53 protein-coding genes and 1 tRNA gene (1 of these 54 only partly in view) are annotated in these 56,117 nt (G+C 71.4%); 40 read left to right on the top strand and 14 right to left on the bottom strand.

The window, feature by feature from the left end; translation table 11 throughout:
• The first annotated feature begins 283 nt into the window (after positions 1-283).
• The 7 genes from ACLZOT_RS06745 (at position 284) to ACLZOT_RS06715 (ending at position 9,007) form a co-directional block, all read left to right on the top strand.
• A complete protein-coding gene (locus ACLZOT_RS06745; protein WP_416967807.1) occupies positions 284-1,297 on the top strand; it encodes a hydroxyacid dehydrogenase in 1,014 nt (337 codons plus the stop codon).
• Positions 1,298-1,366: 69 nt separating this feature from the next.
• Complete coding sequence (locus ACLZOT_RS06740) at positions 1,367-2,479, top strand: LacI family DNA-binding transcriptional regulator (protein ID WP_416967806.1); 1,113 nt, start codon at positions 1,367-1,369, stop codon at positions 2,477-2,479.
• A 278-nt stretch (positions 2,480-2,757) separates the two neighbouring features.
• Positions 2,758-4,095, top strand: coding sequence for an ABC transporter substrate-binding protein (locus ACLZOT_RS06735; protein WP_416967805.1), 1,338 nt, complete (start codon positions 2,758-2,760; stop codon positions 4,093-4,095).
• 9 nt (positions 4,096-4,104) lie between these two features.
• Positions 4,105-4,989, top strand: a complete 885-nt coding sequence (locus tag ACLZOT_RS06730) for a carbohydrate ABC transporter permease (RefSeq protein WP_416967804.1) — start codon at positions 4,105-4,107, stop codon at positions 4,987-4,989.
• Complete coding sequence (locus ACLZOT_RS06725; protein ID WP_416967803.1) at positions 4,989-5,894, top strand: carbohydrate ABC transporter permease; 906 nt, start codon at positions 4,989-4,991, stop codon at positions 5,892-5,894. Before ACLZOT_RS06730 ends, ACLZOT_RS06725 begins: the two co-directional genes overlap by 1 nt.
• 17 nt (positions 5,895-5,911) lie before the next feature.
• Positions 5,912-7,735 (top strand): family 43 glycosylhydrolase, encoded by a 1,824-nt coding sequence (locus ACLZOT_RS06720; protein WP_416967802.1) that lies wholly within the window; start codon positions 5,912-5,914, stop codon positions 7,733-7,735.
• A 213-nt stretch (positions 7,736-7,948) separates the two neighbouring features.
• Entirely contained in the window at positions 7,949-9,007 is a 1,059-nt protein-coding gene (locus ACLZOT_RS06715; protein ID WP_416967801.1) for a LacI family DNA-binding transcriptional regulator, read from the top strand.
• Positions 9,008-9,014: 7 nt separating this feature from the next.
• Here the strand turns inward: ACLZOT_RS06715 and ACLZOT_RS06710 are convergent, their stop codons facing one another.
• On the bottom strand, positions 9,015-9,665 hold the full coding sequence (locus tag ACLZOT_RS06710) for a ThuA domain-containing protein (protein WP_416967800.1): 651 nt from the start codon (positions 9,663-9,665) through the stop codon (positions 9,015-9,017).
• Positions 9,666-9,937: 272 nt separating this feature from the next.
• Between ACLZOT_RS06710 and ACLZOT_RS06705 the strand changes: the two genes are divergently transcribed.
• A complete protein-coding gene (locus tag ACLZOT_RS06705; protein ID WP_416967799.1) occupies positions 9,938-10,549 on the top strand; it encodes a VOC family protein in 612 nt (203 codons plus the stop codon).
• Here ACLZOT_RS06705 and ACLZOT_RS06700 read toward each other — a convergent pair.
• Positions 10,536-11,063 carry a DinB family protein gene (locus ACLZOT_RS06700; RefSeq protein ID WP_416967798.1) on the bottom strand — a complete coding sequence of 176 codons (528 nt, stop codon included), beginning with the start codon at positions 11,061-11,063 and terminating at the stop codon, positions 10,536-10,538. The two genes, ACLZOT_RS06705 and ACLZOT_RS06700, sit on opposite strands and share 14 nt — an antisense overlap.
• A 126-nt stretch (positions 11,064-11,189) precedes the next feature.
• On the opposite strand from ACLZOT_RS06700, the gene ACLZOT_RS06695 reads away from it, so the two are divergent.
• The 10 genes from ACLZOT_RS06695 (at position 11,190) to ACLZOT_RS06650 (ending at position 18,626) form a co-directional block, all read left to right on the top strand.
• On the top strand, positions 11,190-11,582 hold the full coding sequence (locus ACLZOT_RS06695) for a VOC family protein (protein ID WP_416967797.1): 393 nt from the start codon (positions 11,190-11,192) through the stop codon (positions 11,580-11,582).
• 48 nt (positions 11,583-11,630) lie between these two features.
• Positions 11,631-12,047: a GNAT family N-acetyltransferase gene (locus tag ACLZOT_RS06690; RefSeq protein WP_416967796.1), complete on the top strand. Its 417-nt coding sequence runs from the start codon at positions 11,631-11,633 to the stop codon at positions 12,045-12,047.
• Between the two features lie 378 nt (positions 12,048-12,425).
• Positions 12,426-13,634, top strand: coding sequence for a helix-turn-helix domain-containing protein (locus tag ACLZOT_RS06685; protein WP_416967795.1), 1,209 nt, complete (start codon positions 12,426-12,428; stop codon positions 13,632-13,634).
• 94 nt (positions 13,635-13,728) lie between these two features.
• Positions 13,729-14,010 carry a hypothetical protein gene (locus tag ACLZOT_RS06680; RefSeq protein ID WP_416967794.1) on the top strand — a complete coding sequence of 94 codons (282 nt, stop codon included), beginning with the start codon at positions 13,729-13,731 and terminating at the stop codon, positions 14,008-14,010.
• Between the two features lie 321 nt (positions 14,011-14,331).
• A tRNA-OTHER gene (locus ACLZOT_RS06675) sits at positions 14,332-14,431 on the top strand.
• Positions 14,432-14,517: 86 nt separating this feature from the next.
• Positions 14,518-14,655, top strand: coding sequence for a hypothetical protein (locus ACLZOT_RS06670; protein WP_416967793.1), 138 nt, complete (start codon positions 14,518-14,520; stop codon positions 14,653-14,655).
• A gap of 3 nt (positions 14,656-14,658) precedes the next feature.
• Entirely contained in the window at positions 14,659-15,825 is a 1,167-nt protein-coding gene (locus ACLZOT_RS06665) for a protein-L-isoaspartate(D-aspartate) O-methyltransferase (RefSeq protein ID WP_416967792.1), read from the top strand.
• Between the two features lie 135 nt (positions 15,826-15,960).
• Positions 15,961-16,893 (top strand): AraC family transcriptional regulator, encoded by a 933-nt coding sequence (locus ACLZOT_RS06660; protein ID WP_416967791.1) that lies wholly within the window; start codon positions 15,961-15,963, stop codon positions 16,891-16,893.
• A 9-nt stretch (positions 16,894-16,902) separates the two neighbouring features.
• Complete coding sequence (locus ACLZOT_RS06655; protein WP_416967790.1) at positions 16,903-17,580, top strand: helix-turn-helix domain-containing protein; 678 nt, start codon at positions 16,903-16,905, stop codon at positions 17,578-17,580.
• Positions 17,581-17,792: 212 nt separating this feature from the next.
• The gene (locus ACLZOT_RS06650) at positions 17,793-18,626 is read left to right on the top strand and encodes an NmrA family transcriptional regulator (protein WP_416967789.1); all 834 of its coding nucleotides are present in this window, start codon (positions 17,793-17,795) and stop codon (positions 18,624-18,626) included.
• A 16-nt stretch (positions 18,627-18,642) separates the two neighbouring features.
• Here the strand turns inward: ACLZOT_RS06650 and ACLZOT_RS06645 are convergent, their stop codons facing one another.
• Positions 18,643-19,794: a YihY/virulence factor BrkB family protein gene (locus ACLZOT_RS06645; protein ID WP_416967788.1), complete on the bottom strand. Its 1,152-nt coding sequence runs from the start codon at positions 19,792-19,794 to the stop codon at positions 18,643-18,645.
• A gap of 90 nt (positions 19,795-19,884) precedes the next feature.
• Between ACLZOT_RS06645 and ACLZOT_RS06640 the strand changes: the two genes are divergently transcribed.
• From ACLZOT_RS06640 to ACLZOT_RS06570, 15 genes are all read left to right on the top strand, one after another.
• Positions 19,885-21,519, top strand: a complete 1,635-nt coding sequence (locus tag ACLZOT_RS06640) for an acyl-CoA dehydrogenase family protein (protein ID WP_416967787.1) — start codon at positions 19,885-19,887, stop codon at positions 21,517-21,519.
• Between the two features lie 214 nt (positions 21,520-21,733).
• Positions 21,734-22,984 carry a GAF domain-containing protein gene (locus tag ACLZOT_RS06635; RefSeq protein ID WP_416967786.1) on the top strand — a complete coding sequence of 417 codons (1,251 nt, stop codon included), beginning with the start codon at positions 21,734-21,736 and terminating at the stop codon, positions 22,982-22,984.
• A gap of 206 nt (positions 22,985-23,190) precedes the next feature.
• Positions 23,191-24,468 (top strand): hypothetical protein, encoded by a 1,278-nt coding sequence (locus ACLZOT_RS06630; RefSeq protein WP_416967785.1) that lies wholly within the window; start codon positions 23,191-23,193, stop codon positions 24,466-24,468.
• Between the two features lie 107 nt (positions 24,469-24,575).
• A complete protein-coding gene (locus ACLZOT_RS06625) occupies positions 24,576-25,148 on the top strand; it encodes a GNAT family N-acetyltransferase (RefSeq protein WP_416967784.1) in 573 nt (190 codons plus the stop codon).
• A gap of 77 nt (positions 25,149-25,225) precedes the next feature.
• Entirely contained in the window at positions 25,226-25,360 is a 135-nt protein-coding gene (locus tag ACLZOT_RS06620; protein ID WP_338060944.1) for a putative leader peptide, read from the top strand.
• A gap of 115 nt (positions 25,361-25,475) precedes the next feature.
• Positions 25,476-27,173 carry a nitrite/sulfite reductase gene (locus ACLZOT_RS06615; RefSeq protein WP_416967783.1) on the top strand — a complete coding sequence of 566 codons (1,698 nt, stop codon included), beginning with the start codon at positions 25,476-25,478 and terminating at the stop codon, positions 27,171-27,173.
• Positions 27,170-27,349 (top strand): hypothetical protein, encoded by a 180-nt coding sequence (locus tag ACLZOT_RS06610; RefSeq protein WP_416967782.1) that lies wholly within the window; start codon positions 27,170-27,172, stop codon positions 27,347-27,349. The genes ACLZOT_RS06615 and ACLZOT_RS06610 overlap by 4 nt, the downstream gene beginning before the upstream one ends.
• Entirely contained in the window at positions 27,346-28,056 is a 711-nt protein-coding gene (locus ACLZOT_RS06605; protein ID WP_416967781.1) for a phosphoadenylyl-sulfate reductase, read from the top strand. The genes ACLZOT_RS06610 and ACLZOT_RS06605 overlap by 4 nt, the downstream gene beginning before the upstream one ends.
• A 20-nt stretch (positions 28,057-28,076) precedes the next feature.
• The gene (gene cysC, locus ACLZOT_RS06600; RefSeq protein ID WP_416967780.1) at positions 28,077-28,613 is read left to right on the top strand and encodes an adenylyl-sulfate kinase; all 537 of its coding nucleotides are present in this window, start codon (positions 28,077-28,079) and stop codon (positions 28,611-28,613) included.
• Positions 28,610-29,536, top strand: coding sequence for a sulfate adenylyltransferase subunit CysD (cysD, locus tag ACLZOT_RS06595; RefSeq protein WP_416967779.1), 927 nt, complete (start codon positions 28,610-28,612; stop codon positions 29,534-29,536). The genes cysC and cysD overlap by 4 nt, the downstream gene beginning before the upstream one ends.
• Positions 29,537-29,538: 2 nt before the next feature.
• Positions 29,539-30,876: a sulfate adenylyltransferase subunit 1 gene (locus tag ACLZOT_RS06590; protein ID WP_416967778.1), complete on the top strand. Its 1,338-nt coding sequence runs from the start codon at positions 29,539-29,541 to the stop codon at positions 30,874-30,876.
• 236 nt (positions 30,877-31,112) lie between these two features.
• Positions 31,113-32,225: an aliphatic sulfonate ABC transporter substrate-binding protein gene (locus ACLZOT_RS06585; protein ID WP_416967777.1), complete on the top strand. Its 1,113-nt coding sequence runs from the start codon at positions 31,113-31,115 to the stop codon at positions 32,223-32,225.
• Between the two features lie 36 nt (positions 32,226-32,261).
• Positions 32,262-33,047, top strand: coding sequence for an ABC transporter ATP-binding protein (locus ACLZOT_RS06580; RefSeq protein WP_416967776.1), 786 nt, complete (start codon positions 32,262-32,264; stop codon positions 33,045-33,047).
• Complete coding sequence (locus ACLZOT_RS06575) at positions 33,034-33,918, top strand: ABC transporter permease (RefSeq protein ID WP_416967775.1); 885 nt, start codon at positions 33,034-33,036, stop codon at positions 33,916-33,918. Before ACLZOT_RS06580 ends, ACLZOT_RS06575 begins: the two co-directional genes overlap by 14 nt.
• Positions 33,919-33,924: 6 nt before the next feature.
• Complete coding sequence (locus ACLZOT_RS06570) at positions 33,925-34,686, top strand: sirohydrochlorin chelatase (protein WP_416967774.1); 762 nt, start codon at positions 33,925-33,927, stop codon at positions 34,684-34,686.
• On the opposite strand, the gene ACLZOT_RS06565 is transcribed toward ACLZOT_RS06570, so the two are convergent.
• Positions 34,670-35,257, bottom strand: a complete 588-nt coding sequence (locus tag ACLZOT_RS06565) for a TIGR03086 family metal-binding protein (RefSeq protein WP_416967773.1) — start codon at positions 35,255-35,257, stop codon at positions 34,670-34,672. The genes ACLZOT_RS06570 and ACLZOT_RS06565 overlap by 17 nt on opposite strands.
• Before the next feature lie 25 nt (positions 35,258-35,282).
• Positions 35,283-36,284 (bottom strand): ketopantoate reductase family protein, encoded by a 1,002-nt coding sequence (locus tag ACLZOT_RS06560; protein ID WP_416967772.1) that lies wholly within the window; start codon positions 36,282-36,284, stop codon positions 35,283-35,285.
• Positions 36,285-36,307: 23 nt separating this feature from the next.
• Between ACLZOT_RS06560 and ACLZOT_RS06555 the strand changes: the two genes are divergently transcribed.
• Positions 36,308-37,147, top strand: coding sequence for an aldo/keto reductase (locus ACLZOT_RS06555; protein ID WP_416967771.1), 840 nt, complete (start codon positions 36,308-36,310; stop codon positions 37,145-37,147).
• On the opposite strand, the gene ACLZOT_RS06550 is transcribed toward ACLZOT_RS06555, so the two are convergent.
• The gene (locus ACLZOT_RS06550) at positions 37,130-37,681 is read right to left on the bottom strand and encodes a DUF1697 domain-containing protein (RefSeq protein ID WP_416967770.1); all 552 of its coding nucleotides are present in this window, start codon (positions 37,679-37,681) and stop codon (positions 37,130-37,132) included. The genes ACLZOT_RS06555 and ACLZOT_RS06550 overlap by 18 nt on opposite strands.
• Positions 37,682-37,927: 246 nt before the next feature.
• Here ACLZOT_RS06550 and ACLZOT_RS06545 point away from each other — a divergent pair, with 246 nt between their 5' ends.
• On the top strand, positions 37,928-40,168 hold the full coding sequence (locus ACLZOT_RS06545; RefSeq protein WP_416967769.1) for an MMPL family transporter: 2,241 nt from the start codon (positions 37,928-37,930) through the stop codon (positions 40,166-40,168).
• A 125-nt stretch (positions 40,169-40,293) separates the two neighbouring features.
• On the opposite strand, the gene erm is transcribed toward ACLZOT_RS06545, so the two are convergent.
• The 4 genes from erm to ACLZOT_RS06525 all read right to left on the bottom strand — a co-directional run bounded on the left by erm (position 40,294) and on the right by ACLZOT_RS06525 (position 44,388).
• Entirely contained in the window at positions 40,294-41,070 is a 777-nt protein-coding gene (erm, locus tag ACLZOT_RS06540; protein ID WP_416967768.1) for an ErmE/ErmH/ErmO/ErmR family 23S rRNA (adenine(2058)-N(6))-methyltransferase, read from the bottom strand.
• 311 nt (positions 41,071-41,381) lie between these two features.
• Positions 41,382-42,668, bottom strand: coding sequence for an ABC transporter substrate-binding protein (locus tag ACLZOT_RS06535; RefSeq protein ID WP_416967767.1), 1,287 nt, complete (start codon positions 42,666-42,668; stop codon positions 41,382-41,384).
• Entirely contained in the window at positions 42,668-43,504 is an 837-nt protein-coding gene (locus ACLZOT_RS06530; RefSeq protein WP_416967766.1) for a carbohydrate ABC transporter permease, read from the bottom strand. The genes ACLZOT_RS06535 and ACLZOT_RS06530 overlap by 1 nt, the downstream gene beginning before the upstream one ends.
• Complete coding sequence (locus ACLZOT_RS06525) at positions 43,501-44,388, bottom strand: carbohydrate ABC transporter permease (protein WP_416967765.1); 888 nt, start codon at positions 44,386-44,388, stop codon at positions 43,501-43,503. The genes ACLZOT_RS06530 and ACLZOT_RS06525 overlap by 4 nt, the downstream gene beginning before the upstream one ends.
• Before the next feature lie 209 nt (positions 44,389-44,597).
• On the opposite strand from ACLZOT_RS06525, the gene ACLZOT_RS06520 reads away from it, so the two are divergent.
• Positions 44,598-45,455, top strand: a complete 858-nt coding sequence (locus ACLZOT_RS06520) for a phosphotransferase enzyme family protein (protein ID WP_416967764.1) — start codon at positions 44,598-44,600, stop codon at positions 45,453-45,455.
• 66 nt (positions 45,456-45,521) lie between these two features.
• Here the strand turns inward: ACLZOT_RS06520 and ACLZOT_RS06515 are convergent, their stop codons facing one another.
• Both ACLZOT_RS06515 and ACLZOT_RS06510 read right to left on the bottom strand, forming a co-directional pair.
• A complete protein-coding gene (locus tag ACLZOT_RS06515) occupies positions 45,522-46,244 on the bottom strand; it encodes an exonuclease domain-containing protein (RefSeq protein ID WP_416967763.1) in 723 nt (240 codons plus the stop codon).
• Positions 46,245-46,352: 108 nt separating this feature from the next.
• Positions 46,353-47,591, bottom strand: coding sequence for an SAV2148 family HEPN domain-containing protein (locus ACLZOT_RS06510; RefSeq protein ID WP_416967762.1), 1,239 nt, complete (start codon positions 47,589-47,591; stop codon positions 46,353-46,355).
• A 192-nt stretch (positions 47,592-47,783) separates the two neighbouring features.
• On the opposite strand from ACLZOT_RS06510, the gene glgX reads away from it, so the two are divergent.
• The 3 genes from glgX (at position 47,784) to ACLZOT_RS06495 (ending at position 53,805) form a co-directional block, all read left to right on the top strand.
• Entirely contained in the window at positions 47,784-49,910 is a 2,127-nt protein-coding gene (glgX, locus tag ACLZOT_RS06505) for a glycogen debranching protein GlgX (protein WP_416967861.1), read from the top strand.
• A gap of 50 nt (positions 49,911-49,960) precedes the next feature.
• Positions 49,961-52,336, top strand: a complete 2,376-nt coding sequence (gene treY, locus ACLZOT_RS06500; protein WP_416967761.1) for a malto-oligosyltrehalose synthase — start codon at positions 49,961-49,963, stop codon at positions 52,334-52,336.
• 251 nt (positions 52,337-52,587) lie between these two features.
• Positions 52,588-53,805: a M14 family zinc carboxypeptidase gene (locus tag ACLZOT_RS06495; RefSeq protein WP_416967860.1), complete on the top strand. Its 1,218-nt coding sequence runs from the start codon at positions 52,588-52,590 to the stop codon at positions 53,803-53,805.
• Positions 53,806-53,811: 6 nt separating this feature from the next.
• Here the strand turns inward: ACLZOT_RS06495 and ACLZOT_RS06490 are convergent, their stop codons facing one another.
• Complete coding sequence (locus tag ACLZOT_RS06490) at positions 53,812-54,207, bottom strand: SSI family serine proteinase inhibitor (RefSeq protein WP_416967760.1); 396 nt, start codon at positions 54,205-54,207, stop codon at positions 53,812-53,814.
• Between the two features lie 63 nt (positions 54,208-54,270).
• Positions 54,271-54,822 (bottom strand): FHA domain-containing protein, encoded by a 552-nt coding sequence (locus ACLZOT_RS06485; RefSeq protein WP_416967759.1) that lies wholly within the window; start codon positions 54,820-54,822, stop codon positions 54,271-54,273.
• A gap of 142 nt (positions 54,823-54,964) precedes the next feature.
• Between ACLZOT_RS06485 and treZ the strand changes: the two genes are divergently transcribed.
• Positions 54,965-56,117 carry the 5' portion of a malto-oligosyltrehalose trehalohydrolase gene (gene treZ / locus ACLZOT_RS06480; RefSeq protein ID WP_416967859.1) on the top strand. 593 nt of this gene lie beyond the right edge of the window, so only the first 1,153 of its 1,746 coding nucleotides appear in the window; it begins with the start codon at positions 54,965-54,967; its stop codon lies off the right edge, out of view.

Below are 56,117 nucleotides of genomic sequence, written 5' to 3'. Positions count from 1 at the left end.
CAAGGGTTTGCGCACGTTTTCGAAAACCCTGTGCACGTACCCAGTCCACCCCGGAAGCCCTCCCGGAGACCCTCCCCAGCCCCATGAAAAGCCACTGACCTGGCCTTTCACGCACCACACCGACGCACCGGGCACACCGGCCCCCCAGGGTCACGTCCGCCGCATCCACACAAACCGTCCGACGCCGTTGATCCCCTCCGACTGATTGACCATGGCTCGGCCACAGATTTACGGTAGAAGACGCTTTCAGTAAACGTTTCCCGTACTCGTCCTCAGGAGAGTCATGCCCAGCGCCCCGCTGCCCAGGGCCGTGTTCGCCATGGATCCGGTGCACCTCCCCCTGCTGTTCCCCGAACCGGTGCTGGAGCGGCTGCGCCGGACCGCCGACATCGACCCCGCGCTCGTCGTCCAGGACCTCGCCGACCCGGCGGCGGCCGAGACGCTCGCCGGCGCGGAGATCCTGATCACCGGCTGGGGCTGCCCGCACCTCGACGCCGACGCCCTGGCCGCCGCCCCGAAGCTGCGTGCCGTGCTGCACGCGGCGGGGTCGGTGCGCTCCCTGGTCGGGGACGCCCTGTGGGAGCGCGGGGTGAGCGTGTCCAGCGCGGTCACCGCGAACGCCGTACCCGTCGCCGAGTACACCCTCGCGATGATCCTGCTCGCGGGGAAGAACTTCTGGTCCCTGCGCGAGAGTTACCGCCGTACGCACGCGCAGCCGACGCCCGCCGAGACCGCGCCGATCGGGAATCTGGGCCGCCGGGTGGGGGTGATCGGCGCCTCGCGGGTGGGGCGGCGGCTGCTCGAACTGCTGCGGCCGTTCGACTTCGAGGTGCTGCTGCACGACCCGTACGTCGACACGTCGGAGGCGGCCGCGCTGGGCGCCCGGCTGATGTCCCTGGAGGAGCTGCTGACCCGCAGCGACATCGTCAGCCTGCACGCGCCGGACATCCCCGAGACGCACCACATGCTGGACCGCGCGCGGCTGTCGCTGATCCCCGACGGCGGGGTCCTGATCAACACCTCCCGGGGCGCGCTGGTCGACCACGCGGCGCTCACCGACGAGGTGGTGGCGGGTCGGCTCAGCGCGGTCCTCGACGTCACCGAACCCGAGCCGCTGCCCGCCGGCTCGCCGCTGTACACGCTGCCGAACGTGATCCTCACCCCGCACATCGCGGGCTCCCTCGGCAACGAGCTGCGCCGGCTCGGCGAGATCGTCGTCACGGAGGCCGAGCGCCTCACGGACGGCCGCCCGCTCGCCCACGAGGTCCGGCACGCGGACCTCGCCCGAAGCGCCTGAGCCAACAGGCCCCGGATCAGGGGGACTTGAGCCAGGGACGCCTGAACACCGTACGAAGGAGGCGTGGCCGTGAGTGACCGCAAGCCGGGTGCCGACAAGGCGGGCCGGCCCAAGCGCAGAGTGACCATCAAGGACGTGGCGCGGGAGGCGGACGTCTCGGTCGCGACCGTCTCGCGGGTGCTGGGCGTGAGCAACTACCCGGTGGCCGCGCCCACTCGGGACCGGGTGATGAAGGTGGTCCGCGATCTGGACTACGTCACGAACGCGCACGCGCGCTCGCTGGCGGGCGGAGGCACCCCGACGGTCGCGATCCTGATGAACAACATCACCGGCGCCGCGTTCGCCCACGTCGCCAAGGGTGTCGAAGGCGCGGCGACGCTGCGCGGCTGGCTCTCCCTGGTCGGCACGACCGGCGAAGACCCGGAACGGGAGCTGGCGTTGGTCAACCTGATGCGCCAACAGGGCGTGTCGGCCGTGGTGTTGCTCGGCGGGGCCTACGACCGCACCGAGTACCAGACGAGGATGGGCCGCTTCGCGCGCTCGCTGGACGCGGCGGGCTCGCACCTGGTCCTGGTCGGCAGACCGCCGCTGGAGGGCGCCGTACCGGCCACGACGGTGGACTACGACAACGAGGCGGGCGCCTACGCCATGGCCAGCCACGTCCTGTCGGCCGGTCACCGCAGGGTCCTGGTCCTGCCGGGCCCCTCCGGACTCACCACCGCCCAGGGCAGGTTGGCGGGCGCGCGGCGGGCCTTCGAGGCGTACGGGGTGCCGTTCGACCCGGGGCTCGTGCGGCGCGGTTCGTACGACTACGAGCACGGGTACGCGGCGGTCCAGCAGGCGCTGGAGCGGACCCCGGGGTTCACGGCGGTCCTCGCGGGGACGGACGTGGTCGCGGCGGGCGCGATGCAGGCGCTGCGTGCGGTGGGCCTCAGGGTGCCGGACGACGTGTCGGTCGCCGGGTACGACGACATCCCGCTGGCCGGGCAGCTGACGCCCTCGCTGACGACGGTGCACGTGCCGTACGAGGAGATGGGGCGGGTCGCGCTGCGCGCGGTGGCCGACCGCAGGGCCGCGTCCGGCCTGGTGGGAGGGGGTGGGCCCGGGGAGGCCGAGCACCTCGTGCTGGGCACGCACGTCGTCGTCCGGGACTCCGTACGGCCGCCCCGGCCGCTGCCGTAACCCACCTGCCGCACGGCCCGGTCTGAGGTCCCAGGTGCCCCCGACAGGTCCCGTAAGCGGTTACTGGATTTCGGGCCGATTCGCCCAAGATTTTCTCGCCTGCCTCTTGATAATGCCGATCCGGTCGGCCTAACGTCACAGCAACCGGTTACTACCACTTCCGCTTGAGCCCCGGTCCGACGCAGCGTCTCCCCGCCGTCCGGCCGCCGCCTATGGCCAGTACCGAGCCGCCGCTCTCGCCTCGCCGAGACGCCCATCTCCCGAAGGATCACGGACAGATGAATGCCATCAGCCCCCGCAGAAGGATCGCCCGCGCAGCCGCCGCGGGAATCGCGCTGACAGGTCTGCTCGCCGCCTGCGGCGGTTCGGGCGACGACGACGGCGGCTCCTCGGCGTCGGGCCCGGTCACCCTGCCCTACTGGGGCTGGGCGAACGGCCAGGAGGCGGTCGTCAAGGCGTTCAACGCGTCCCACAAGGACGTCCAGCTCAAGTACACGAAGGTCACCGACCAGCTGACGATGCAGAAGCAGCTGACGAACGCGGTGAAGGCGGGCAACGCCCCCTGCCTGGTGCAGAACACCGCCGAGTACGTGACGACGTGGGTGTCCCAGGGCGCGCTGGCCGACGTCTCGCAGTACGTCGAGTCCAGCAAGGACAAGTTCAACGCCGGTTCGTGGGCGAGCGCCCAAGTGCAGGGCAAGTTCTACGGCGTGCCGACCAGTTCCTCGCCGAACTTCACGATCTACCGGGCGGACGTCTTCCAGAAGTACGGCGTCAAGCCGCCGACGACGTGGGACGAGTTCGTCGCGGCCGGCAAGGAGCTGAAGAAGCACAACGTCAAGATCACCAACTACGCGGGCGAGGACCCCTCCACGCTGGAGGTGCTCGCGATGCAGGCGGGCGCCCACTGGTACGCGATCGACGGCAACGCCTGGAAGATCGACTTCCAGGACGCGGGCACGCTGAAGGCCGCGAAGGTCATCCAGGACATCATCGACAACGACCTCAACTCGACGCTCTCCTTCGCGGATTACGCGGCCGTGCAGCGCAACTACGACAACGGCGGCACGGTCACCCGCCAGATCTCGACCTGGCAGATGGCCGGCATGGTGCAGAACTTCACCAAGTCGTTCGGCCAGTGGGCCCTGTCCCCCTGGCCGACGTTCGCGGGCGAGGCCGCGAAGACCCCGGCGGGCACGAACCTGACGGGCAGCGTCACCCTCGTCACGAAGGACTGCAAGCAGCAGAAGCAGGCCGCCGAGGCCGCCCTGTGGATGTCCACGGACCCGGGCGCGGTCAAGACGATGGCGAGCCCCGAGACCGGCAACGGCGTGATGCCCGCGCTCGCCGACACCAGCTCGTACGTCGACGAGTCGATCTCCCAGAAGCTCCTCGGCACGCACTACGACCCGGCGAAGAAGGTCGTCGGCGACAGCCTGAACACCGTCACCACGGACTGGACGTTCGGCCCGAACTGGACGGCCATGTTCAGTGAGCTGCAAGCGGGTTGGGCGAAGGTCGTCAGCAAGGAGCAGAAGGTCACCGACCTGCTCGCGCACATGCAGAAGTGGACGGTCGACGACCTCAAGTCCCGTGGCATCGCCGTGAAGGGCTGAGGATTTCCGATGATCCGCTCCCAGCGCTGGAAGGGTGCCGCGTTCACGGTGCCCTTCCAGCTCGGCTTCGTCTTTCTGTATCTGCTCCCCATCGGCTACGCCGTCTACCAGTCGCTCTTCAAGGTCCAGCAGTCCGGGCTCGGCCTCGGCGGCTCGACGGAGAAGTTCACCGGCCTCGACAACTACCGCGAGGGCCTCACCGACTCGGCGTTCATGGGCTCGGTCCTGCGGGTCGTGGTCTTCGCCTGTGTGCAGATCCCGGTGATGCTGCTGATCAGCCTGGTCCTCGCGCTCCTGCTGGACGCGGTGACCTCGCGCGCGGCGAGCCGCTTCCGGATCCTGCTGCTCGTGCCGTACATGATCCCGGGGGTCGTGGCGGCGATCGTGTGGATCAACCTGTACAGCCCGGACGTCGGTCCGCTGACGGCGATCGGGGACGCGTTCGGGTTCCACTGGAACTTCTTCGCGCCGTCGATGGTGTGGCCGTCCATCGGCAACCTGCTGACCTGGCACGGCATCGGCTACAACATGGTGATCATCTACTCGGCGCTCCAGGCGGTCCCGCGCGAGCTGTTCGAGGCGGCCCGCCTCGACGGCGCCTCCGAGCTGCGGATCGCGCGCAGCATCAAAGTCCCGTACGTCCGGGGCGCGTTGGTGCTGACCGGGCTGCTGTCGATCATCCAGATGCTCCAGATCTTCAACGAGCCCGCGCTGTTCCGCAACGTCACCCCGCAGACGGTCAACGACAGCTTCACGCCGATCATGATCATCTACAACCAGGCGTTCAACGCCGGCAACTACCACTACGCCGCGGCCCTTTCGGTGCTCCTCGCGCTGATCCTGGGCCTCGCCTCCTTCGTCTTCTACCGGCTGACATCGAGGGAGGCCGACTGATGACCCTGACCGAAGACCGCACACCGAAAACGGCGGTCCGCCGACTCAACAAGCCCGACCCGCGCGCCCGTTCGCGCGGCGGACAGCGCTTCCTGCTCGTCGGGCTCGTCCTCGCGAGCGTCTACAGCCTCTTCCCGGTGTGGTGGCTGCTCGTCGCGGCCACCAAGGACCGTACGGGCCTCTACCAGTCCAACGGCCTCTGGTTCTCCGGCTGGCACCTCTGGGACAACCTGCACCAGCTGTTCACCTACGAGGACGGCATCTTCCTGCGCTGGACCGCCAACTCCCTTCTCTACGCGGGTGTCGGCTCCCTCGGCGGCACACTGATCGCGCTCGCGACGGGGTACGGCCTGGCGCGCTTCGACTTCCCCGGGCGCAACCTCGTCTTCGCGTCGGTCGTCGGCTCGTTCCTCATCCCGATCGCGCTCCTCACGCTCCCGCTGTACCTGCTGTTCTCCGAGATCGGCATGGTCGACACGCCCTGGGCGATGCTCATCCCCTGCCTGATCAACCCGTTCAGCGTGTACCTCGCGAAGGTCTACACCGAGTCGACGATTCCGTACGAACTCCTGGAGGCCGCGCGCCTCGACGGGGCGGGCGAGCTGCGGATCTTCTTCTCCATCGTGCTGCGGATGATGACGACGGGCGGCGCGACGGTCTTCCTGCTCGCGTTCGTCAACACCTGGAACTCCTTCTTCCTCCCGCTGACCGTGCTGCGCGGCGAGAACAACTGGACGCTGAACATCGGCCTCTACAACTGGTCGGGGAAACGGCTGGAGTCGGGCGTCGACCTGACGAGCCTCGTCCTGACGGGGGCGCTGCTGTCGATCGTGCCGATGGCCATCATGATGGTCGCGATGCGGCGGTACTGGCGGTCGGGTGTGACGCTGGGGGCGCTGAAGTGACGGGCTCAGGTGGGGAGTTGATCGCACGCAACCCGGTGATCCGGGGCTTCGCCCCCGACCCCTCCCTGGTCCGCGCCGGTAACTGGTACTACATCGCGACGAGTTCGTTCGAGTGGTTCCCGACGATCCCTCTCTTCCGCTCCCGCGACCTCGCGCACTGGGAGCACGCCGGCCACGTCGAGGGCGCCGTACCCGGCAACTCCCTTGCGGGCGTGCCGGATTCGGCCGGCATCTGGGCGCCCTCGCTGAGCTGGGACGGCGAGTCGTTCTGGCTGGTGTACGCGGTCGTCCGCTCGGTCGGCACGCCGTACTTCGACCTCGACACGTACGTCACGACCGCGCCCGACGTCTCCGGACCCTGGGCCGCGCCGCGCCGTGTCGCCGGTCACGGCTTCGACCCCGCCCTCTTCCACGAGGACGGGCGGCTGTGGCTGCTCAACCTCCAGAACGACCACCGCCCCGCCGGGAACCGCTTCTCGGGGATCGTCGCGACGGAACTGGACCGGGTCACGCTGAAGCCGCTGGGCGGCACGCACCTGCTGCTCCAGCACGAACGGCTCGTCGAGGGGCCGAAGTTGCTGAAGCGGGACGGCTGGTACCACCTCGTCCTCGCCGAGGGCGGCACCGGTTTCGAGCACGGCGTGCTGACCGCGCGCAGCCGTTCCCTGACCGGGCCGTACGAGGTCGCGGACCGTCCGCTGCTGACGTCCCGGGACGATCCGTCGGTGCCGCTACAGAAGGCGGGGCACGCGGAGTTGGTGGAGACGCCGGGGGGCGAGTGGTTCCTCAGCCATCTGGTGGGGCGGCCGCTCAGGACGCCCGAGGGGCCGCGCTGCACGCTGGGGCGGGAGACGGCGGTCCAGGCGGTGGAGTGGGACGCGGAGGGGTGGCCCCGGCTGAAGGGCGGGGGGTGGCATCCGGAGGTGGAGGTAGCGGTGCCGGGGGTGGAGGTGGTGGCGCCGGAGGAGAAGGTGGCGCCGACGGTTTCCGGAACCCCAGCTTCCGAAACCCCGGTTTCCGCGAGGTCGGTTTCCGGCACGTCGGCTTCCGGGACTCCGGTTTCCGGCACATCGGCCTCCAGGGCTCCGGTTTCCGAAACGCCGGTCTCGGGGACGTCCGTTTCCGAAACATCTGCCTCCGAAGCACCCGTTCCCGAAACTCCGGCCGCCCCCCTTTCGGAAACCTCCCCCCAGCCCTCCAACTCCCTGGGCTGGCCCTGGAGCACCCTCCGCGAACCCCCCGACCCCTCCTGGGCAGACGTCACTTCACGCCCCGGCTGGATCCGCCTGCGCGGACGCCAGGGCCCGGAGTCCCGCTGGTCCCAGAGCCTCCTGGCCCAACGCCTCACCGAGCACCACGCCGTGGCCCAAGTCACCGTCGAGGCAAGCCCGTCGACGTTCACGCAGGCCGCCGGCCTGATCCTGCGGTACGACGCGGAGGCGTACCTGAGCCTCGACCTCACCTGGTCGGAGCCGCCGGGCGAGAAGCAGCGCGGCCAGCAGTGGCGCGGCGAGGGCCGTACCGTCCTCAGTCTCATCGACCGGGACGAGAGGGGGGCGCGTGAAGTCGCCGTGGTGGACGTCGACCTGGGCGGACCGATCACGATCGGCGTCTCCGTGGAGGGCACGGAGGCCCGGTTCTGGTACCTGCGCGACGACACGTACACCCAGGTCGGCCCCCCGCTCGACGCGAGCCGTCTCTCCGACGATCACGGCAGGAAACTGCGCTTCACGGGCACTCTCGTGGGCATTCACGCCCGCGATCTCGTCGACGCCGAGTTCACCGCGGACTTCCGGGACTTCCGTCTGGAGTGCGAGGAGCTGCCGTACGAATCCCGCTGAACCACCTCAGAAATCCCTCTGGTTGTTCGGGGTTTCGAAAGTTCACGTCCGCGATTTTTGTCGGCCGAACCCGTGACTCCCGGTGTCTTCCCGTCACGCTGTGGCGCCTTTAGGATAGCAAGCGCTTTCTGTTGGCCGGGTGCACGAAAACGGCCGAAACAGCGCTGGTCGCGCTTTCGCTGGCCCAACGGCGGGCCGGAGAGGTGGGTTCCCATGGTCCGCACGGCGAGTCCGAACGTGACGGCCGGACCGACGCTGGCGGTCGTGGCGCGCGAGGCGGGCGTATCGGTCCCGACGGCGTCGAAGGTCGTCAACGGCCGCGAGGACGTGGCGCCCGAGACGCGCCGCCGGGTCACCGAGGCGCTCGACCGGCTGGGGTACGTCCGCAGACCGCGCTTCGACGCGTCGAAGCCGCCCCGGCTCGTCGACCTCGTCGTCCACTCCCTCGACAGCTCCTGGTCGGGCGCGGTGCTGCACGGCGTCGAACAGGCCGCGCACGAGGCGGGGTTGGACCTCGTGGTCTCGGCGGGCCTCGGCCGCAGCGCCCGGGGCGACCGCCCGCAGCGCGGCTGGCTGGACAAGCTCACGGCGCGCGGCTCGGCCGGAGTCCTGTTCAACCTCGCCGAGTTGACGGACTCCCAGTACGCGTGGCTGGAACAGCACCGCATCCCGTTCGTGATGATCGACCCCGCGCACGAACCGCCGCCCGGCGTCGTGTCGGTGGGCGCCGCGAACTGGCAGGGCGGGGTGAGCGCGACGGAACACCTCCTCGCGCTCGGGCACGAACGGATCGCCGTCATCGCCGGGCGCCGCCGCAAGCAGTGCAGCAACGCCCGGGTGGCGGGCTACCGTTCGGCGCTCGCGGCGGCCGGTGTGGCGCAGCGGCCCGAGTACATCCGCTACGGCTGCTTCGAGGAGTCCACCGCGCGGCAGCGCATGCGTGAACTCCTCGACCTGCCCGAGCCGCCCACCGCCGTCTTCGTCTGCTCCGACCACATGGCCCTCGGGGTCTACGAGGCCCTGGCGGAACAGGGGTTGAGGGTCCCCGACGACATCAGCGTCGTCGGCTTCGACGACCTCCCCGAGTCCCGCTGGGCCAGCCCCGGCCTCACGACCGTCCGCCAGCCGCTCGGCGAGATGGCGGCGACCGGCCTGCGGCTGCTGGTGCGGATGATGGACGGGGAGCGGCCGGAGGGAACGCGCACGGAGCTGTCGACGCGGTTGGTCGTCCGGGCGAGCACGGCGGCACCTCGCGTGCAGGTACGGATCTGACGAACCGTCAGTCCCCTTGCGCCGCCCAGGTGATGCCGCCCCGCAGGTGCGCCCGGAACGCCGGGTCGTCGTACGCCTCCTCCGCGTGGCCCAGGGCCGTGTAGAAGACGCGGCCCCCTCCCTGGGTGCGGGTCCAGGCCAGCGGGTGGTCCTCGCCCATGCCGCCGCCCTCGTACGAGGACTCGTCGGCGGTCAGCAACACCCGTACCGCGCCACGGGGGTTGGTGCGGAAGTCGTACCACTCGTCGGTGAAGTCCCAGACAGCCGGCAGGTGCCGGGTGGCGGGATGACCGGCGTCCTCCACAACGGCCTTGCCGGGCTGGTAGTCGGGGTGCCGGTCGAACCGGGCGCCGAGCAGCTCGCCGTAGTAGGGCCAGTCGTACTCAGTGGTCGCCGCCGCGTGCACCCCCACGAACGCGCCGCCCGACTCGACGTACTCCGCGAGGAGTTCACGCCCCTTCGGGGTGAGCACCTCACCACTGGTGGAGAGGAACAGCACCGCCGCGTACCGCGTCAGCGGCGAGTCCAGAGCCGCCGGGTCCTCGGTGTGGTCGACCGTCCACTCCCCCATGATCGCCCGCAGGGCTTCGGCCGCGTACGGGATGGAGTCGTGGCGGTAGCCGGTGGTGCGGCTGTAGACGAGCAGACGTGGGGCCATGGGGTCGAGCCTATGCCGGTGGGGCGACGGGGGCGGGGGCGGGGGCGGGTCTCCGGGGGACCGAAAGTTTCTTGGTAACCGGTTGCCGGAAAACTCGGATGCCGTTCATCTGGGCGCCGGTACAGGGGCCCGCCTGTGACGCGATCCCGGCGTGGGCGGTGTCGGCGGACTTCCGGTGGGTGTCGTTCCTGTGTTGTCGGAGTGTGCTGGGCCAGGGTCGTTCTGCCCCACCTGTTCCTGTTGTGAACAGGTTGCGCGTAGGCTCGTACAGGATGAACACGATTCCCGCACGGCTCGACCATCTCGTGCTCGCGACGCTCGAACTGGCCGCGACACTCGACGACTTCGCCCGGCGGACCGGGGTCGTGCCCGTGTTGGGCGGGGTGCATGTCGGGCTCGGTACGCGTAATCACCTCGTCGGGCTCGGGGGCGGCGCGTATCTGGAGATCATCGGGCCCGACCCCGAGCAGCGTGGGGCCCGGCCGTTCGCGGTGGCTCAGCCGGAGCGGCCCTACTCACTGACCTGGGCGATCGCCCCGCCGGACATCGACCTCGCGGTGACGGCCGCGCGGGCGCGGGGGTACGACCCCGGGGACGTGCGGGCGATGAGCCGGCGCCGGCCCGACGGGGCGCTGCTCGAATGGCGGCTGACGGACAGGTCCGCCGGGCTCGTGCCGTTCCTCATCGACTGGGGTGCCTCGCCGCATCCGACCGCGTCGGGGCTGCCGGTCACGCCGCTGCTGTCGCTGTCGGCGACGGCTCCCGACCCGTCGGCGGTACGGTCCTCCCTCGCCGCGCTCGACGTCGAACTCCCCGTCTCCGAGGGGCCGTTGGGCATGTCGTTCACCCTGGACACACCCAACGGGACCGTCACCTTCGACTGACCGCGCGGATCATGCGGAGTTGGCCGATCTCCGCGACGTTCTTCATCAACTCGGCGTTCACCCAGGCGAGTTGGTGGGCCAGCGTGAGGGACGCGTCCTCGGGCCAGGGGTAGGCGGAGGGGCGGTCCAGGTCGGCGTCCGTGCGGGTCGCCACGGCCGCCGTCCACTCCTCGTACAGCCCGCGCAGCCAGGTGATCGCCGGTTCCCCCGGGCCCGGCCACTTAACGTCGTTGCGTTCACGGGGAGTTCGGCCGAGCACATGGTCCGTCGTCGTGCCCAGCCACCACCCCAGATGCCAGCTCACCCACGCGACCGTCGGCACGGGCACGGGGTCGGGCTCGGTCTCCGCCCAGTCCGGCGTCCAGCCGCCCGCGCCGTCCGGGTGGAGGGTCCAGCACGTGTCGGCCGGTTCCCAGAGGTGGTCGTCCGGTTGCAGGAGGTCCAGGTGGTACGTGAAGAGGGACCAGGTCAAATCGGTCTGCCAGCGGAGGAGTTCGAGGCGCGGGGAGGTCATCGGGACACCCTCGCGGCGGGGGCGGACATCACGCAAACGGATTCCGGGGGACGCCCGTCAAACGGGCTCCGGGAGACGTCCGTTTTCTTCAAGACCGGGCCCTCCCGGCCTCCCTACGCTGCTCCCATGACTCCCCGTTTCGACGCCATCGGCCTCCTCGTCCACGACATGTCCGCGTCCGTCGCCTTCTACCGCCGCCTCGGCCTCACCTTCCCCGACGGCGCCGAACAGGAGGGCCACACCGAGGCCGCCCTCCCCGGCGGACTGCGCCTCATGCTCGACACGGAGGAGATGGTCCGCTCCTTCTCCCCCGCCTTCGAGACACCGGGCCCGGGCGGGCGAGCCTCTCTCGCGCTGCTGTGCGACGGACCCGGTGAAGTCGACGCCGTGTACGAGGAGTTGACGTCCGCCGGCTACCACGGCGAGCTGAAGCCGTGGGACGCGGTGTGGGGCCAGCGGTACGCGGTGGTCCACGACCCGGACGGCAACGGCATCGACCTGTTCGCGCCGTTGAGCTAGTGCCGTATATGGCCGACCCCCGATGCCTGGACGTGTCAGGATCCCCGAATGGAGATCCGTCGCGTCACTGAGGTCGAGGCGGTCGACGCCGCCGGCCATCTCTTCGACACCGCTCCAGGGCGGGAGGCCACTGAACGGTTCCTCACGGACAAAGGTCATCACCTCCTGATCGCCTACATGGACGACGTCCCGGCGGGGATGGTCACCGGGGTCGAGATGACCCATCCGGACAAGGGAACCGAGATGTTCCTGTACGAGCTGGGCGTGGACGAGTCGTTCCGTGGGCGTGGCGTCGGCCAGGCTCTGGTGTCGGCGCTCGCGGACCTGTCACGCGAACGGGGCTGCTACGGCGTGTGGACGATCACGGGCGAGGAGAACACGGCGGCACTGGCGACGTACGGCCGCGCCGGCGGCGTCCCGGAAGCGGGACAGGTAGTACTCACCTGGACATTCGATCAGTCGTAGACCGGCACAACGGATTCCCTTCCCGCACCGGGTGGTTGGCGACCTGGGATGTGCGGGTTTCCGTCGAGCTTTGCTGGTGGCTGAACGCGTGCAGGTCGCTGAGGCGTGACGATCCGGCGCATGATCCACAGTGTCGTGTTCGCCTGCTTCCGGGGCCCAACACCCCAGCCCCAGACGATCCGGGCAAACGCCGAGGCCCCGCCCCAACAGCTTCACGGCGTTGGGGGACCTTTATCGTTCCGCAGTGTTTACACGCGCCTGCGGCAACCCTCGCACCAACCGCCTCACTGCCGCGTGATCGATCGTTGGCCTCCACCGGCATCTTCCATGGGCCTACCATCGGAAGAGGACCGCACCCGCGCTACCGCTGAGGTGAACGTGAGTAACTGGGCAGACCTGACGACCGGCAAGCGGATCAAGCACCTTCGGGGGGACATGCCGCAAACGCGTCTCGCCGAAGTCTCGGGCGTGTCCTACGCCCTCGTTCAGAAGGCAGAGCAGGACCGGGGAGAGCTCTCGGTGGGCTCGCTCCTGAAGCTTGCGAACGGCTTGAACACTGACGTTTCCGTGATCCTCGGCCAGCAGGCCCCCCGCCGCGGCATGGACCGCGACGACCGAGCCGCTTTGCTCACCCTGTCTGACGCCGTCCATGAAAGCGCCCTCGGTGAGTGGGTGGGGATCGAGGACCCGAGCAGCGTCGAGGACTTGGCCAACGCCCGCGATTTGGCTTGGGAAGCCTACTGGGGAAGCAACACGGCGAACGTCAGCCTCTACGCCTCAAAGGTCCTGTTGGAAGGGCAGGTCAGGTACGCCACCGCAACAGGCGCCGAACGCGAGAAGCTTGGCGCCATCCTGGCAAGTACCTATCGGGTAGCCGCTTCATGCTCTACGGGGTTCGGGTACCGGGATCTCGCAATGAGTGCGCTCACCTCGGCGAAGCGCCTTGCGCACGAAGCCGGTGACCCCGTTCTCGGCGCACTCTTGGACTCCACGCTTTCGTGGGTCTATCTACGGGGCGCCAAGCTCCCCCGAGCCGTGACGATCGCGGAGCGTGCCGCTCTGGAGATCGAGCCGTCTTTCAGTAACGGCTCTCGCCCCCAACTCATCGCATACGGGCGCAACATGATCTCTGCCGCGGTCGCCGCGTCGCGCAAGGAAGACGGGGACGCGGCCAACAACTATCTGTCACAGGCACACGCCGCAGCCGCGCGTCTCGGCAAGGACGAGAAGCTGTACGGCACCAACTTCGGTCCAACTACCGCCAAGGCGGAGGCCGTTGGAATCCATGTGGCGCTCAAGGACTACGGGACTGCTCTTCGGCTCGCCGACCAACCCGACATGCAGAAACTCCCCAAGAGCATGTCGAAGGTGGCCCGCAATCGGTACAGGCTCGACGTCGCGTTGGCTCAGGTCTCAACCGGCCTGTACGACAAGGCTGGTGACACCCTCGTCGAGGTGGGCACGGACGCTCCGGAGTGGGTCAGGCACCAAGCCCTACCGGGCGTGATCGGAAAGCGTCTCGCGAGGGTTTCGACGGCTCGCGTCCGCCGCATCGGGGACCTGATCGGCGTGCCCTTGATCAACTAACCCCTACGCCCCGTAGGAGTTGTCGGCTCGCGACTTACGTTGGCCCCTACGAACGTCACTTCACTTTGGGTGATCGTAGCGTCACGATTGATTCATGGTCAGCGAGAGTGAACGGGCCCCCCGAGCGGCGCCCCACCGCCGCACTGAAGGCGACCGCGAGCGTCGGCAGAACCTTGCCGACATCGCGGCCGGCATTCCGACCGCTACCGAATCCAAAGTGAGAAAGTTTCGCGTAGTCATCTACCTCTGCGGCGCCCCCAACACCGATTTGAGTTCCGCCCGAGAGTTGTGCGAGGCATACGCCAACTCGCTTTCCTGGGACGTCGTGGCCGTACTGGAAGATGATGTTCTCATCCATCTCCGCCGAGTTCCGTGAAGTTTCCCGAAAGGTCGAGGGACTGGGCGGATTTGTTCAGGTAGCGGCGGCGGGCTATGGCCGACCTGAAATCCAGTAGCGCACAAATTGAGCGCCATTCCGAGTGGCGGCTTACGCTCATCAGCCCCGTTTCCTACATACGCAAGGGCGGGGTTGCGGTGAGGCGCCTCATCTACCGGTACGGCTGGATCACGTACATCGGGATCGTCACCGCATCCTCCATCTTCCTTCTCGGCCTGGCCGTCCTCGGTCAGCTCTGACCCCACGGACCCCGCCCTGTCGTGGTTTCGGTCGGCGATCCGCGACCGGACGGGTACAACTCCCCCTGTAGCTCACCGGAAGAGCACTGCGCTCCCTTTTCCCCCACGGCGGTTGCAAGACCGCCGGCGCAGAGGTCTTGGTTCGACTCCAGGCAGGGGGACGGCTCACCGCCTCTGATCTTCGGTCAGGAAGGCCCGTGGTGGTGGGTTCATCAGCACTCGCTCAACGACTCGGGAGGTAACTCGAATGCGCGTTTGGTGGCTCACGATGGCGGACGGCGGTAACCCGCAGGACGACAGCGACAGCGGCAACAAGCACGGCGGGGGTGGCTCCGACGAGGGTGGCAACACCAACGACGGCAGCGGCCCGGCGGACGGTAGCTGATCTGTGAGCGCGAACACCGAAAAGGAGGCGAGCCTTGAGGGGCTCGCCTCCGCGCTCCTGGAAAAGGGAGCACTGACGAGTGACTGGATTCCCGCGTTCAACGCGACCCCTCGGCATCTGTTCGTCCCAGATGTGATCTGGCCCGGTCGCGCCGGAATGAATCGGCAGGATGACCGGGTCATCCGCAGCGAGGCCCCCAAGGCGTGGTGGAAGGCCGTTTACACGGACGCTCCGATTACCACTCAGTGGGACGACGGAACGTACGACGGGGCAGGCAGGGGAAAGATCGCTTCCAGTTCCAGTTCCATGCCGACCATGGTGTTCTCCATGCTCGCCGCGTTGAACGTCGAAGATGGTCAGCGAGTTTTGGAGATCGGCACTGGAACGGGTTGGAATTCAGCCTTGCTGTGTCATCGACTCGGGTCTGAGAACGTCTTCACGATCGAGGTCGACGGCGACACGGCCCGAGCGGCACGCAGGCGGCTGAACGACGCCGGCCACGACCCCGTGTCCATCATCGGAGACGGGGCCGAAGGGTACTCGGCGGGTGCGCCGTACGACCGGCTGATCGCCACGGCGTCCATCGGCCGCGTACCTCGACCGTGGATCAACCAGGTAAAGCCGGGCGGAATCATCGTTGCGCCCTGGGGGCCGACCTACGGCGGGGAAGCTGTCGCTCGGCTGACGGTGGCCGGGGACGGTAGCGCGTCCGGCCGCTTCATCGGTTCGTCGGCGTTCATGCGGCTCCGCGAGCAGCGCAAGGCCCTTCCCTCAGGGTCGGCCTACGACACGGACACCGACGGCACCCGGACCACCACGCACCTTTCGCCGGACGACGTCGGCGAGTGGCTTCACATGTTCGTGATCGGCGTCCAGGACCCGACGTTGTTCTGTCGCGTCGAGAAGGGCGAAGGCCGTTCCTACCGGTTGTGGTTGTACGACACGGGCGTCACGTCATGGGCTGTAGCGAACTACGATCCGGGCCACACGGAGTTCGAGGTCACCGAGCACGGACCGCGCGCGTTGTGGGATGAACTGCGCTCGGCGGTGAACTGGTGGGACGGGAAAGGACGTCCCGGATTCGATCGCTTCGGGCTCACCGTGGACGGGAACGGCGAGCACGTGTGGCTCGACACGCCTGACACGCCCGTGCCTCGTCTAGGAGCCTGACGAACCAGCCACGGACACCCTCTCTCGCGGCCTTCTGCTGGTCGCTTGAGAGGACGAAGGTGCGCTGCTCAGGGTCGCTCGCGCCCCTGCCATAGGGCGCTTTGAGGGGGACCGGGCGCGCTCTACGCTGGCCGTATGGACCCACTCGCCGGACTGCTGGAGGGCCCTCGTGCGCGGGGTGCCCTGCTCACCCGCGCCTGTTTCGACGCGCCGTGGAGTGTGCGGGTCGAGGACCGGGCGCCGTTGACCGTGATGCTCCCGGTGCGCGGGGGCGGGTGGGTCGTGTCGGATCAGGGGGAGCGGTTGCGGCTGCGCGCCGGGGACCTCGCGATCGTGCGGGGGCCCGAGCCGTACACCTGCGCCGACGATCCCGCCACGCCCCCGCAGGCCCTCATCCTGCCGCGCGGCGAGTGCGCCCGCCCCGACGGGCAGTCCCTCAACGGGTCGATGGACCTCGGGGTCCGCAGCTGGGGGAACCGGCCCGACGGGGCCACGGTCGTCCTGATCGGGACGTACCTGATGCAGGGCGAGATCAGCAACCGCCTGCTGGACGCGCTGCCCCCGCTGCTCTCCCTCACCGCGCGGGAGTGGCCGAACCCGTTGACGCCGGTGTTGATGGACGAGATCGTCCGCGACGAACCCGGCCAGGAGGTCGTCCTCGACCGCCTCCTCGACCTGATCGTCATCTCCGCCCTGCGCACCTGGTTCTCCCGCCCCGAGGCCGAGGCTCCCACCTGGTACAGGGCCCTCGCCGACCCGGTCGTCGGCCACGCCCTGCGCCTCCTCCAGGACGACCCCGCCCACCCCTGGACCATCACCGCCCTCGCCACCAAGGCGGGCGTGTCCCGCGCGGGCCTGGCACGCCGGTTCACGGAACTCGTCGGCGAGCCCCCGATGACGTACCTCACCCACTGGCGCCTCGCGCTCGCCGCCGACCTGCTGCGCGACACCGACGACACGATCGCCGCCGTCGCCCGCAAGGTCGGGTACGGCAGCGCGTTCGCCCTGTCCAGCGCCTTCAAACGGGTCCACGGGGTGAGCCCGCAGGAGCACCGCGCCAGGGCGTAGCGTGGAGACGTGTACGAGGAACGCCCGTCCCGCCTGACCGGCGCGGTGGTGTGGACGACCACACCATCGGGACCGCCGGGCGCGGTCCTGCCCGACGGCTGCATGGACCTCCTGTGGACCGACGGCCACCTCCTCGTCGCGGGTCCCGACACCCATGCGTACGTCCCTGAAGGACCCGGCGCCGCCTGGGCGGGAGTCCGCTTCTTCCCCGGCACCGCTCCCGCCCTGCTGGGCGTCCCCGCGCACGAACTCCGCGACCGGCGCGTCGAGTTGGCGGACCTGTGGCCGGCGTCGGAGGTGCGGCGACTGACCGCGCGGGTCGCGGCGGCACCGGACCCGGCACAGGGCCTGGAGGACCTGGCCCTCGAACGCGCCGCGCCTCCCGACCCGTTGCTCTCCCGCCTGGTCGCCGCCCTCGACGCAGGCCGCCCGGTCGCGGCAACGGCCGACGAACTCGGCATCGGAGCACGCCAGTTGCACCGCCGCGCACTGTGGGCCTTCGGGTACGGCCCCAAGACGCTGGCCCGGATCCTGCGGCTGCAACGGGCGTTGGGGCTGCTGCGGGGCGGGGTGCCTCCGGCGGAGACGGCGGCGCGGGCGGGGTACGCGGATCAGGCGCACCTCACGCGCGACGTACGGGAGTTGACGGGGGAGACGCCGGGGCAGCTGATGGGCCGGGCGACTTAGGGGTGTGGGCGAGTGTGTGGCGGGAGAGGCCCCAAACCGTTGTGCCCCGCGTGCCTCACTCGGACCGGACGGCGACGACTCCACCCCGGATCGAGACACCGAGGGTGGGGCAAGCCCTTGGAGAGCCCCTGCCGCTCCGCGTAGACGCACGCGTATGCCCCTGAGCCCCTCACCGATGTCCCCCAGCCCCCCACCCCCGCTTGACTGACCCCATGACGAACACACACACGACCTTGGTGGTGACCGGCGCGACCGGTCGTACGGGCAGCCGCGTGGCGCGGGCCGCTCAGGGCGCCGGCCTCACCGTCCGCCCCGCCTCCCGGGCCCAGGGCTTCTCCTGGGCCGACCCCGCGACCTGGGCGGACACCCTGCGCGGCGCGGACGCGGCGTACCTGGTGTACCCGCCGGACATCGGCGCCCCCGGCGCGGGCGAGGCGATCGGTGCGCTGTCCAAAACGGCGGTCGCGCTCGGCGTACGGCGTCTCGTCCTGCTCTCGGGCCGCGGCGAGCACTCCGCGCGGCCGGCGGAGGAGGCGCTGACCTCGTCCGGCGCGGACTGGACGATCGTGCGGGCCTCGTGGTTCGACCAGAACTTCAGTGAGGGCCCGATGGCGGACGGCCTGCGGTTCACCGGCGACCTGGTGTTCCCGGCGGACGAGGTGACCGAACCGTTCCTGGACCTGGCGGACCTCGCGGAGGTCGTCGTGAAGACGGTCACCGAGGGCGAGAAGTACGTGGGCCGCGCGCTGGACCTGTCGGGCCCGCGCCTGATGACGTTCCGGGAGGCGGTCGCCGAGATCGCGCGGGCGGCGGGCCGCGAGCTGACGTACACGGCGGTCACCACCGAGGAGTACGCGCAGGTCCTGACGTCGTTCGGCCTGCCGGCCGAGGAGGTCGCCTTCCTGGGCGAGGTGTTCGCGTCGCTGCTGGACGGCCACAACGAGTTCCTGTCGACGGACGACGTCCACGAGGTCCTGGGCCACGCGCCGCGCGACTTCACGGAGTACGCGCGGGAGGCGGCGGCACAGGGCGCCTGGAAGGTGTAACCCCGGAAAAGCCCCCTCACTTCTCCCGCCGCTGCTCCTCCTGCGCCTTCGCCACCGTCTTCGCGTGCGTCCGCAGCCGTGCAGTGACGTTCTCGTGGGGCAGGAAGCGGGACCAGCGTTCGGGGAACTCGGAGGGCATGTCGGGGTCGTCGGGGTCCTCGTTGCCCTGTGCGGCGGAGATCCGGGCGACGTACTCGACGACCTCCTCCTTGCGGAGGCGTTCGTTGGCGGCGCGGGCGGCGGCGGTCGCGGCGGCGGGCCAGACACGGTCGATCGCGGCGTTGACGGCGGCCCCGACGAGGACGGCGAAGGCGGCGACGCCGATCCACAGCAGGACGGCGACGGCGGCGGCGAGGGAGCCGTAGATGGTGGCGCCCTCGATGGTGTTCTGGAGGTAGATCCGCAGCAGGAAGCTGCCGAGCACCCACATCGCGAGGGCGACCAGCGCCCCGGGCACGTCCTCGATCCAGGGCGAGCGCACCGGCACGGACACGTGGTACAGCGTGGTCAGGAACGCGATGGACAGCAGGATGACGACCGGCCAGTACAGGAGCTGCACGAGCGTCGCCGACCAGGGCACGATCCGTACGACGGCGTCGGGCCCGGCGACCATCAGCGGCAGCGCGACCGCGCCGATGACGAGGGCGACGACGAAGAGGGCGAAGGCGACGAGCCGGGTCTTGACGATGCCGCGGACCCCGTCGAGGCCGTACATGACGGTGATCGTGTCGATGAACACGTTCACGGCTCGCGAGCCGGACCACAGGGCGAACAGGAACCCTATCGAGATGATGTCGGGCCGGCCGCCCTTCATCACGTCGTCCAGGATCGGCTGGGCGAGCTGCTGGACGCCCTTGTCGGACAGGACCGTCCGGGAGGCGTCGAGGATGTTCGCCTCCAGGCTGGTGATCGTGTCGGTGCCGGTCCAGTCGTCGACGTAGCCGAGCAGGCCGATGAGGCTGAGCAGCAGCGGCGGCACGGACAGCAGCGTGAAGAAGGCGGCTTCCGCCGCGAGGCCCAGGATCCGGTACTCCACGCAGGAGTTGACGGTGTCCTTGAGCAGCAGCCAGGCGGTCCTGCGCATGGACACGTCGCGGTAGAGGGCGCGCGCCCGGTGGAAACGGCTCGGTGCCGCGTGGTGCGGGGATGAGTGACTTGCTGGCTGCACGCCCTAAAGGTATCCGCCGTCGGAGGCCGTCATCCCCGGTGGCCCGGCGTCGGCGCACGTGGCGCCCGGAGAGGGGATAGGTTGCGCGCTATGGCAGGCACCCCCCACACCCTCACCCAGCGGCCTCCGTCCCTTGCCCCGTACGACGTGTACGGCACCGACCCGGTCCTGGTGGACGCGGTGGGCCGGCACCTGGCGCCCGAACACCGTGACGAGGCCCACGCCGCACTGTCCGAGCTGGGGAGGTCGGCCGGTTCCGTACAGGTGCGCGAGTGGGCCGTCCAGGCGGAGGGGAATCCGCCCCGGCTGCGGACGCACGACCGGTACGGGAACCGGGTCGACGAGGTCGACTTCGCTCCGGCGTGGCACCGGCTGCTGGGCAAGGGGGTCGGGGCGGGGCTGACGAGGGGCTGGTCGGAGCCGGGCGGGCAGGTGCGGCGGGCGGCCGGGTTCCTGGTGTGGTCGCAGGTGGACGCGGGGGCGTGCGGTCCGCTGTCGACGACGTACGCGGCGGTGCCGGCGCTGCGTACGGAGTCCGGGCTCGCCGCCGAGTGGGAGCCGGCGCTGACGTCGGGGCTGTACGAGCGGGAGCTCGGGCCGGTGGCCGGGAAGGGGGGTGCGCTGGTGGGGCTCGCGGTGGCCGAGCGGGCCGGGAGCGACGACGGCGCGCTGACGACGGTCGCGCGGCCGCTCGCCGAGCCGGGGGCGTACGAGCTGACCGGGCTCAAGTGGTTCTGTTCGGCGCCGATGTCGGACGGGTTCCTGGTGCTGGCGCGGGCTGCCGAGGGGCCGACGTGCTTCCTCGTGCCCCGGGTGCTGGCGGACGGCTCCCGCAACCGGTTCCCGCTGCGGCGGCTCAAGGACAAGCCGGGCAACCGGTCGGACGCGTCGGCGGAGGTGGAGTTCGCGGGGACGTGGGCGCGGCGGGTGGGCGCCGAGGGGCGGGGGGTGCGGGTGCTGGCCGCTACGGTCGAGGCGCTCCGGCTGGACCGGGTGCTCGGGTCGGCGGGGCTGATGCGGCAGGCGGTCGTCCAGGCCGTGCACCACTGCGCGCACCGTGAGGTGTCCGGTTCGGCGCTCCTGGACCGGCCGCTCATGCGGGGTGTCCTCGCGGATCTCGCCCTGGAGTCGGAGGCGGCGACCGTCCTCGCGCTGCGGCTCGCCGCCGCCTCCGACGACGGGGGCGAGCGGGAGCGGGCGCTGCTCAGGATCGCCGGTCCGGCCGCCAAGTACTGGGTGACGAAGCGGTGTCCGCCGGTGGTGACGGAGGCGGCGGAGTGTCTGGGCGGGGACGGGTACGTCGAGGAGTCGGGGCTGCCCCGGCTGGTGCGGGAGGCTCCGCTGAACGCGCTGCGGGAGGGCCCGGGGAACGTGCAGGCGCTGGAGGTGCTGCGGGCGCTCCAGGAGCCGGCGGCGCTGGACGCGTACCTGCGGGAGGTCGCGCTCGCGCGGGGCGCCGACCACCGGCTCGACGCGGCGATCAAGGACCTGCTGACCGAACTCGCCGACCTGGCGGGCGCCCATGCGCGGGCGCGGCGGCTGGCGGAGCGGTTCGCGCTGGTCCTCCAGGGGGCGCTGCTGGTGCGTTTCGCGCCGCCCGAGGTGGCGGACGCGTTCTGCGCGTCGCGGCTGGGCGGGGACGCGGGGATGACGTTCGGGGGGCTGCCGCACACGCTGGATCTGGGGGCGGTGGTGGAGCGGGCCCGGGTGGTTCCGGAAGGCTGACCTCACGGGGTGGTGCCGCGCCGACACGGCACCACCCGCGCGTCCCCGGTCCTGCGAGACCGGGGCCGCCGCTCTCGTCGGCGTGGCTCAAGTTTCAAGCACCACAGGTACGTTCACCAGGGTTGCAGGGGGTTGCAACGCCGGGGCGGGAGGATGGGACAGCTCTTCCCTTCTTCACCTCACGTCATCTTCACGTCGTCTTCCGGAGGCACCCGTGGCGAATCCGCCGATGAAAGCGGCGCGGAACGCGGCTGTGGACGCGGTCCGTGTCCCCGGCTCCCGGCGGTCGCGCCCGGCACCGCGCCAGGTGATCGAGCAGTCCTGGACGAGGGTGCTGCGGCGCGGTGTGGATCCTGAACACGAGTTCGCCGCCGGCCTGTTGGCGCCGGACGAGGTGCGCAGGCGCCGCGAGGAGTCACCGCTGAGAGAGGTGGTGCCGGTGCTGCGCGCGGGCCTGCTGCCGGCGGCGGACGACGCCCGGCACATCATGATCGTCGCCGACGGGGAGGGCCGGGTGCTGTGGCGGGAGGGCTGCTCGCCGGTGCTGCGCAAGGCGGACGAGGTGGGCCTCGGCCTCGGCGCCGACCTCAGCGAGGAGGTCGCCGGCACGAACGGCGTGGGCACCCCGGCGGTCGTACGGCGTCCGGTACAGGTGTTCGCCGGGGAGCACTTCGTCCGGTCGCTGACGCAGCTGACCTGCGCGGGCGCCCCCATCACGGACCCGAGGGACGGGCGGCTGCTCGGGGTGGTCGACGTGAGCGGCCCGCAGGAGTCCCTGCACCCGGCGACGCTGGCCTGGGTGGAGTCGGTGGCGAAGCTCGCCGAGGCCAAGCTCCGTGAGACGCACCTCGGTTCGCTGCAGCGGCTGCGCGCGGTGGCCGCGCCGGTGCTGGCGCGGCTCGGCGGGCGGGCGGCGGTCGTGGACCGGGACGGCTGGACGGCGGCGGTGACGGGGATGCCGTACGTGCAGCGGATCACGCTGCCCAAGTCGGGCTCGGAGGGGGCGGGTTGGGTGCCGGCGCTGGGGCCGTGCGCTCTGGAGCCGCTGGACGGGGGCTGGTTGGTGCGGGCGGTGGAGCCGGGCGGGGGCCGCGGCGGCGGGGCGCGGATCGCGCTGGACCTGTCGGGGCGGCGCCGGTCGGTGACCGTGTCGGGCGGGGCGGGCTCCTGGTCGCAGGAACTGAGCCCGCGCCACGCCGAGTTGCTGTATCTCCTCGCGGTGTGCCCGGCGGGGTGCAGTGCGGCGGAGCTGGCGCGGGAGGTGTTCGGGGATCCGGCACGCACGGTGACGGTGCGTGCGGAGATGTCGCGGATACGGCGCTATCTCGGGGAGTTCCTGGAGCACCGGCCGTACCGGTACCGGGAGGGCGTGGAGGTGGACGTGGTACTGCCGGCCGAGCCGGGGGACCTGCTGCCGCACTCGGCGGCGACGGCGGTGGGGCGGGCGCGCGAGCCGCGCGCGTGAAAGTCGTAGAAATCCCTTGCACGCCAAGGGAGTCGGCATAGGGATATCCCTCGGAAACGCTCTCGCACACGCTTTCCGCACATCCTTTGCCGGGTCTTCCTCCCGGGCGCGGCGCGTCTGCCGTAGAGTCAGTTACGGGTCACCCCACCTGCTCCTCGGTCAACGCACGGATCAACAGGCGCAGTTGGCCCCCCTGGGAGGACTTGATGACGCAACGTGGCCGCCACCGCCGGCGCCGGAGGGGAAGAGCGCTGCGCGGGTTCCTCGCCGGGACCGCCCTCGCCCTGACCGCCGCCGCGACGATCGTCAGCGCCTCGCAGGCGACGGTCTCCCACGCGCCGGACGCGCTGAAGCAGGTGGAGGTCACCACCGCCCTGCGGATGACGGAGGACCTGGTCCCGCGTCAGTCCCTGGACCGGCTGGCCCGGGGCATGGGCCGTCCGGTCGGGGTGGGTTCGGTGCTGGAGTCCGGTGACCGCCTGCTGCGGGACTCGGCGGACTGCACGGCGGGCGAGCGCGGCGGGCTGCCGCTGGCGCCCGAGCCGGTGACGTCGTACTGCTGGGACGCCTCCGACACCCGGGACTGGCGGCCGGGCGCGGTGACGACGTCCGGGGACGCGGACGACGACGGCGTGTGGGGCACGAACCGGGTGATCCTGTCCGGCTGGTCGCGCGGCGGGATCGCGCGGGTCGCGTTCGTCGACGCGAACGACCCGGACCGGCTGACGTACTCGTGGGTCCTGCTCGCGGTCCCCGTGGACGACGGCAAGGACTTCCGGCCGCTGGCCTCGCGGCTGTCGGGGATGGTCTGGTACCAGGACAAGCTGCTGGTGACGGCGGACGGCGCGGACGGCGCGGCGCTGTACGTGTTCGACATGAACCGCATCCAGCGCGCCTCGGTCGACGGCGACGCGGTCGGCCGGGTCGCCGGGGGCTGGTCGGCGCACCGCGCCCGCTTCGTGCTGCCTGCGGTCGGCACCTACCGGCTGGGGGCGGGCTCCCCGCGCCCCGCCACGATCTCCCTGGACCGCTCCACGGCCCCCGACAGCCTGGTCGCCGGCGAGTCGACGGCGCGCGGCGACACCACGCGCCTGTGGCGCTACGCCCTCAGCTCCCTGCCCGACCGGACGGGCCTGCTGGCCGCCGACTCCTACGGCCGGGTCGCGGCGACCGAGGCGTACCGCACCGAGGTGAAGGGGCTGCGCGGCGTCCTCGCCCGCGACGACGCCTGGTACGTCAGCCAGGCGCCCGGCGAGGGGGACACGCACGGCACGCTGTGGCGGCAGGACACCGAGGGCACGTCGGCCGCGGAGTGCGACGGCTCGGGCGACGACCACGCCTGCTGGAGCCGGGCCCCGCAGTCCCTGTCGTACTGGGCGGCGACCGGCGAGGTGTGGTCCCAGTCGGACCGCACGCTGTTCGCGATGCCGCTGGCGTCGGTGGACCGGGCGGCGAAGAAGCAGTGGAGCGACGACGGGGCGTGAGCGGTCCCGGCGCGCGGACGGGGCGTGAACGGACTCAGCGGATGAGCGGGCCCGGCGCATGAGCGGGTGATCGACAGATCCCGCGTCCGGATGATTGCCTGGCCCGCATGAGCAGCATCCCCGTCACCACCTGGTCCCTGGAACTGTCCGCGCCGACCGACCTCCTCCCCGCGTCCGCCCCGGAGGGCGATGTGCGGGTGGCGCGCGCGGCGGTGCCCTCGCCGGAGTTCAGCCGGTTCCTGTACGCGTCGGTCGGCGGCGACATCCGCTGGATCGACCGGCTCCACTGGTCCCACGACCTCTGGCGGGAGTACCTGGAGCGGCCGGGCGTCGAGACGTGGGTGGCGTACGAGCGGGACACGCCCGCCGGGTACGTGGAGCTGGAGCCGCAGGCGGACGGCGCGGTGGAGATCGTCTACTTCGGTCTGCTCCCGGCGTTCCGGGGCCGCCGCATCGGCGGTCACCTCCTGTCGTACGGCGCGGCGCGCGCCTGGGACCTCGCCGGGCGCTGGCCGCAGCTGGCGCCGACGAAGCGGGTGTGGCTGCACACGTGCAGCCTGGACGGGGAACACGCGCTGGCGAACTACCAGCGCCGGGGGTTCCGGCTGTACGACACCGAGGTCAGGGAGCAGACAGAGGTTCCGGCGCCGGGTCCCTGGCCGGGCGCATACCCGGCCTGACCTGCGCCGACAAGCCCTCGTGCACAGCATGTGACCGATCCCACCCAAGTCTCACCTGACGAGACACGAGTGTCCGTATGCCGGATGAAGCTGGACTGTGTCCAGAACGCCGTGCCACGCTTTCCACCATGTCCGGAACTGGAATCGCCTTGGTGAGTCGGCGGCACGTCGATCTCTGCCGCATGTCCAGCGCCATCTGTCCGGCGAGCTGACGAGCCGCGTCGCCGCCGTCCCCCCTCTTGTGTCCGCCCTGCGCCAACCTCTCCTGACCTGCCGGTATCCCCGGGTCAGAGCCGCATTCGCCTGCCTTGAAGGACGTACATAACCATGGCCGCCACCCCGCAGAACCCTGCCGCCTCGGCGCCCCGTCGCAAGGTGAGCCGTCACCGCGGCGAGGGTCAGTGGGCCGCGGGGCACTTCACCCCGCTGAACGGCAACGAGCAGTTCAAGAAGGACGACGACGGTCTCAATGTGCGGACACGCATTGAGACGATCTACTCCAAGCGCGGATTCGACTCGATCGACCCGAACGACCTGCGCGGCCGGATGCGCTGGTGGGGGCTGTACACCCAGCGCAAGCCCGGGATCGACGGCGGCAAGACCGCGATCCTGGAGCCGGAGGAGCTGGACGACAAGTACTTCATGATGCGCGTCCGCATCGACGGCGGCCGGCTCACCACCCGACAGCTGCGGGTGATCGGCGAGATCTCGCAGGAGTTCGCGCGCGGTACGGCCGACCTGACGGACCGGCAGAACGTGCAGTACCACTGGATCCGCATCGAGGACGTGCCCGAGATCTGGAACCGCCTGGAGGCGGTGGGCCTGTCGACGACCGAGGCGTGCGGCGACTGCCCGCGTGTCGTGATCGGCTCGCCGGTCGCGGGGATCGCCGAGGACGAGATCATCGACGGCACCTGGGCGATCGACGAGATCAACCGGCGGTACATCGGGAACAAGGAGTTCTCGAACCTGCCGAGGAAGTTCAAGTCGGCGATCTCGGGTTCGCCGCTGCTCGACGTGGTGCACGAGATCAACGACATCGCGCTCGTCGGCGTCGTCCACCCCGAGCACGGCCCCGGTTTCGACCTGTGGGTCGGCGGCGGCCTCTCCACGAACCCCAAGATCGGCGTACGGCTCGGCGCGTGGGTGCCCCTCGACGAGGTCCCGGACGTCTGGGCGGGCGTCGTCGGCATCTTCCGCGACTACGGCTACCGCCGCCTGCGCACCCGCGCCCGCCTGAAGTTCCTGGTCGCGGACTGGGGCCCGGAGAAGTTCCGCCAGGTCCTGGAGGACGAGTACCTCAAGCGCAAGCTGGTCGACGGCCCGGCTCCCACCGAGCCGCTCCAGCGCTGGCGCGACCACGTGGGCGTGCACCGCCAGAAGGACGGCAACTTCTACGTCGGTTTCGCGCCCCGCGTCGGCCGGGTGGACGGGGCGACGCTGGCGAAGATCGCGGACCTCGCGGAGGCGCACGGCTCGGGCCGGGTGCGGACCACCGTCGAGCAGAAGATGATCATCCTGGACGTCGCGGAGGCGCAGGTCGAGTCGCTGGTGGAGGCGCTGGAGGCGCTGGACCTGAAGGCCCGCCCCTCCACGTTCCGCCGGGGCACGATGGCCTGCACCGGCATCGAGTACTGCAAGATCGCGATCGTCGAGACGAAGGCGCGCGGCGCCTCGCTGATCGACGAACTGGAGCGCAGGCTCCCGGAGTTCGACGAGCCGCTGACCATCAACCTCAACGGCTGCCCGAACGCCTGCGCCCGTATCCAGGTCGCGGACATCGGTCTCAAGGGCCAGCTCATGACCGACGAGAACGGCGAGCAGGTCGAGGGCTACCAGGTCCACCTGGGCGGCGCCCTGGGCCTGGAGGCCGGGTTCGGCCGCAAGGTCCGTGGCCTGAAGGTCACGTCGGCCGAGCTGCCGGACTACGTGGAGCGCGTCCTGACCCGCTTCCAGGACGAGCGCGAGGACGGCGAGCGCTTCGCGACGTGGGCGGCACGGGCCTCGGAAGAGGCGCTGTCATGAGCGAGCGCGCGGCGCCCTTCTACTGCCCCTACTGCGGCGACGAGGACCTCCGTCCCAGCGAGGAAGGTCACGGCGCCTGGGAATGCGCGGCGTGCAGTCGCGCATTCCAGTTGAAGTTCCTCGGGCTGCTGTCCCGGGGGCTTCAGCGGGCGGACGACGGAGGGAATCGGACATGACGACGGCTCACATAGCGCGCACCGACGACGAGTTGAAGGAGCTGGCCGAGCGGGCGGGCCGCGACCTGGAGGACGCCTCCGCGCTGGAGATCCTCCAGTGGGCGGTAGAAACGTTCGGCGCCGGCTTCTGCGTGACCTCCTCGATGGAGGACGCGGTGGTCGCCCACCTCGCCTCCCGCGTCCGCAAGGGCGTGGACGTCGTCTTCCTGGACACCGGCTACCACTTCCCCGAGACGATCGGCACCCGCGACGCGGTCGAGGCCGTGATGGACGTCAACGTCATCACTCTGACGCCTCGTCAGACGGTCGCGGAGCAGGATGCCGAGCACGGCCCTCAACTCCACGACCGTGACCCCGACCTGTGCTGCAAGCTGCGCAAAGTCCAGCCGCTGGAGCAGGGGTTGACGGCGTATCAGGCGTGGGCGACCGGCCTGCGCCGCGACGAGTCCCCGACCCGCGCGAACACGCCGGTGGTCGGCTGGGACGCCAAGCGCCGCAAGGTGAAGGTCTCCCCCATCGCCCGCTGGACGCAGGACGACGTGGACGCGTACGTCCTCGAACACGGCGTGCTCACCAACCCGTTGCTGATGGACGGCTACGCGTCCGTCGGCTGCGCGCCCTGCACCCGCCGGGTCCTGGAGGGCGAGGACGCGCGCGCCGGGCGCTGGGCGGGACGCGCCAAGACCGAGTGCGGGCTGCACGGATGACGACGAATCAGGAGAGCGACGTGACGACCGGAGCCACCGTCTGGCTCACGGGTCTGCCGAGTGCCGGCAAGACCACCATCGCGTACGAGCTGGCCGGGCTGCTGCGCGCGGAGGGCCACGCCGTCGAGGTCCTCGACGGTGACGAGATCCGCGAGTTCATCTCGGCGGGCCTCGGCTTCAGCCGCGAGGACCGGCACACCAACGTGCAGCGCATCGGCTTCCTCGCCGAACTCCTCGCCCGCAACGGCGTGAAGACGCTGGTCCCGGTGATCGCGCCGTACGCGGACAGCCGCGAGGCCGTCCGCAAGCGCCACCAGGAGGGCGGGACACCGTACTTGGAGGTGCATGTGGCAACTCCGGTCGAGGTGTGCTCCGTCCGCGACGTGAAGGGCCTGTACGCCAAGCAGGCGGCGGGTGAACTCACCGGCCTGACCGGCGTGGACGACCCGTACGAGGCGCCCGAGTCGCCCGACCTCAGGATCGAGTCGCAGGACCAGACCGTGGGCGAGTCCGCCGCGTCGGTGTACGCGCTGCTCAGCGAAAGGGGACTGGTGTGACCACCGTCGCGACGGTTACCGAGGGCACCTACGCCCTCTCGCATCTGGACGCCCTCGAATCGGAGGCCGTGCACATCTTCCGCGAGGTCGCGGGGGAGTTCGAGAACCCGGTGATCCTGTTCTCGGGCGGCAAGGACTCCATCGTCATGCTGCACCTGGCGCTGAAGGCGTTCCGCCCGGCGGCGGTGCCGTTCTCGCTGCTGCACGTCGACACGGGGCACAACTTTCCGGAGGTGCTGGACTACCGGGACCGTACGGTCGCCGAGCACGGTCTGCGGCTGCACGTCGCCTCCGTGCAGGACTACATCGACCGGGGTGTCCTCAAGGAGCGTCCCGACGGGACCCGCAACCCGCTCCAGACGCTGCCGCTGACGGAGAAGATCCAGGCGGAGAAGTTCGACGCGGTGTTCGGCGGCGGACGCCGGGACGAGGAGAAGGCGCGCGCGAAGGAGCGGGTGTTCTCGCTGCGGGACGAGTTCTCGCAGTGGGACCCGCGCCGCCAGCGCCCGGAGCTGTGGAACCTGTACAACGGGCGGCACGCGCCGGGTGAACACGTACGCGTCTTCCCGCTGTCCAACTGGACCGAGCTGGACGTGTGGCAGTACATCGCCCGCGAGGGCATCGAGCTGCCGGAGATCTACTTCGCGCACGAGCGTGAGGTGTTCCAGCGGGCCGGGATGTGGCTGACGGCCGGCGAGTGGGGCGGTCCGAAGGCGTCCGAGACGGTCGAGAAGCGGCTCGTGCGCTACCGCACGGTCGGCGACATGTCCTGCACGGGCGCCGTCGACTCCGACGCCACGACCCTGGACGCCGTCATCACCGAGATCGCCGCGTCCCGGCTGACGGAACGAGGTGCCACCCGCGCCGACGACAAGATGTCCGAGGCCGCGATGGAGGACCGCAAGCGCGAGGGGTACTTCTAGAGATGAGCACCACACTCCCCGACACGACACTCGGCGAGACGACGCTGCTGCGGTTCGCGACCGCCGGCTCGGTCGACGACGGCAAGTCCACCCTCGTGGGCCGCCTCCTGCACGACTCCAAGTCGGTCCTCGTCGACCAACTGGAGGCCGTGGAACGGGCGTCGGCGTCCCGCGGGCAGGACGCCCCGGACCTCGCCCTGTTGACGGACGGGCTGCGCGCCGAGCGCGAGCAGGGCATCACGATCGACGTGGCGTACCGCTACTTCGCCACCGCCGAACGCCGGTTCATCCTCGCCGACACGCCCGGCCACGTGCAGTACACCCGCAACATGGTGACGGGTGCCTCCACGGCCGAGCTGACGGTGATCCTCGTCGACGCCCGCAACGGCGTCGTCGAGCAGACCCGCCGGCACGCGGCCATCGCGGCCCTGCTGCGCGTCCCGCACGTCGTCCTCGCCGTCAACAAGATGGACCTGGTCGACTACCAGGAGGGCGTGTTCGCCGCGATAGCCGAGGAATTCACCGCGTACGCCACCGAGTTGGGCGTCCCCGAGGTCACCGCGATCCCGATCTCGGCCCTGGCCGGCGACAACGTCGTGGAACCCTCCGCGAACATGGACTGGTACGGCGGCCCGACGGTCCTCGAACACCTCGAAACCGTCCCCGTCGCCCACGACCTGGCGCACTGCCACGCGCGCCTGCCCGTGCAGTACGTGATCCGCCCGCAGACCGCCGACCACCCCGACTACCGGGGGTACGCCGGCCAGATCGCCGCCGGTTCGTTCCGCGTCGGCGAGCCGGTCACCGTCCTCCCGTCGGGCCGCGCCACGCGGATCGCCGGAATCGACCTGCTGGGCACGGCAGTTGACGAAGCCTGGACGACGCAGTCGGTGACGGTCCTCCTGGAGGACGACATCGACGTCTCGCGCGGCGACCTGATCGTCCCCAGCAAGGACGCCCCCGCGACCACGCAGGACGTCGAGGCGACCGTCTGCCACGTCGCCGACCAGCCCCTGACCGTCGGCCACCGCGTCCTCATCAAGCACGGCACGCGCACGGTCAAGGCGATCGTCAAGGACATCCCGTCCCGCCTCACCCTCGACGACCTGTCCCTGCACCCGCACCCGGGACAGCTCGCCGCCAACGACATCGGCCGCGTGAAGATCCGTACGGCGGAGCCGCTGCCGGTCGACTCGTACGCCGACTCGCGCCGCACCGGCTCGTTCATCCTGATCGACCCGGCCGACGGCACGACGCTCACGGCCGGCATGGTCGGCGAGTCGTTCGCCGCGCCGGAACCCGTCAAGGACGCCTCGGACGACGACGGTTGGGACTTCTGACGATGCATCAGGACGATTTCTACTCGACGTTCGCGAAGGAGGGCGGCCGCGTCGGCAGCGGCGCCCTCGGCAGCGGGCAGGGCGGGGTGGCCCGATGTGCGTGATGACGTACGCGCACCGCCTGCGCGCCCTGTCCCCCCACCGGACGTCCCGTCATCGACGAAAACCCTTTGCCGAACTCCCGGCCACGACCTGAGAGACCGTGACCCGCCGGGCCAACGAGAGGAACCCCTCCCGTGCCTGCCTCCCGCTCCTCCCTCGCCCGCCGCACCCTCGTCGCGGCAACCGCCCTTCCCCTGCTGACCCTCGCCGCCTGCGGCTACGGCTCCGAGTCCAAGGACACCTCCTCGGAGCAGAAGGTCGCCGCCGGGGCGGAGAAGATCGACGGCCTCGACTCCGTCAAGATCGGCTACTTCGGCAACCTGACCCACGGCACGGCGCTGGTGGGCGTGCAGAAGGGCTTCTTCCAGAAGGCGCTGGGCGCGACCAAGGCGTCGTACTCGACCTTCAACGCGGGCCCGTCGGAGATCGAGGCGCTCAACGCCGGTTCGATCGACATCGGCTGGATCGGCCCCTCCCCCGCCATCAACGGCTACACCAAGTCGGACGGCAAGAGCCTGCGGATCATCGGCGGTTCGGCGTCCGGCGGGGTCAAGCTGGTCGTCAACCCGGCGAAGATCAAGTCGGTCGCGGACGTCAAGGGCAAGAAGATCGCGACCCCGCAGCTCGGCAACACGCAGGACGTGGCGTTCCTCAACTGGATCGCCGAGCAGGGCTGGAAGGTCGACGCGCAGAGCGGCAAGGGTGACGTCTCCGTCGTCCGCACCGACAACAAGGTGACGCCGGACGCCTACAAGTCCGGGTCCATCGACGGCGCGTGGGTGCCGGAGCCGACCGCGTCGAAGCTGGTCGCCGAGGGTGCGAAGGTGCTGCTCGACGAGGCGTCGCTGTGGCCGGACAAGAAGTTCGTGATCACGAACATCATCGTGTCGCAGAAGTTCCTCACCGAGCACCCGAAGGCCGTCGAGGCGGTCCTGAAGGCGTCCGTCGACACCAACAAGTGGATCAACGCCAACCCGGACGCGGCGAAGGCCGCCGCCAACGCCCAGTTGAAGATCGACTCGGGCAAGGCGCTCCCGGCGAACGTCCTCGACCCGGCGTGGTCGTCGATCCAGTTCACCGACGACCCGCTGGCCGCGACCCTCAACACCGAGGCGGAGCACGCGGTCAAGGCGGGCCTGCTCAGCAAGCCGAAGCTGGACGGCATCTACGACCTGACGCTCCTGAACAAGGTGCTGAAGGCCGAGGGCGCCACCGAGGTCGCCGACGCCGGTCTCGGCGTCAAGTAAGCCCGGATTCCCCCGAGTTCCCAGGAGGTGACGATCATGGCAACCGCTCTCGCCAAGGCCGCCGACGCCGAGTCGGTGGAGCACGCGGCCCGTATCGAGCACGTCTCGAAGTCCTTCGCCGGGCCCGCCGGACAGCAGCTCGTGCTGGACGACATCACGCTGGATGTCGCGCCGGGCGAGTTCGTCACCCTCCTGGGGGCCTCGGGCTGTGGCAAGTCGACCCTGCTGAACCTGGTGGCGGGCCTCGACAAGCCCACCGCCGGCACCATCACGACCGACGGGCGCCCGGCTCTGATGTTCCAGGAGCACGCCCTGTTCCCGTGGCTCACCGCGGGCAAGAACATCGAACTCGCCCTGAAACTCGGGGGAGTTCCGAAGACCGAGCGCCGCCCCCGCGCCGAGGAGCTGCTTGAGCTGGTCCGGCTGAGCGGCTCGTACGGCAAGCGGGTGCACGAGCTGTCCGGCGGGATGCGCCAGCGCGTCGCGCTGGCCCGCGCGCTCGCCCAGGACAGCCGGCTCCTGCTGATGGACGAGCCGTTCGCCGCGCTCGACGCCATCACCCGGGACGTCCTGCACGACGAACTGACCCGGATCTGGGCCGAGACGGGCGTGTCCGTCCTGTTCGTCACGCACAACGTGCGCGAGGCGGTACGGCTCGCCCAGCGGGTCGTGCTGCTGTCGTCGCGGCCCGGCCGGGTGGCCCGCGAGTGGACCGTGGACATCCCGCAGCCCCGCCGCATCGAGGACGCCCCGGTGGCCGAACTGTCCCTGGAGATCACCGAAGTACTGCGTGGGGAGATCCGCCGTCATGGCCAGCACTGACACCAAGGAGAGCACCGGCCTCGGCGGTCTGGAGGCGGGCCTCGACGCGCTGGAGTCGACCGCGTCGAGCCGTACGCCGTTCCTCGTCACCTTCCGGACGAAGATCCTGCCGCCGATCGTCGCCGTCGTCCTGGTGGTCCTCGTCTGGCAGGCGCTGATCACCTTCAAGGTCGTCGACGACCCGACGAAACTCCCCTCGCCCTCGGACGTGGGCACGGAGTTCAAGAACGCCTGGCTGGAGGGGCGCCTCCTCGACTACATCTGGACCAGCGTCTCGCGCGGCCTGCTCGGCTTCCTCTTCGCGCTCGCCATCGGCACCCCGCTGGGGCTGCTGGTGGCACGGGTGAGGTTCGTGCGCGCCGCGATCGGCCCGATCCTGTCCGGGCTCCAGTCGCTGCCGTCGGTGGCGTGGGTGCCGCCGGCGGTGATCTGGCTGGGCCTGAACAACTCGATGATGTACGCGGTGATCCTGCTCGGCGCCGTCCCGTCCATCGCCAACGGCCTGGTGTCCGGCATCGACCAGGTGCCGCCGCTGTTCCTGCGGGCGGGCCGCACGATGGGGGCGACGGGGCTGAAGGGGGCCTGGCACATCGTCATGCCGGCCGCTCTGCCCGGGTACCTGGCGGGGCTGAAGCAGGGGTGGGCGTTCTCCTGGCGCTCGCTGATGGCCGCCGAGATCATCGCCTCCTCGCCCGATCTCGGCATCGGTCTCGGCGCGTTGCTGGAGAACGGGCGCAACGCCAGTTCCATGGCGATGGTGTTCGAGGCGATCATCCTCATCCTGTTCGTCGGTATCGCCATCGACCTGCTGATCTTCAGTCCGCTGGAGCGGTGGGTGCTGCGCAGCCGCGGCCTGCTCGTGAAGAACTGAACGCCCATGCCGGTACTCCTCGTCATCGCCCACGGCAGCCGTGACCCACGGCACGCGGCGACCGTCCACGCCCTCGTCCGGCGTGTGCGGTCGCTGCGGCCGGGGCTGCGCGTGGAGACCGGCTTCCTCGACTTCAACACCCCGTCCGTCCCCGAGGTGTTGGAGTCCCTGGCGGCCGAAGGCGTGCGGGACGTGGTGGCGTTGCCGCTGCTGCTGACCCGCGCCTTCCACGCCAAGGCGGACATCCCGGCGGTCCTCGCGGACGCGCCGGCCCCCCTGCGGATCCGTCAGGCGGCCGTCCTCGGCCCGTCGCCGCTGCTGCTGTCGGCGCTCGAACGCCGTCTGTACGAGGCGGGGTTGACGCCCGCCGACAAGTCCTCGACCGGGGTCGTGCTGGCCTCGGCGGGGTCCACCGACCCGGAGGCGATCGCGGTCATCGCCGACATCGCGCGGGAGTGGTGGCGCACCGGTTGGTGTGCCGTGCGACCCGCGTTCGCCTCCGCGGCCCTGCCCCGCACGGAGGACGCCGTGCGGGAACTGCGCGCCCTCGGCTGCCGCCGGATCGCGGTCGCGCCGTACGTCCTCGCCCCCGGCTTCCTCCCCGACCGCATCGCGCGGGGGGCGGCCGGGGCGGATGTCCTGGCGGAGGTGCTGGGGGCTGCGCCGGAGGTGGCGGGGCTGCTGCTGCGGCGGTACGACGAGGCGCGGGCCTTCACTCGGCCGGAGCCCCTCGCGATGCTCGCCGCCGGGGTCACCTCGGTTCGCTGAGCCGGGGGTCCCTGCCGCTCTCGGCCAGCGCGCGGTCGAACACCGGTGCGTCGTCGGGGACGTGGACCGGCGCGGCGAAGCCGTCGTACTGCCGGTAGAGGTCGGCGTTCTTCAGCACGACGTCCAGGACCAGGGCGGCGGTCCCCTCGGAGACCCGGAACTCCTGGCCGGTGGCCGTGGCCACGTCCCACCCGTGCAGGGCGGTCTCCTTGATCAGCAGCCCGGCGAGTTCGGTGACGGGCAGCACGGCGTAGCCGAGGTCGATCTCGCCCTCCCAGACGGCCGGTTCGGCCCAGGCGGCGAGCGCGCGGTCCAGTTGCGCGGCGTAGGCGTCGGCCCAGTCAGGGTCGGCGGCGAAGTCGGTCTTCGTGAGTTCCTCCGGGAGCTGGGTGCGGCGGGCGCGGTGCTCCAGGCCGTGCGAGGTGTAGAGCACCCAGTGGTTGACGAGGGTGCGCAGGTCCCAGTCCCCGCAGTGGGTGGGCCCGTCGAGCCGTGCCGCCGGGACGCCTCGGGCGACCCGGGCTGCCTCGGCGGCACATTCGGCCAGGTGGGCGTAGGTGTCGTTCGTCATGCACCCCACGCTAGGGACCGTCCGCTCAGCTCTCTTGAACAAACGCGACAAGCCTCAGCAGCTCGTCGACCGGCAGCGAACCGGCCTCGCGCCGCTCGCGCGCGAACTCGTTCGCCAGCCGCTGGAGGAGTGTGTTCAGGGGTGTCGGTACGTCGTGCAGGCGCCCGAGGAGGGCGATCTCGCCGTTGAGGTAGTCGGCCTCGATGCTGCCGGTGCCCCGCGCGAGCGACTGCCACGAGGAGCCGCCCCCGCGCGGGGCGCCCGGCAGCGGGACGAGGGTGATCTTGTCGCCGCGCAGCGCCAGCTCCTCGTCCTTGCCCGTGCAGTCGATCCCGGCGGCCTTCAGCACCGCCTCCCCCTCGGCCCGCACCTCCTCCCGCAACGCCGCCGCCCCCTCCGAACCGGCCACGGCGTCAAGGGAGTTGCCGAGGTTGGTGAGCAGCTTCGCGTACTGCCAGCGCGTCACGTCGGGCACGACGGGCGCCTCGAACTTCGCCGCTTCGAGGTCCTCGGCGATGCGGTGGGCGGTGGCGTCCGTGCCGTGCGGGTAGCGGCCGAGGTGGAGGATGCCGGTCAGTGGGGAGCCGGCCGCCGAGACGACGCCGGGTTCGATGTGCGCGGACGGCAACCAGACGCAGACGCCGTACACATGGGTGAAGCGGCGCAGGGCGATGCGCTGGCTCTCCACGCCGTTCTGGGCGCACAGCAGGGGGAGCCGCTCGGCCGCGGTGCCGCCCCCGGCGACCGGCGCGGGCCCCCAGGTGTCGAGGGCGGCCTCGCTGTCCTGTGTCTTGACGGCGAGGATCAGGACGTCGTCGGCGCGCAGTTCGCCGAGCGCCGCCGGTCCGTCGGCCACGGGGACGTGGTACGTCAACTCGCCCTCGGGGACGTGCAGTCGCAGCCCCTTCTCCTGAAGTGCCGTGTGGTGCGCGCCGCGCGCGACCAGGACGACGTCCCGTCCGGCCCCCGCGAGCCGCCCGCCGATGGTGCCGCCGACGGCTCCTGCTCCGATGATGATGTAGCGCATGGGACGAGCGTAGGGTCTGCCGGATGACCGACGCTCTTCAGGAGACCTTCGTCCTCGGCGGTGAACTGCCCGTACGCCGCCTCGGCTTCGGCACGGCCCAGCTCACCGGCCCCGGCTACTGGGGCCCGCGCGGGGATCCCCGGGACGCGGTGGCCGTGCTGCGGCGGGCCGTCGGGCGGGGCGTGACGCTGATCGACACGGCGGACAACTACGGGCCGGGTGTCGCCGAGGAGTTGGTGGCCGAGGCGCTGTATCCGTACCCGGCGGGCGTGGTGGTCGCCACCAAGGGCGGGGTGGTGCGGACGAGCGACAGCGCCTGGCATGTGGACGGGCGCCCGGAGCGGCTGCGGAAGATGTGCGAGGCGAGCCTGCGGCGGCTGCGGGTGGAGCGGATCGACCTGTACCAGCTGCACCGGCTCGACCCTCACGTCCCGCTGTCCGAACAGCTGGGCGCACTGGACGAGTTGCGGGCGGAGGGAAAGATCCGGCTGGTCGGGCTGGACACGGTGACGCCGGAACAGCTCGACGCGGCGCTGGAGTTGACGCGGATCGCGTCCGTCCAGAACCGGTACAACCTCCAGGACCGTTCCTCGCAGCGGCTGCTGACGGTGTGTGAGGAACGCGGGATCGCCTTCCTGCCCTGGTTCCCGCTGGGCAACGGCACCCTCACGACCGACCCCGCGTGCACGGCCGTCGCCGCCGCGCGCGGGGTGACACCGGGGCAGGTCGCGCTGTCCTGGCTGCTGCACCGGTCGCCGGTGCTGTGCCCGACGCCGGGGACGGGGTCGCCGGCGCACCTCGAAGAGAACCTGGACGCCGGCCTCGTACACCTCTCGGACGAGGAGCTACTGCGGCTGGGGTGAGGTCAACTCGGCCAGTTTCACCACGGTGTTCCAGTTCCGGGTGGTGGCGATCAGGCCCTTTGTCACACGGGGGCGGGCGAGCTGCTCGGCGAGCTTGGAGCGGCCGAGGCCGTCGGGGGCGTAGAGATAGAGGGCGCGGTCGCCGAGGCGGAACTCCTCGGGGAGAAAGGCGGCTTGGTCGATCCCGGCGAAGCGGTCGGCGTCCACGGGGGCGGAGAAGTAGGTGACGTGGAGCTGCTTGGGCTCCAACTCGGCCGCCGGGAAGGGACATTCGTCGACGATCGCCCTGAGATAGGCGTGGTCGCGGACGACGACGTCGGCGGTGAACCCGAAGCGCTTCTCGATCGCCGCCTCCACCTCGGCGGCGAGATCGCCGTCAGCGTCGGCGGTGAACACGGCCTGCCCGCTCTGGAGATACGTACGGACGTCGCCGTACCCGAGCCCTTCCAGCAGGGCACGCAGGTCGGCCATGGGGAGCCTGCGGTGACCGCCCACGTTGATGCCGCGCAGGAGGGCCGCGTAGTTCGTCGTCATGGGGGCAGCGTAGGCGGGCCGTCGGCGCTGGTCGGGGTGGCACGCCCCTGAGGCGGCCGGGAGGTGACCCCGATGCGTGTAAGGGGTCGTGGTCCTCCGCTGCGGTGAGGGCGTGCGGTCCGTGGGGAGGAGTTCGCGGGCCGGGACTTCACCGGTGGGCACGAGGAGTGGCTCTTATCCGCGCCATACCTTCGAAGCACAGGTGATGACAGGGGTCGTCGCCACAGCCGAGGGGGATGGCCGGTCATGGGGAAGGCAGACGTGCGGGGTTTCGCGGCCCGCGCCGGAGGCTGGAGCGCTCGCCACCGATGGGCGGCCGTGGGGATCTGGATCCTGTTCGTCGTCCTGGCGATGGGGCTCGGCTCGGCGATGGGCCGGGTGGACGTCGGTGACGCGGACGGCCTGAAGGGCGAGACGCGTACCGCCGCCACGATCATCGAGGACGCCGGCATCGAGGAACCTGCGGGCGAGACCGTCCTGTTGCAGGCCAAGGGCGGCGAACTCAAGGCCACCGACGCCGAGTTCCGGCAGGCCGTCCAGGCGGTGACGGCGGCCGTCGAGAAGACCGGCCGGGTCACCGACGTGACCTCCCCGTACGACACGGACACCGTCTCGAAGGACGGGCGCAGCGCGCTCGTGCAGTTCGACATGCGGGGCGACGCCGAGACCGCGGGCGAGCGGGTGGAGCCGGTCCTGAAGGCGGTCGCCGGCGTGCAGGAGCGGTACGCGGACACGCTGCGGATCGAGGAGATCGGCTCCGCCAGCATGAACAAGACGTTCGCCGACGCGTTCGGCGACGACTTCAAGCAGGCCGAGTACTCGGCCGTACCGGTCGCGCTCGGCATCCTGCTGATCGCGTTCGGCGCGCTGGTCGCGGCGCTGCTGCCGGTGGCGCTCGCGCTCACCGCGATCATGGCGACGATGGGTCTGATGGGTGTCGTCAGCCACCTCCAGCCGATGAGCGAGACCGCCGACTCCGTGATGCTGCTGGTCGGGCTCGCCGTCGGCGTCGACTACTGCCTGTTCTACCTGCGCCGCGAACGCGAGGAGCGCGAGGCCGGGCGGGACGCGCAGACCGCGCTGAGGATCGCCGCCGCGACCAGCGGCCGGGCGATCGTCGTCTCCGGGGTGACCGTCTGCGTCGCGATGGCGGGCATGCTGTTCACGGGGCTCGCCGAGTTCGAGGCGATGGGGCTGGCCTCGCTGATGGTCGTCGCGGTCGCGATGGTCGGCTCGGTCACGGTGCTGCCGGCGCTGCTTTCCTTGCTGGGAGAGCGAGTCGAGAAGGGGCGGCTGCCGTTCCTGCGCCGCCGGAAGAGCGCCGGCACCGAGAACCGGTTCTGGTCGGCCGTCCTGAAGCGGGTTCTCGCCCGGCCGTGGGTCTCCGTGGCCGTCGCGGGCGGCGCGCTCCTCGCGGTCGCCGCGCCCGCGCTCGGCATGAAGACCCAGGACCTCACGCTGGAGCAGGAGTTCGGGGACCGGCTGCCCATCGTCCAGACGTACGTCCGCGTCAACGAAGCCTTCCCCGGGGGTACCGCGCCGGCCGAGGTCGTCGTCAAGGCGAAGGACATCGCCGCGCCCGAAGTCCGGTCCGCGCTGGAGGAGTTCAAGGCGGAGGCGGTCTCCTCGGGGGCCTCCCGCGGCCCCGTCGAGATCAAGGTGCACCAGCGGCAGAACCTCGCCTACGTGTACGTCCCGCTGGTCGGCGGGTCCGATCTGGACGCGGCGGGCCGGAGCCTGGTCAAGCTGCGCGACGAGGTCCGGCCGGCAACGCTGGGGAAGGTGGCGGGAGTTCAGGCGCCGATCACCGGTGACGTGGCCGGCTCGCACGACTTCAACGACCAACTCGTGGGCTCCGTCGCCCCGGTGTTCGTGTTCGTCGTCGTCTTCGCCTTCCTGCTGATGCTGGTGTCGTTCCGCTCGCTCACCGTCGCCATCACCTCGATCGCCCTCAACCTCCTGTCCGTGGGCGCCGCTTACGGGATCCTCGTCGCCGTCTTCCAGCACGGCTGGGGCGCCTCGCTGGTCGGGGCGGAGGGCGTCGGGGCGATCGTGACCTGGCTGCCGCTGTTCCTGTTCGTCATCCTCTTCGGGCTCTCGATGGACTACCACGTGTTCGTCGTCTCGCGGATCCGCGAGGCCCGGTCGCGGGGGCGTTCGACTCACGACGCCATCACCCACGGCGTCGTCACGACCGCCGGGGTCGTCACGAGTGCCGCCGTCATCATGGTCGCCGTGTTCGCGATCTTCGGGACGCTGTCGATGCAGTCGATGAAGCAGATGGGTGTCGGTCTCGCGGCGGCCGTCCTCATCGACGCGACGATCATCCGGGGCGTGCTGCTGCCGGCGGTCATGGCGCTGCTCGGGGAGCGGAACTGGTACCTGCCGGCGTGGCTGCGGTGGATGCCGGACCTGACGCACGACGAGTCGGCGGAGGCGGTCGCGCAGGCTGCGGCCGGGGAGGAGAAGACGCCGCTGAAGGTGTGAACAGGCAGGCTCCGAGGGCCCGTCGACTTCCCGGGGGAGTCGACGGGCCCTCGGTCTTGGGTGACGGGGCTGGGGGAGGTCAGGCGCGAGGCGCGAGGCGCGAGTGTGGTCATATTTTCGTACCTTCATCCCAGCACCTCGAACATCCGCAGCCACTCCCCCGGCCCCACCTCCCCCACCAGCGCCCCCGCGTCCACCCCCGCCGCCCGGAACGCCGCGTCCACCCGCCGCCTCGGACACACCCTCCGCAGCGAGGCGTGCAGCGACCCTCCCACCCCGGAGAACCCGGCCTCGACCAGCTCGGCCCACCGCCCGTACGCCCTCGGCGCGACCAGCGGAACCGGCCGCCGCTCGATCCGCACCACCCCGGCATCCACCCGAGGCACCGGCCGAAACCCCGTCCGCGCCACCCGCCCGACGAGCCGCCACTCGTACCGAGGCCAGCTCCGGATCGTCACCAGCGTCCAACTCCCGTAGTCCCCCGTCCTCTTACGGGCGTATTCGAGCTGCGTCATCAACGTCGCGTCGGTGAGCCCGGGCGCCCGCAGACACCAGTCGACGATGTCCGCCGTACGGGAGAAGGGCACGTTCCCGGCGACGGAGAACGGCCCCCGGGGCGCCGGCGTCGCGAGGAAGTCGGCGCCGACGACGGTGACCTGGGGTGTCCCGGCGAACCGGGCGCGCAGCCCGGACAGGAGCCGGCGGTCGATCTCGTACGCGCGCAGCTCACGGCAGCGCGGCGCGAGGTGCTCGGTCAACGCGCCTTTCCCCGCGCCGACTTCGAGCATCAAGGGGGCGGTCTCACCGTGCGGGACGGCGAGTCGGGCGAACTGCCGCGCCGCGCGGCGGTCCGCGAGGAAGTTCTGCGAGAGCGCGCGGGCGACAGGGGAGGGGCGGGCCATGGCCGACGTCCTTGTTCTTCCGGTGGTTCGGGAAACGGGCAGCCGTTGACCCCGACCGGAAGACAGGAGGTGGGTACACCGAAGGGGCACACGCGTACGGCGTGCGCCCTGATCAGGCGTACGGGTGAGAAGGACGACCCGGCGGCTGAGCCGTCAGCGGGTGTCGCACCCCGGACCGGTCAGGGCTCCGGGGCCACGACGCATCCGGATGGAGTGCGTGACGCCCCGGCCGAGACCGGTGTTGATGATCGTGCAGTTCGCTGCCACGGCCCCGACGCTAGACGAACCGCCCGGCGCCGACAACGCGTTATTCACCGCTGGTACCGCGCCAGCACCAAGTTCCCGTCCTTCTCCAGCCGTTGACGCAGTTCACGGAGGCCGATCGCCCCGCTGTAGTACTCCTGGAGGGCGGGTGTGGCGACCTTGTCCTTCCACTCCGGGTACCCGCGCACCGCCTGCGCGGGCGCCGGGACGAGGTGACCGGCGAGGGCGGTGCCGGTGGCCCAGCCGTGCTCGGCGGTGTGAAGTGCCGGGTCCTTGAGGGCGGTTGTGCCGGTGGGCAGCATCCAGTCACCGAGGGCGAGGCGGACCATGTTGGGCGGGCGCAGCAGGAAGTCGAGGAAGGCGACCGCCTCCTCCTTGTGCCGGCTGTCCTGGGCGACGGACAGCGTCTGCGGGCTGACGCCCTGGGTGAGTCCGGCGCTCCCGGCGGGCGCGGGGAGCACCTGCCACTCGAAGCCCTTGGGCGCCTGCTGGGAGATCTGCTGCCGGTAGGAGAACCCGAGGGGGACCATCGCGTACTTGCCGCCGAAGAACCCGGGCAGCGTGTCCGAACCCCCGCTGCCCAGCGTCGAGTCGGAGGCGCTGTGGTCGACGTCGACCTGGTCGTGGATGGTCCGCGGTACGACCTCGTCGCCGGCGTCCATACGGACGGTGACCTTGCCGTCGTTCCCCCGGTGGAACAGCCGGCCGCCCGCCGAGAGGGAGAGGTTGAGCGTGGCGGAGACGGGTTCGCGCAGAGGCCAGGCGACGCCGAACCTGCCGTCGCCGCTGAGGCGTTGCGTGATCTGCCGGAACTCGGGCCAGGTCCAGGGCTGTTGCGGCGTGGGGATGCGGACGCCGGACTCGCGCAGCCATTTCGCGTTGGCGATCAGGACGCGCGGCTCCTGGAGGAACGGGATGCCGTAGATGCCGTCGCCGAAGGTCGTCGTGGCCCAACTCCGGTCGGGGATGTCGGACTTGAGGCGGGCAGGGAGCAGGCCGGTCAGGTCGGCGAGGTAGCCGCCGTACGCGAAGTCGGCGAGGTCGTCGGAGGCGTCGTGGATGACGTCGGGGGCGTCGCCGCCCTCGAAGGAGGTGAGGAGCTGGTCGTGGACGCTGTCCCAACTGCCCTGGACGTACTGGACCTTGATGTCCGGGTGGGTGGCGTTCCACTCCTCGACGAGTTCCTTGGTGGCGGCGACGGAGTCGTCCTGCCAGGCGAGGGACTGGAAGCGCAGGGTGATCCGGCCGTCGTCGGAGCCGGAGTCGCCGGAGGAGCAGGCGGCGAGGAGGACGAGCAGGAGACCGGCGAGGGCGTGCAGTGTTCTCGTCCGCATCAGCTCTTCACCGCCCCCGCCAACAGCCCTCCGGTGATCCGGCGTTGGATGAACGCGAACACGACCAGCGACGGCAGGGTCGCGAGGAACGAGGCGGCGGCGAGGGGCCCGAGGTCGGCGACGCCCTCCGCGCCGATGAAGTGCGTGAGGATCACCGGCAGGGTCTGTTTCTCCGGTGTCTTCAGCAGGACCAGCGCGAAGAAGAACTCGTTCCACGCGGTGACGAACGCGAACATCGCCGTCGCCGCGATCCCCGGCGCCAGCAGGGGCGCGGTCACCGACACGAGCGTCCGCAGCCGTCCGGCCCCGTCGACGGCCGCCGCCTCCTCCAACTCCCGCGGCACGGCGCGGACATACCCGGTCAGCATCCACAGGGCGAACGGCAGCGCCCACACCACGTACACGATCACCAGCCCGGCGAGGGAGTCGATCAGCCGCAGGTTCTTCAGCACCAGGAACAGCGGGATGATCAGCAGCACGAACGGGAACGCCTGGCTCACCACGACCCACCCGCTCACCGCCCGCGCGAGCCGTGTCCTGCGCCGCGCGAGGACGTACGCCATGGGGGTGGCGACGAGGACGGCGATCAGCGCGGCCGCCGCCGCGACCAGCAGCGAGTTCAACCCGGCGCGCAGCAGGGGCTGTTCGTCGAACGCCTGCCGGAAGTTGCCGAGCGTCGGGTCCTTCGGGAGCCACGTCGGGTGCGGACTGCCCAGTTCCCGGGGCGGTTTGAACGCGGTGGACAGCAGCCACAGCAACGGGAAGGAGAGGAACACGAGATACGCGAGCAGCGCTGTGTATTTTCCGGCCCGGGCGGGCCGTCCGAGTCTCCTCACGCCTCGTCACCTCCCTTGAGCCGGCCGGCCAGGAACACCGCGAGGCAGACGGCGACGACCGCGACCATCACGCAGCCCATCGCCGCCGCGTACCCGAACTGGCCGTATCTGAAGGCTTCTTCGTAGGCGAACAGCATCGGCAGGCGGGTCCGTCCGCCGGGGCCGCCGCTGGTCAGGACGTAGACCAGGGCGAAGGAGTTGAAGTTCCAGATGAAGTTCAGCGCGGTGATCGCGAGGGCGACGGGCCGCAGGGCGGGCCAGGTGACGGTACGGAATCTGCGCCAGGCGCCCGCGCCGTCGACCTGGGCCGCCTCGTGCAGTTCGCGCGGGGTGTTCTGGAGTCCGGCGAGCAGGGCGACGGTCGTCGTCGGCAGGCCCGCCCACACGCCGACGACGATCACCGCCGGTAACGCCGTGCCCAGGCCGCCCAGCCAGTCCCGGCCGTCGCCCAGCCCCAGGTCGCGGAGCGTCTCGTTGAGGATCCCGGCGTCCGGGTGGTAGACGAGCCGCCACATGATGCCGACGACGACCTCGGGCATCGCCCACGGCACGATCGCCAGCGCCCGTGCGAGCCAGCCGAAGCGCAGGCCCTGGTTCAGCAGCGAGGCGAGCCCGAGGGCGAGGAGGAACTGCGGGACGGTCACCGCGAACGCCCACACGAGGCCGATCCTGAACGACTCCCAGAACAGCGTGTCGTCCAGCAGGTCCCGGAAGTTGAGGCCCCCGATCCACTGGGTGGCCTCGGTCCGCCCCGACTGGGCGTCGGTGAACGCCAGCAGGATCCCGTACAGCAGCGGGCCCACGCTCAGCACCAGGATCGGCACCAGCGCGGGCAGCACCAGGAACCAGGCGCCCCGATCCAGCACACCCTGCCGCACCCTCACACGCCACCCCTTCGCAGCCGGCTCCGCCGGGCCTCGCCATGGTCGTGAACGGGCCCATCCCCGTCAAGACACCGCGCGCGGGGCCGACCAGCGGGAATGCGACACTGATGGCCGTGTGGCCGGATCCTGACGGCGGCGGGACGTACGGGCCCGCCCCATGACGGTCGCCCCACAGACGGTCACCCCCAGCGGGAAGCGGAGGCAGGCGGATGGACGAGGCACGCGCGCGCGAGGTGCTGGCTCTCGCACAGGTGCCGGGCGGCGCGGACGCGCGGTTGCTCGCGCTCGGCGAGAACGCCGTGTTCGAGGCCGGTGACGTGGTCGTCAAGGTCGGGCGGGACCCGGAGCTGTTCGAGCGGGCACGCCGGGAGACGGCCGTCTCCGGGTGGCTCGCGAAGGAGGGTGTCCCGGCGGTCCGCGCCGCCGAGTCGGAGCCGCTGCTGCTGGAGGGCCACCCGGTGACCGTCTGGCACCGCCTCCCGGCCGCCGTGCGCCCCGCCGAGCCGCGTGACCTGGCCGGGCTGCTCCGTCTGGTGCACGCCCTGCCCGCGCCCCCGTTCCCGCTGCCGCCGCGCGACCTGCTGTCCGGCGTGGAGCGCTGGCTGCGCCTGGCCGGCGACGCGATCGACCCTGAGGACGCGGCCTACCTCCGGGAACGCCGCGACGGTTTCGCGACGGCGGCGTCCGCTCTCACCCCGCACCTGCCGCCGGGTCCCGTCCACGGCGACGCCCTCCCCCGCAACGTCCACATCACCCCCACCGGCCCCGTCCTCGTCGACCTGGAGACCTTCGCGAGCGACTTCCGCGAACACGACCTGGTCGTCCTGGCCCTCTCCCACGACCGCTACGCCCTGCCCGCCCCCGCGTACGACGCCTTCACCGCCGTCTACGGCTGGGACGTACGCACCTGGTCCGGCTGCGCGACTCTCCGGGGTGCCCGGGAGACCGCGAGCTGTGCGTGGGTGGCCCAGCACGCCCCCACCAACCCCAAGGCCCTGGCGGAGTTCACCCGCCGGGTCGCGTCCCTGCGGACCGGCGACGAGTCGGTGCGCTGGTACCCCTTCTGACCGATTTCTGGCCGCCTTCTGGCCGACCGCACCCTCATGCCCCTGCGGGACGGCCTCCTGCCCCCCTCACGCCTCCTGCGCCACGACCTCCCGCACCGGCCACACCCCGTCCACCACCGCGTCGGCCTCGCCCTTCTTCCGCAGGAACTCCTGGAAGTCGGCGGCCCATTGCGCGTACCACCCGATCTGCCGCCGGTGCAGCTCCCCCACCGCCAGGTCCGCGACCTTGGCGTGGCGGCCGGCTATGGCCCGGGCCAGCCGCGCGGCGGCCAGCGCGTCGGCGGACGCGTCGTGGGCGGAGTCGAGGCGTATCCCGTACTCCGCGCAGACGGCCTCCAGGTTGCGCTTGCCGCGCCGGTACTTCTCGACGTGCCGGTCGATGGTGTACGGGTCGACGACGGGTGCGGGCTCCTCCCCGCCGAGCCGCTCGCGCAGGGACGGCAGTCCGTGCCGCTGCAACTCCGCGGCGAGCAGCGTGAGGTCGAAGGTGGCGTTGTAGGCGACGACGGGGACCCCGCCGCGCCAGGCGCTCACCAGCGCGTCGGCGACGGCCGCGGCGACCTCGTCGGCCGGACGGCCCTCCGCGCTCGCGCGCTCGTTGCTGATCCCGTGCACGGCGACCGCGTCCGCCGGGATCTCGACCCCCGGGTCGGCCAGCCACTCCCGGCTCCCGCGCACCTCCCCGCCCACGACCTCGATCACGGCGGCGGTGACGATGCGTGCCTCCCGCGGGTCCGTCCCTGTCGTCTCCAGGTCGAACCCGATCATCAACTCCTGGTGCCAGGCCATACCGGCCCCCCTTCTCGGTGGTGCTTTCCCCCAGTGGTCTCCACCCTGCCACGAGCCACTGACAATCGGAGGACCGCCTTCCGCATCCCCCGCACCGACCACGGCATTTCAGGACACAGGCCGCGAATCCGCCCAGGCCAGCTCGAATTCCTCCCGGTACGCGGGGAAGAGCCCGCCCTCCTCGGCGTCACCGACCTTGACGACCCGGTTCCCGCCGCGCAGCACGAGCACCGGCGCCTCCATGCCGCGCATGCCCCGCAGGTACGACTGCACGACGGCGATCCCGTCGGGCCCGTCCCCGTCGACGAGGTAGGCGGTGAAGCGCGGCGTCTCGTCGTACACCTGGATCTGGAACGCCCCGGGGTCCCGCAGCCGGGACCGAACCCTGCGCATGTGCAGGATGTTCATCTCGACGGCCCGGCTCAACTCACCGCGCTTGATGCCGAGTTCCCGCTCCCGGCGTTTGACGGCGCTGGACGCGGGGTTGATGAACAGCAGCCGTACGCGCCCGCCCGCCTCGGCGAGCCGGACGAGCCGGCGCCCGGAGAAGTTCTGCACGAGCAGGTTGAGGCCGATCCCGATGGCGTCGATCCGCCGCGCGCCCCCGAAGAGGTCCTCGGCGGGGAACTGCCGCATGAGCCGCACCCGGTCGGAGTGGACGGCGACGACGTCGGCGTACCGGTCGCCGACGAGGTCCTCGACGGCGTCGACGGGCAGCCGGCGCGCGGAGGGCACGTCCCCGCTCGTGCCGAGCATCTCCAGCAGGTGCGCGGAGGCGCGTTCGGCCTGGCTGAGGACGTTCCCGGACAGCGCGCGGTTGCGGGAGACGACATTGCGGGTGACCTCCAGCTCGTCGAGGGCGAGTTCGACGTCACGGCGTTCGTCGAAGTACGGCTCGAAGCAGGGCCAGTGCTGGACCATCAGCTCGCGCAGCTGCGGGAGCGTCAGGAACGAGATGACGTTGTCGTCGGCGGGGTCCAGGAGGTACCCCTTGCGGCGGCTGACCTCGCGGACGGCGACCGCGCGCTGGACCCACTCCTGCCCGGCGGGACCCGCGGCGGCCACGACCCAGTCGTCGCCGTGCACAGGCTCGTAGATGGGCCGCAGCACGGCGGACACGACGGCCCGCAGCCGCTGTTCGACGAGGTTCAGCCAGATGTAGGCCCGGCCCGCGCGCTGCGCGCGGGTGCGCACCTCGCGCCAGGCGTCGGCGTCCCAGTCCAGCTCCGGTCCGATGGCCCCCGCGTCCATGGGTCTGGCCAGCGACACCGCGCCGGGCGGGACGTCTGCGGAGCCTCCCTCGTGACCCTCGTCACCAGGGGGCAGCTCCAGCCCTCCCGAGCCCACCCAAGCACCGCCTTCCGCTCCCCCGAGTCTCCCCGTCCCAACGATCAAGGAAGGGTACTCCGGGAGCGGTCGGCGGTGCAGCCGGATGGACAGGGTCATTGCCGACCGCCCTGAATCCGTCGCCCCGCGGAAGGGGAAGGAGAGGGGGAGGATGTGAGCGCAGTCGTGACCGTCGTCTGGAAGAGTCGTCCCATGCAGGTCTGGCCTGGACAGGCGTATCCCCTGGGTGCCACGTACGACGGCGCCGGTACGAACTTCGCGCTCTTCACGGAGGCCGCGGACCGAGTGGAGCTGTGTCTGCTGCACGACGACGGCTCGGAGACGGCGGTGGAACTGCGCGAGACCGACGCGTTCGTGCGCCATGCCTACCTGCCCGGGGTGATGCCCGGTCAGCGCTACGGCTTCCGCGTGCACGGCCCGTACGAGCCCGCGCGCGGGCTGCGCTGCAACTCGGCGAAGCTGCTCCTCGACCCGTACGCGCGCGCGGTCGCCGGTTCGGTGCGCTGGGGCGAGGAGGTGTACGGCTACCACTTCGACGCCCCGGAGAAACGCAACGACCTGGACTCGGCGCCGCACACGATGACGTCGGTCGTGGTGAACCCGTACTTCGACTGGGGCGACGACCGGCCCCCGCGCGTGGACTACCACCACACGGTGATCTACGAGGCCCACGTCAAGGGCCTGACGATGCTTCACCCGGAGCTGCCGCCGGAGCTGCGGGGCACGTACGCGGGCCTCGCGCACCCGGCGGTGATCGGGCACCTGACGCGCCTGGGCGTGACCGCGCTGGAGTTGATGCCGGTGCACCAGTCGGTGAACGACCACCGCCTCGTGGACCTCGGCCTGAACAACTACTGGGGCTACAACACGATCGGCTTCTTCGCGCCGCACAACGCGTACGCCTCCTGGGGCGACCGGGGGCAGCAGGTGCTGGAGTTCAAGTCGGCGGTGCGCGCGCTGCACGAGGCGGGCATCGAGGTCATCCTGGACGTCGTCTACAACCACACGGCCGAGGGCAACCACCTGGGGCCGACGCTGTCGCTGCGGGGCATCGACAACGCGAGCTACTACCGGCTGGCGGACGACCGCCGGTACTACACGGACACCACGGGCACCGGGAACTCGCTGCTGATGCGGTCCCCGCACGTCCTCCAGATGATCATGGACTCGCTGCGGTACTGGGTGACCGAGATGCACGTCGACGGGTTCCGCTTCGACCTCGCGGCGACCCTGGCCCGCCAGTTCCACGAGGTGGACCGGCTGTCGTCGTTCTTCGACCTGGTGCAGCAGGATCCGGTGGTCTCGCAGGTGAAGCTGATCGCCGAGCCCTGGGACGTCGGCGAGGGCGGCTACCAGGTGGGCAACTTCCCGCCGCTGTGGACCGAGTGGAACGGCAAGTACCGCGACACCGTGCGCGACCTGTGGCGCGGCGAGCCGCGCACGCTCGCGGAGTTCGCGTCCCGGCTGACGGGCTCCTCGGACCTCTACCAGGACGACGGACGCCGCCCGCTGGCCTCCGTCAACTTCGTGACCTGCCACGACGGTTTCACCCTGCGCGACCTCGTGTCGTACGACGAGAAGCACAACGAGGCCAACGCGGAGGACAACCGGGACGGCGAGAGCCACAACCGGTCGTGGAACTGCGGGGCCGAGGGCGACACCGACGACCCCGAGGTGCTGCGCCTGCGCGCGCGGCAGACCCGCAACTTCATGGCGACCCTGATGCTGTCCCAGGGCGTGCCGATGATCAGTCACGGCGACGAGTTCGGGCGCACCCAGGGCGGCAACAACAACGCGTACTGCCAGGACAGCGAGCTGTCCTGGGTGCGCTGGCCGGACCCCGACCCGGACGGCCCGCAGGACGACGGCCTGCTCGCCTTCACGCGCGCGCTGGTGTGGCTGCGCCGGGAGCACCCGGTCTTCCGGCGCCGGCGCTTCTTCCACGGCCGGCCCGTGGAGGGCACTCACGACGACCTCTCGGACATCGCCTGGTTCACCCCGGAGGGCCGCGAGATGACCGACCGCGACTGGACCTCCGCCACGGCGTCGGCCCTCACGGTCTTCCTCAACGGCCACGCCATCTCGGAGCCGGGCCCGCGCGGTGAGCGCATCACCGACGACTCCTTCCTCCTCATGTTCAACCCCTCCCCCACGCCTCTGGACTTCGTGGTCCCCGTGGACCACGGCCCCCGCTGGCACCTCACCCTCGACACCGCCCACCCCACCCCGCCGCCCGCCGGGACCGGCCTCAAGGTCGCCGCCGGCGACCATCTGCACCTGCTGGACCGGAGCGTGGTGGTCCTTCAACGCCCGGCGTGAAACGGAGGTTCCCGGTACAGAACCCCTCTCCCCCGGGTACCAACCCCTGCATGACCCCTCGACATCGCCGCCACCCCACGGCCACCTACCGGCTCCAGCTCCAGCCGTCGTTCACCTTCGCGGACGCCTCGGCGGCGGTGCCCCACCTCGCCTCCCTGGGGGTGTCCCACCTGCACCTGTCACCGGTGCTGGAGGCGGTACCGGGCTCGGCGCACGGCTACGACGTCGTCGACCACGCGCGCGTCCGCGAGGAACTGGGCGGCGAGGAGGGCCTCAGGGCGCTGGCCGGGGCCGCGCGGGCGCACGGTCTCGGCCTGGTCGCGGACGTCGTGCCGAACCACATGGCGCTGGCGCCCCGTCACAACCGCGCCCTGTGGGAGGTCCTGCGGGACGGCCCGGACTCCCCGTACGCGCGCTGGTTCGACGTCGACTGGGAGGCCCAGGGCGGCCGGATGCTCGTCCCCGTGCTCGGGGGTCCGGCGGGGGACGAGCTCGAGCGGCTGCGCGTCGAGGACGGGACGCTGCGGTACTACGACCACGTCCTGCCCCTGCGCGCGGGGACGGCCGGACTGCCGCTGCCGGAGCTGCTGGACGCCCAGTTCTACCGGCCGGTGTGGTGGCGGCTGGCGCGCACCGAGCTGAACTACCGGCGGTTCTTCAGCATCTCGGAGCTGATCGGGGTGCGGGTGGAGGACCCGGAGGTGTTCACGGCCACCCACGCCACCCTGCTGCGCCTGCTGGCCGACGGGGTCCTGGACGGCCTGCGCGTGGACCATCCCGACGGCCTCGCCGACCCGGACGCCTACCTGGAGCGGCTGCACCGGGCGAGTGGCGGCCGCTGGACGGTCGTCGAGAAGATCCTCGCGGCCGACGAACACCTCCCCCGCTCCTGGCCGGTGGCCGGCACCACCGGCTACGACGCCCTGCGGCGCGTGGACGGCCTCTTCACGGACCCGGCGGGACACGCCACCCTCCGGGCCGCGTACGGCCGTCTGACAGCCGCTCAGGCCGATCTCGGCGGTGACTGGCGGGCGACCGTCCGGCGGGCCGCGCTCACGACCCTCACCCACGAACTCGCCGCCGAGCTGGACCGCCTGACCCGTACGGCGGTCCGCGCCTGCGCCGCCTCCCCGTCCCCCGCCGCCCGCGACCGCGCCCCCTGGGCCCTGCGCACCGCCCTCACCCAGCTCCTGGTCCGCCTGGAGGTCTACCGCCCCTACCCCTCGACGGACCCGGCGTCCGTCCTCACCGAGGAGGCCGCGCGCGAGGCCCGCGCGGCGTTCGCGGTCCCCGAGGAGGCGGGCGCGGTGGACGTCGTGCGGGACCTGCTCCTGGGCACGCACGCGGACGGCCGCGAACTGCGGACCCGGTTCGCCCAGACCTCCTCCGCCCTGCGCGCCAAGTCCGTGGAGGACACGGCGTTCTACCGGTACGTCCCGCTGCTGTCGGCGACGGAGGTGGGCGGCGACCCGGGCACGCCCGCCGTGTCGCCGGAGGCGTTCCACGCGTACTGCGCGCGCGTGCAGCGCGACTGGCCGGCGGGCGGGACGGTCGTCTCGACGCACGACACGAAGCGCAGCGCCGACGTCCGCGCGGCGCTCGCGGTGCTGACCGAGTGCCCCGAGCGGTGGGCCGAACTCGTCGCCGGGCTCCCCCCGTTCGCGGACCCGCAGCTCGCGTGGGCGGCCTGGCAGACGGTCTTCGGCCTAGGCCCCGCCGACCCCGCGCGCCTGCGCGAGGCGCTGCTGAAGCACGCCCGGGAGGCGGGCCTGCACACGAGCTGGACGGAGCGCGACGCCGCCTACGAGGAGGCGGTGGAGGCGTTCGCCGGGGCGGGCGCGGCGGGGCCGGTGGGCGCGGAACAGGTGCTGGCCGAGCGGCTGCGGCTCGCCCCGCACATCCGGGCGAACGTCCTGGGAACCGCACTGGTGCACCTGACGATGCCGGGCGTCCCGGACGTCTACCAGGGCACGGAGGGCGAGTACCTGGCCCTGGTGGACCCCGACAACCGGCGGCCCGTGCGGTTCCCGGCGGCCGTTCCCCACGAGAAGACCGGCGAGCAGACCGGCGCCGGCGAGAGAGCTGTTCCCGGCGAGAAGACCGCCCTGACGGCCGCCGCCCTGCGCCTGCGCCGGCGCCGCCCCGAGGTGTTCGGCACCTCGGCGACGTACACCCCGCTGCCCGCGCGCGGGGAGGCCGCCGATCACTGTCTGTCGTACGCGCGCTCCGGCGCGGTCGTCGTCGCGGTGACCCGGCTGTCGCTGCGGCTCGCCGGGGCGGGCGGCTGGCGGGGGACGGTGCTGCCGCTGCCGCCGGGGCGGTGGAGCGATGTCCTGGGGTCCGGGCGGGTGTTCGAGGGGCACGCGCGCGTGGCGGACGTTTTCGGCCGTCTGCCGGTGGCGCTGCTGGAGCGGGCCGAGGAGTGAACGGCGAGCGGGCCCGGGCCCGTACGGCGCGCGCCGCCGGTCGAGCGCCCAGCTCGCGCCCCCGTACACGCGCCGTGCCGCGCGCCGGGCGTGCGCGCCGACGCCGTACACCCACCGCTGCGCTTCCGGCTGCTCTCGCGCACCACCGGTCACCTACGTGCTTGACAGCGTCTGGCGGGCGTGGGGTAGTGGAGAGGGCTGTGCAGGACCTGTGACGGGGGTGAGTCTTGCCGGAGCCGCGCTATCCCACGTTGGCCGAACTGACGTCATCCGCGCGCGCGTTCACTGTGCGGCGTCCCGGACTGTGCGGGATGCGCCAGGTGGGGGTCTCGCGCGCGGGACGGCCGCTGCACCTGCTGTCCGTCGGGCACGCGCGCCGGGCGGTGCTGGTCGTGGCGGGGGCGCACGCGAACGAGCCGACGGGCGGACCGACGCTGCTGTCGCTGGCCGAACGGGTGCTGCGGGAGCGGCGGTTGCGCACCGGGCGGTCGTGGCACTTCCTGGTGTGCGCGGACCCGGACGGCGCGAGCCTGCACCGCACGCCCGCGCCGCGCAGCCTGCTCGACTACCACCTGGGCTTCTACCGGCCGGCCGGTCCCGAGCAGCCGGAGTGGTCGCCCGCCGCGCTGCCCCCGGACCGGCTGCCGCCCGAGACGCGCGCGCTGACCGGCGTCATCGACGAGCTGCGGCCCTACCTCCAGGTGTCGCTGCACGGCACCGATCTGGGCGGCAGCTGGGTGCAGTTGACGCGGGACATCCCGGGGCTCGCGGCGCCGTTCGCGCGCTCGGCGGCACACTTCCGGATCCCGGTGGAGACGGGCGCCTCGGACGCGGCGGGCTGGCCGGTGTCGGGGCCCGGCGTGCACGTGATGCCGGGGCCGGGGGCGGGCGCGGCGTACCCGAGCATGCCGGACGACGCGCGCCACAGCACCTGGTACCGCACGCACCGCTACGGGGGCCTCACGGCGGTCGTGGAGGTGCCGATGTGGGCGAGCGACCTGGTGGACGACCGCGCGCCCCACCCTGACCCGCCGGCGGCCCTCAGGCACCTGTCACGCCGGCTGCTGGACGACGCGCGGATGGTCGAGGAGGTCCACCGGGAGGCCCTGCCGCGCCTGTACGGCCCCGAGGGGCCCCTGCTGCGGGCCGCGCGCTGGGGTCTGGACCTGGTGCCGGGCCTGGCCTCGGACTGGGCCCACACGCGCCCGGCGGACACCACGCGCGCGTACGTCAGCAGCGTCGACGCGTTCGCCCGGCGGCTGCCGCTGCGGGCGGCGGCGATGCTGCTGCGGGTGCTGCGCGAGCACGACGACCGGGCGGCGCCCCGGCTGGAACATCTGGTGCGGGTGTGGAGCGCCTCGTTCGCCGACCAGTTCCACGCCCGCTGGGTGCCGCTCCCCCACCAGGTGGAGCACCAGTCCCGCACGGTGGTCGCGGCGGCGCTGCACGCGCGCGGGAGAGCGGCTTAGGGAACGTCAGCGGTCCAGCGCGAACACGTCGCCGGTCTCCGCTCCCATCTGGCACTTGTTGTCGAAGGTCTTCTCGTAGTGCACGGACTTTCCGTCCCACTGCCCACGCGCGCGGGCGGTGACGGGGGCGTACTCCAGGGTGCACATGATGTCCCGCGGCGGGACGGCCCCGATGTCGCCGCCGGCCTCGGCGAGCTGCGCGCACGCCTCGGCGGCCTTCGCATGCCCCTGGGGGACGTCGTTGCACACCAGGAGCGTGCCGCGCATGTCGCTGGACTGGCCCTTGTTCTTGGTGACGCTGATCTGGAGCCAGTTGCCCGGCAGCGCGCTCTGCGCGGCCTGGGCGGGGGCGGTGAGGGCCGTGAGGGTGAGGGCTGCGGCGAGGACGAGGAAACGTGTCATGTCGTACGCATCGGCACGACGGCCGTCCCGCCCCACCCGCCTCACCCGAACGTGCGCCGAACGTCAGTCCGCCGCGAGGCGGTACTCCACGCGCCCGAAGGAGATCTGGTCGCCCTCCCGGACGATCGCGGCGCCGATGACGCGCCGGCCGTTGACGGTGGTCCCGTTGGTGGAACCGAGGTCGCGCAGCACCCACATGCCGCCCTGGTGGCTGAGTTCGGCGTGCACGCGCGAGACGGTCTCGTGGGTGAGGCGCAGCCCGTTGGCGGGGTCGCGGCCGATGCGCAGGGGGTGTCCGGCGCCCGGGAGGGGCAGCAGGAGCTTGGGGAGCCGTTCGGCACGCCAGGCGTTGCGCAGCCGGACCGTGAACCCGGAGACCGCCTCGACGGTGCCGAACACCACGCGCGAGAGGCGCTTCTCGCGGGGCAGGTCGGCGGTGAGGGCGGCGAGTTCGTCGGAGCGGCGCGCGGCGAGCGCGAGTTCCATGCGGCGGATGAACGTGTCGTGGGACAGGCGGCCCATGGCGACGCCGTCCCGCAGCACCTTCAGCGCCTTGTCGCGCTCCCCGTCGGAGAGCCGCGCGGGGTACGTGTTGAACTCGAAGGACGACGTCACGCTGGTGATTGTCTTTCAGGAGCCCCCGGGTGTCCAGAAAACCGGAGAACGGCCGTCCCCGCGCGCGTAGCCGACGGGTTTCCGGGCAGACCGCCTGTCCATGGCCCACGATGGACGGGCCACCGACGAAGGGGAACCGTCCGTGCAGTTCGAGGTGTGGGCACCGCAGGCCGGCCGTGTGACGCTCCACGGCGACGGCATCACGCGCGCGCTGGAGCGCGATCCGCAGCGCGCGGGCTGGTGGACGGGCGACGCGGAGGCGTCCGACGGCACGCGGTACGGCTTCGCGGTGGACGACGGCCCCGTCCTGCCCGACCCGCGCTCGCGCCGCCAGCCGGACGGCCCCGACGGGCTGAGCGCGGTCGTCGACCAGGACGCGTACGCGTGGCGGGTGCCGTGGGCGGGGCGCCCGTTGCAGGGGGCGGTGCTGTACGAGCTGCACGTCGGCACGTACACCCCCGAAGGCACTCTGGACGCCGCCGCGGACCGCCTCGGCCATCTCGCCGAGCTGGGCGTCACACACGTCGAGCTGATGCCTGTGTGCCCGTTTCCCGGCACGCACGGCTGGGGGTACGAGGGCGTGTCCCTGTGGGCCGTCCACGAGCCGTACGGCGGCCCTGCGGCCCTCAAGCGGTTCGTGGACCGGGCGCACGGGCTCGGGCTCGGCGTGGTCCTGGACGTCGTGCACAACCATCTGGGTCCCTCGGGGAACCATCTGCCCGCGTTCGGGCCGTACTTCACGGACACGCACCACACGCCGTGGGGTGCCGCCGTCAATCTGGACGCGGCCGGGTCGGACGAGGTCAGATCGTTTCTGCTGGGCAGCGCGCTGGCGTGGCTGGGGGACTTCCGGCTGGACGGGCTCAGGCTGGACGCGGTGCACGCGCTGCGGGACACGCGCGCGTACCCGTTCCTGGAGGAGCTGTCGGAGGCCGTGGACGCGCTCGCCGCCGAGACCGGGCGGCCGCTGTTCCTGATCGCCGAGTCCGATCTCAACGACCCCCGGGTGATCACCTCGCGCGAGCGCGGGGGCCTCGGACTGCACGCCCAGTGGAACGACGACTTCCACCACGCCCTGCACTGCGCGCTGACCGGTGAGGCGCAGGGGTACTACGCCGACTTCGCGCGCGCCCCGCTGGCCGCGCTGGCGAAGACGCTGACGGGCGGTTTCTTCCACGACGGGACGTACTCGGCGTTCCGGGGGCGCCGGCACGGCCGTCCTGTGGACCGGTCCCGGACGGCCGCCCACCGGCTCCTGGGCTACAGCCAGACCCACGACCAGATCGGCAACCGCG

The sequence above is a fragment of the Streptomyces sp. 4F14 genome (assembly GCF_048159485.1).
Classification (GTDB): Bacteria; Actinomycetota; Actinomycetes; order Streptomycetales; family Streptomycetaceae; genus Streptomyces.
This window is presented reverse-complemented; position numbering and strand designations above follow the sequence as displayed.

What these genes read in the sequence shown, in the direction of transcription:
- ACLZOT_RS06620 (WP_338060944.1), top strand. Translation starts at nt 25,226, where the DNA reads ATGCCGGATGAAGCTGGACTGTGTCCAGAACGCCGTGCCACGCTTTCC.
- ACLZOT_RS06565 (WP_416967773.1), bottom strand. Translation starts at nt 35,257, where the DNA reads ATGACGAACGACACCTACGCCCACCTGGCCGAATGTGCCGCCGAGGCA.
- ACLZOT_RS06625 (WP_416967784.1), top strand. Translation starts at nt 24,576, where the DNA reads ATGAGCAGCATCCCCGTCACCACCTGGTCCCTGGAACTGTCCGCGCCG.
- ACLZOT_RS06710 (WP_416967800.1), bottom strand. Translation starts at nt 9,665, where the DNA reads ATGGCCCCACGTCTGCTCGTCTACAGCCGCACCACCGGCTACCGCCAC.
- ACLZOT_RS06700 (WP_416967798.1), bottom strand. Translation starts at nt 11,063, where the DNA reads ATGACCTCCCCGCGCCTCGAACTCCTCCGCTGGCAGACCGATTTGACC.
- ACLZOT_RS06725 (WP_416967803.1), top strand. Translation starts at nt 4,989, where the DNA reads ATGACCCTGACCGAAGACCGCACACCGAAAACGGCGGTCCGCCGACTC.
- ACLZOT_RS06640 (WP_416967787.1), top strand. Translation starts at nt 19,885, where the DNA reads ATGGCAGGCACCCCCCACACCCTCACCCAGCGGCCTCCGTCCCTTGCC.
- ACLZOT_RS06695 (WP_416967797.1), top strand. Translation starts at nt 11,190, where the DNA reads ATGACTCCCCGTTTCGACGCCATCGGCCTCCTCGTCCACGACATGTCC.
- ACLZOT_RS06570 (WP_416967774.1), top strand. Translation starts at nt 33,925, where the DNA reads ATGCCGGTACTCCTCGTCATCGCCCACGGCAGCCGTGACCCACGGCAC.
- ACLZOT_RS06545 (WP_416967769.1), top strand. Translation starts at nt 37,928, where the DNA reads ATGGGGAAGGCAGACGTGCGGGGTTTCGCGGCCCGCGCCGGAGGCTGG.
- ACLZOT_RS06630 (WP_416967785.1), top strand. Translation starts at nt 23,191, where the DNA reads ATGACGCAACGTGGCCGCCACCGCCGGCGCCGGAGGGGAAGAGCGCTG.
- ACLZOT_RS06730 (WP_416967804.1), top strand. Translation starts at nt 4,105, where the DNA reads ATGATCCGCTCCCAGCGCTGGAAGGGTGCCGCGTTCACGGTGCCCTTC.
- ACLZOT_RS06680 (WP_416967794.1), top strand. Translation starts at nt 13,729, where the DNA reads ATGGTCAGCGAGAGTGAACGGGCCCCCCGAGCGGCGCCCCACCGCCGC.
- erm (WP_416967768.1), bottom strand. Translation starts at nt 41,070, where the DNA reads ATGGCCCGCCCCTCCCCTGTCGCCCGCGCGCTCTCGCAGAACTTCCTC.
- glgX (WP_416967861.1), top strand. Translation starts at nt 47,784, where the DNA reads ATGCAGGTCTGGCCTGGACAGGCGTATCCCCTGGGTGCCACGTACGAC.
- ACLZOT_RS06745 (WP_416967807.1), top strand. Translation starts at nt 284, where the DNA reads ATGCCCAGCGCCCCGCTGCCCAGGGCCGTGTTCGCCATGGATCCGGTG.
- ACLZOT_RS06605 (WP_416967781.1), top strand. Translation starts at nt 27,346, where the DNA reads ATGACGACGGCTCACATAGCGCGCACCGACGACGAGTTGAAGGAGCTG.
- ACLZOT_RS06735 (WP_416967805.1), top strand. Translation starts at nt 2,758, where the DNA reads ATGAATGCCATCAGCCCCCGCAGAAGGATCGCCCGCGCAGCCGCCGCG.
- ACLZOT_RS06560 (WP_416967772.1), bottom strand. Translation starts at nt 36,284, where the DNA reads ATGCGCTACATCATCATCGGAGCAGGAGCCGTCGGCGGCACCATCGGC.
- ACLZOT_RS06490 (WP_416967760.1), bottom strand. Translation starts at nt 54,207, where the DNA reads ATGACACGTTTCCTCGTCCTCGCCGCAGCCCTCACCCTCACGGCCCTC.
- ACLZOT_RS06580 (WP_416967776.1), top strand. Translation starts at nt 32,262, where the DNA reads ATGGCAACCGCTCTCGCCAAGGCCGCCGACGCCGAGTCGGTGGAGCAC.
- ACLZOT_RS06650 (WP_416967789.1), top strand. Translation starts at nt 17,793, where the DNA reads ATGACGAACACACACACGACCTTGGTGGTGACCGGCGCGACCGGTCGT.
- ACLZOT_RS06590 (WP_416967778.1), top strand. Translation starts at nt 29,539, where the DNA reads ATGAGCACCACACTCCCCGACACGACACTCGGCGAGACGACGCTGCTG.
- ACLZOT_RS06535 (WP_416967767.1), bottom strand. Translation starts at nt 42,668, where the DNA reads ATGCGGACGAGAACACTGCACGCCCTCGCCGGTCTCCTGCTCGTCCTC.
- treY (WP_416967761.1), top strand. Translation starts at nt 49,961, where the DNA reads ATGACCCCTCGACATCGCCGCCACCCCACGGCCACCTACCGGCTCCAG.
- ACLZOT_RS06615 (WP_416967783.1), top strand. Translation starts at nt 25,476, where the DNA reads ATGGCCGCCACCCCGCAGAACCCTGCCGCCTCGGCGCCCCGTCGCAAG.
- ACLZOT_RS06575 (WP_416967775.1), top strand. Translation starts at nt 33,034, where the DNA reads ATGGCCAGCACTGACACCAAGGAGAGCACCGGCCTCGGCGGTCTGGAG.
- ACLZOT_RS06555 (WP_416967771.1), top strand. Translation starts at nt 36,308, where the DNA reads ATGACCGACGCTCTTCAGGAGACCTTCGTCCTCGGCGGTGAACTGCCC.
- ACLZOT_RS06670 (WP_416967793.1), top strand. Translation starts at nt 14,518, where the DNA reads ATGCGCGTTTGGTGGCTCACGATGGCGGACGGCGGTAACCCGCAGGAC.
- ACLZOT_RS06705 (WP_416967799.1), top strand. Translation starts at nt 9,938, where the DNA reads ATGAACACGATTCCCGCACGGCTCGACCATCTCGTGCTCGCGACGCTC.
- ACLZOT_RS06660 (WP_416967791.1), top strand. Translation starts at nt 15,961, where the DNA reads ATGGACCCACTCGCCGGACTGCTGGAGGGCCCTCGTGCGCGGGGTGCC.
- ACLZOT_RS06515 (WP_416967763.1), bottom strand. Translation starts at nt 46,244, where the DNA reads ATGGCCTGGCACCAGGAGTTGATGATCGGGTTCGACCTGGAGACGACA.
- ACLZOT_RS06610 (WP_416967782.1), top strand. Translation starts at nt 27,170, where the DNA reads ATGAGCGAGCGCGCGGCGCCCTTCTACTGCCCCTACTGCGGCGACGAG.
- ACLZOT_RS06520 (WP_416967764.1), top strand. Translation starts at nt 44,598, where the DNA reads ATGGACGAGGCACGCGCGCGCGAGGTGCTGGCTCTCGCACAGGTGCCG.
- ACLZOT_RS06690 (WP_416967796.1), top strand. Translation starts at nt 11,631, where the DNA reads ATGGAGATCCGTCGCGTCACTGAGGTCGAGGCGGTCGACGCCGCCGGC.
- ACLZOT_RS06550 (WP_416967770.1), bottom strand. Translation starts at nt 37,681, where the DNA reads ATGACGACGAACTACGCGGCCCTCCTGCGCGGCATCAACGTGGGCGGT.
- ACLZOT_RS06715 (WP_416967801.1), top strand. Translation starts at nt 7,949, where the DNA reads ATGGTCCGCACGGCGAGTCCGAACGTGACGGCCGGACCGACGCTGGCG.